30 protein-coding genes are annotated in these 42786 nt (G+C 73.4%); 23 read left to right on the top strand and 7 right to left on the bottom strand.

The genetic code is table 11. From position 1 onward, the window contains the following. From A5700_RS09595 to A5700_RS09530, 14 genes are all read left to right on the top strand, one after another. A partial coding sequence (locus A5700_RS09595; RefSeq protein ID WP_197502955.1) for a phenylalanine--tRNA ligase subunit beta occupies positions 1-1413 on the top strand: 1413 nt, incomplete at its 5' end. Between the two features lie 41 nt (positions 1414-1454). Then, complete coding sequence (gene argC, locus A5700_RS09590; protein ID WP_068074762.1) at positions 1455-2498, top strand: N-acetyl-gamma-glutamyl-phosphate reductase; 1044 nt, start codon at positions 1455-1457, stop codon at positions 2496-2498. Continuing rightward, positions 2495-3709: a bifunctional glutamate N-acetyltransferase/amino-acid acetyltransferase ArgJ gene (gene argJ, locus A5700_RS09585; RefSeq protein WP_068074765.1), complete on the top strand. Its 1215-nt coding sequence runs from the start codon at positions 2495-2497 to the stop codon at positions 3707-3709. The genes argC and argJ overlap by 4 nt, the downstream gene beginning before the upstream one ends. Beyond that, positions 3706-4596 (top strand): acetylglutamate kinase, encoded by an 891-nt coding sequence (argB, locus tag A5700_RS26070; RefSeq protein WP_068074774.1) that lies wholly within the window; start codon positions 3706-3708, stop codon positions 4594-4596. Before argJ ends, argB begins: the two co-directional genes overlap by 4 nt. Positions 4597-4635: 39 nt before the next feature. Beyond that, positions 4636-5829: an acetylornithine transaminase gene (locus A5700_RS26065; protein ID WP_255377919.1), complete on the top strand. Its 1194-nt coding sequence runs from the start codon at positions 4636-4638 to the stop codon at positions 5827-5829. Continuing rightward, entirely contained in the window at positions 5822-6748 is a 927-nt protein-coding gene (gene argF, locus A5700_RS09570; RefSeq protein ID WP_068074778.1) for an ornithine carbamoyltransferase, read from the top strand. Before A5700_RS26065 ends, argF begins: the two co-directional genes overlap by 8 nt. Next, positions 6745-7251, top strand: a complete 507-nt coding sequence (locus A5700_RS09565; RefSeq protein WP_068074781.1) for an arginine repressor — start codon at positions 6745-6747, stop codon at positions 7249-7251. Before argF ends, A5700_RS09565 begins: the two co-directional genes overlap by 4 nt. A gap of 41 nt (positions 7252-7292) precedes the next feature. Next, entirely contained in the window at positions 7293-8525 is a 1233-nt protein-coding gene (locus tag A5700_RS09560) for an argininosuccinate synthase (protein ID WP_068074783.1), read from the top strand. Further along, positions 8522-9943: an argininosuccinate lyase gene (argH, locus tag A5700_RS09555; RefSeq protein ID WP_068204674.1), complete on the top strand. Its 1422-nt coding sequence runs from the start codon at positions 8522-8524 to the stop codon at positions 9941-9943. Before A5700_RS09560 ends, argH begins: the two co-directional genes overlap by 4 nt. 103 nt (positions 9944-10046) lie before the next feature. After that, positions 10047-11108: a type III polyketide synthase gene (locus tag A5700_RS09550; protein WP_068074789.1), complete on the top strand. Its 1062-nt coding sequence runs from the start codon at positions 10047-10049 to the stop codon at positions 11106-11108. 97 nt (positions 11109-11205) lie between these two features. Continuing rightward, positions 11206-17592: a type I polyketide synthase gene (locus A5700_RS09545; RefSeq protein WP_068074792.1), complete on the top strand. Its 6387-nt coding sequence runs from the start codon at positions 11206-11208 to the stop codon at positions 17590-17592. A 19-nt stretch (positions 17593-17611) separates the two neighbouring features. Next, positions 17612-23938: a type I polyketide synthase gene (locus A5700_RS09540; RefSeq protein WP_197504150.1), complete on the top strand. Its 6327-nt coding sequence runs from the start codon at positions 17612-17614 to the stop codon at positions 23936-23938. A 2-nt stretch (positions 23939-23940) separates the two neighbouring features. Next, a complete protein-coding gene (locus tag A5700_RS09535) occupies positions 23941-27009 on the top strand; it encodes a type I polyketide synthase (protein WP_068074798.1) in 3069 nt (1022 codons plus the stop codon). 147 nt (positions 27010-27156) lie between these two features. Further along, positions 27157-28218 (top strand): type III polyketide synthase, encoded by a 1062-nt coding sequence (locus A5700_RS09530; protein ID WP_068074801.1) that lies wholly within the window; start codon positions 27157-27159, stop codon positions 28216-28218. An 8-nt stretch (positions 28219-28226) separates the two neighbouring features. Here the strand turns inward: A5700_RS09530 and A5700_RS09525 are convergent, their stop codons facing one another. The 3 genes from A5700_RS09525 to A5700_RS09515 form a co-directional block, all read right to left on the bottom strand. Further along, complete coding sequence (locus A5700_RS09525; protein WP_068074804.1) at positions 28227-30005, bottom strand: ABC-F family ATP-binding cassette domain-containing protein; 1779 nt, start codon at positions 30003-30005, stop codon at positions 28227-28229. A gap of 61 nt (positions 30006-30066) precedes the next feature. Further along, entirely contained in the window at positions 30067-30318 is a 252-nt protein-coding gene (locus A5700_RS09520) for a hypothetical protein (RefSeq protein ID WP_156671169.1), read from the bottom strand. A gap of 127 nt (positions 30319-30445) precedes the next feature. Next, complete coding sequence (locus tag A5700_RS09515) at positions 30446-30904, bottom strand: MarR family winged helix-turn-helix transcriptional regulator (protein WP_068074811.1); 459 nt, start codon at positions 30902-30904, stop codon at positions 30446-30448. A gap of 63 nt (positions 30905-30967) precedes the next feature. Between A5700_RS09515 and A5700_RS09510 the strand changes: the two genes are divergently transcribed. From A5700_RS09510 to A5700_RS09495, 4 genes are all read left to right on the top strand, one after another. After that, positions 30968-31336 (top strand): VOC family protein, encoded by a 369-nt coding sequence (locus tag A5700_RS09510; protein WP_068074861.1) that lies wholly within the window; start codon positions 30968-30970, stop codon positions 31334-31336. Between the two features lie 98 nt (positions 31337-31434). Continuing rightward, positions 31435-31956: a hypothetical protein gene (locus A5700_RS26060; protein ID WP_156671168.1), complete on the top strand. Its 522-nt coding sequence runs from the start codon at positions 31435-31437 to the stop codon at positions 31954-31956. 105 nt (positions 31957-32061) lie between these two features. Beyond that, positions 32062-35061, top strand: a complete 3000-nt coding sequence (locus A5700_RS09500) for an acyl-CoA synthetase (protein WP_068074817.1) — start codon at positions 32062-32064, stop codon at positions 35059-35061. Continuing rightward, on the top strand, positions 35054-35275 hold the full coding sequence (locus A5700_RS09495) for a Trm112 family protein (RefSeq protein WP_068074820.1): 222 nt from the start codon (positions 35054-35056) through the stop codon (positions 35273-35275). Before A5700_RS09500 ends, A5700_RS09495 begins: the two co-directional genes overlap by 8 nt. On the opposite strand, the gene A5700_RS09490 is transcribed toward A5700_RS09495, so the two are convergent. The 4 genes from A5700_RS09490 to A5700_RS09475 all read right to left on the bottom strand — a co-directional run bounded on the left by A5700_RS09490 (position 35241) and on the right by A5700_RS09475 (position 38813). Then, positions 35241-35855, bottom strand: coding sequence for a TetR family transcriptional regulator (locus A5700_RS09490; protein WP_068074823.1), 615 nt, complete (start codon positions 35853-35855; stop codon positions 35241-35243). The two genes, A5700_RS09495 and A5700_RS09490, sit on opposite strands and share 35 nt — an antisense overlap. Positions 35856-35973: 118 nt before the next feature. Beyond that, positions 35974-36792 (bottom strand): ABC transporter permease, encoded by an 819-nt coding sequence (locus A5700_RS09485; protein ID WP_197502957.1) that lies wholly within the window; start codon positions 36790-36792, stop codon positions 35974-35976. After that, a complete protein-coding gene (locus tag A5700_RS09480; protein WP_068074829.1) occupies positions 36726-37490 on the bottom strand; it encodes an ABC transporter ATP-binding protein in 765 nt (254 codons plus the stop codon). Before A5700_RS09480 ends, A5700_RS09485 begins: the two co-directional genes overlap by 67 nt. Positions 37491-37541: 51 nt before the next feature. Beyond that, positions 37542-38813 carry an ammonium transporter gene (locus A5700_RS09475; protein ID WP_068074832.1) on the bottom strand — a complete coding sequence of 424 codons (1272 nt, stop codon included), beginning with the start codon at positions 38811-38813 and terminating at the stop codon, positions 37542-37544. A 75-nt stretch (positions 38814-38888) separates the two neighbouring features. Here A5700_RS09475 and A5700_RS09470 point away from each other — a divergent pair, with 75 nt between their 5' ends. The 5 genes from A5700_RS09470 to A5700_RS09450 form a co-directional block, all read left to right on the top strand. Beyond that, on the top strand, positions 38889-39506 hold the full coding sequence (locus A5700_RS09470) for a DNA-3-methyladenine glycosylase (protein WP_068074835.1): 618 nt from the start codon (positions 38889-38891) through the stop codon (positions 39504-39506). A gap of 11 nt (positions 39507-39517) precedes the next feature. Continuing rightward, entirely contained in the window at positions 39518-40789 is a 1272-nt protein-coding gene (gene tyrS / locus A5700_RS09465; protein WP_068074838.1) for a tyrosine--tRNA ligase, read from the top strand. Between the two features lie 139 nt (positions 40790-40928). After that, positions 40929-41252, top strand: coding sequence for a DUF732 domain-containing protein (locus tag A5700_RS09460; protein ID WP_068074863.1), 324 nt, complete (start codon positions 40929-40931; stop codon positions 41250-41252). 23 nt (positions 41253-41275) lie between these two features. Next, positions 41276-42106: a tetratricopeptide repeat protein gene (locus A5700_RS09455; protein ID WP_082960673.1), complete on the top strand. Its 831-nt coding sequence runs from the start codon at positions 41276-41278 to the stop codon at positions 42104-42106. 13 nt (positions 42107-42119) lie between these two features. Next, on the top strand, positions 42120-42786 hold a 667-nt coding region (locus A5700_RS09450), incomplete at its 3' end, for an HAD family hydrolase (protein WP_369828255.1).

Below are 42786 nucleotides of genomic sequence, written 5' to 3'. Positions count from 1 at the left end.
CCCAGCGAGGCCGCCCGCCGCTACGAGCGTGGCGTGGACCCGGCGATCTCGGTGACGGCCCTGGACCGGTGCGCCGCCCTGCTCGCCGACATCGCCGGCGGCGTGGTGTCCGACGCGTTGACCGACTGGCGCGGTGACCCGCCGGTCGACGACTGGAGCGGCGCGCCGATCCGGATCGCCGCCGACCTGCCCGACCGCATCGCCGGGGTCGCCTACCCGCCGGGCACCACCGCCCGGCGGCTCACCCAGGTGGGCGCCGCCGTTGCGGGCGCCGGCGACGCCTTGCGGGTGACCCCGCCCAGCTGGCGCCCCGACCTGTTGCAGGCCGCCGACCTGGTCGAAGAGGTGCTGCGGCTGGAGGGGCTCGAGGCCGTGCCGTCGGTGCTGCCGGCCGCCCCGGCCGGTCGCGGCCTCACGGCGGCGCAGCTGCGCCGCCGCGCGGTCGGCAAGTCGCTGGCCCAGTCCGGCTTCGTCGAGATCCTGCCCACGCCGTTCCTGCCGGCGGGGGTGTTCGACCAATGGGGGCTGCCGGCCGACGACCCGCGCCGCGCGACGACGACCGTCCTCAACCCGCTCGAGGCCGACCGGCCCCACCTGGCCACCACGCTGCTGCCCGCGCTGCTGGAGGCGTTGAGCCGCAACGTGTCCCGCGGCCTCGGCGACATCGCCCTGTACGCCCTAGCGCAGGTGGTTCAGCCGACCGAGCACACCCGCGCCGTGGACCTGGTCCCCGTGCACCGGCGGCCCACCGACGCCGAGATCGCCGCGCTGGACGCGTCGCTGCCGCGGCAGCCGCAGCACGTCGCCGCCGTGCTGGCCGGGCTGCGCGAGCAGCGCGGTCCCTGGGGTCCCGGGCGACGGGCCGATGCCACCGACGCGTTCGAGGCCGTGCGCACCATCGCCCGGGCCTGCGGCGTCGAGGTGCGGCTGCGGGCCGCGCAGCACCTGCCGTGGCACCCGGGCCGATGCGCGGAGGTGCTCGTCGGGCCGACGGCGGTGGGCCACGCCGGGCAGCTGCATCCGGCCGTGATCGAGCGGTCCGGGCTGCCCAAGGGCGCCTGCGCCCTGGAGCTCGACCTCGACGCGATCCCGCTGGTCGCCGCGCTGCCCGCGCCCCGCGTCTCGCCCTTCCCGGCGGTCTTCCAAGACCTCAGCCTGGTGGTGGCCGCCGACGTCCCGGCCCAGGCCGTCGCCGATGCGGTCCGCGAGGGCGCCGGCGAGCTGCTCGAAGACCTGCAACTGTTCGACGTCTTCACCGGGCCCCAGGTGGGGGCGGACCGCAAGTCGCTGACGTTCGCGCTGCGGTTCCGCGCGCCCGACCGCACGCTCACCGAGGATGACGCCAGCGCCGCCCGCGACGCCGCCGTCCGGCGCGCCGCCGAGGCGGTGGGCGCCGTCCTCCGCGCTCAGTAATGGATTTGCAAAGCATTGCATAACCATGCAGAATCGGCGGGATGTCCGAGGTGTTGAGGGTTGCGGTTGCCGGCGCCAGCGGCTATGCGGGTGGGGAGATCCTGCGGCTCCTGCTGGGGCACCCCGCCTACACGGGAGGGCGCCTGGCGATCGGGGCGGTGACCGCCGCGGCCAGCGCCGGCAGCGCGCTCGGTGAGCACCATCCGCACCTGACCCCGCTGGCCCAGCGCGTCGTCGAACCGACGGACGCCGCCCTGCTCGCCGACCACGACGTGGTGTTTCTCGCGCTGCCGCACGGCCATTCGGCCGCGCTGGCCGAACAGCTGAGCCCCGACACCGTGATCGTCGACTGCGGCGCCGACTTCCGCCTCACCGACGCCGCCGCCTGGGAGCGCTTCTACGGCACCGAATACGCCGGCAGCTGGCCCTACGGGCTGCCGGAGTTGCCCGGCGCGCGGGACCGGCTGCGCGGCGCCCGCCGCATCGCGGTGCCCGGCTGCTACCCGACCGCGGCGCTGCTGGCCCTGCTGCCCGCGATGGCCGAGGACCTGATCGAACCGGCCGTCACGGTGGTCGCCGTCAGCGGCACGTCGGGTGCCGGCCGCGCCGCCAAGACCGACCTGCTCGGCGCCGAGGTCATCGGCTCGGCGCGGGCCTACAACATCGCCGGGGCGCACCGGCACACCCCCGAGATCGCGCAGGGCCTGGGCGCGGTCACCGGGCACGACGTCACTGTGTCGTTCACCCCGGTGCTCATCCCCACCTCGCGCGGCATCCTGGCCACCTGCACCGCGCGCACCCGCGCGCCGCTGTCGGCGCTGCGGGCCGCCTACGAAAAGGCCTACGACGCCGAGCCGTTCATCTACCTGATGCCCGAGGGGCAGCTGCCGCGCACCGGCGCGGTGATCGGGAGCAACGCCGCCCACGTCGCGGTGGCGGTCGACGAGGCGGCGCAGACGTTCGTGGCGATCGCCGCCATCGACAACCTGGTCAAGGGGACCGCCGGCGCCGCCGTGCAGTCGATGAACCTGGCCCTGGGCTGGCCGGAGACCGACGGCCTGCCGGTGGTCGGGGTGGCGCCGTGACCGCCACGAACGCGGACGCGCGGCTGCTGCGCGAGCAGGGCGTGACGGCGCCCGCCGGCTTCCGGGCCGCCGGTATCGCCGCCGGCATCAAGGCGTCCGGCAACCCGGACCTGGCGCTGGTGTTCAACGAGGGCCCCGACTACGGCGCCGCCGGCGTCTTCACCCGCAACAAGGTCAAGGCCGCGCCGGTGCTGTGGAGCCAGCAGGTGCTGGCGACCGGGCGGCTGCGCGCGGTCGTCCTGAACTCCGGCGGCGCGAACGCCTGCACCGGGCCGGGCGGGTTCCAGGACACCCACGCCACCGCCGAGGCTGTCGCGGCCGCCCTGTCGGACTGGGGCACCGAGACCGGCGCCATCGAGGTCGCGGTGTGCTCCACGGGCCTGATCGGGGACCGGCTGCCGATGGACAAGGTGCTCGCCGGCGTGCAGACCATCGTGCAGGACATGGCCGGCGGCCTGGGCGGCGGCGACGAGGCCGCCCGCGCGATCATGACCACCGACACCGTGCCCAAGCAGGTGGCGCTGCACCACCCGGGCAACTGGACGGTCGGCGGCATGGCCAAGGGCGCCGGCATGCTGGCCCCGTCGCTGGCCACCATGCTCTGCGTGTTGACCACCGACGCGGCCGCCGAGCCCGCCGCGCTGGACCGGGCGCTGCGGCACGCCACCGCCCGCACCTTCGACCGGCTCGACATCGACGGCGCCTGCTCGACCAACGACACCGTGCTGCTGCTGGCGTCGGGCGCCAGCGGCATCGCCCCGAGCCAGGCCGACCTCGACGACGCCGTGCTGCGGGTGTGCGACGACCTGTGCGCGCAGCTGCAGGCCGACGCCGAGGGCGTCACTAAACGCGTCGACGTCACCGTCACCGGCGCGGCCTCCGAGGCCGACGCCCTGGTCGCCGCGCGCACGATCGCCCGCGACAGCCTGGTCAAGACGGCCGTGTTCGGCTCGGACCCCAACTGGGGCCGGGTGCTCGCCGCGGTCGGCATGGCGCCCGTCGACCTCGACCCGGACCGGATCGTGGTGTCGTTCAACGGCTTCGCGGTCTTCGCCGACGGCGCCGGCGTCCCCGGCGCGCGCGAGGTGGACCTCTCGGCGCCCGACATCGACATCACCGTCGACCTGCGGCTCGGCGACGGCGCCGCCACCGTCCGCACCACCGACCTGTCGCACGGCTACGTCGAAGAGAACTCGGCGTACAGCTCATGAGCTCCCCGACGCACGCGCTGCCCACCACGGTCAAGGCGCAGGTGCTCGCCGAGGCGCTGCCCTGGCTCAAACAGCTGCACGGCAAGATCGTGGTGGTCAAATACGGCGGCAACGCCATGACCGACGACACGCTGCGCCAGGCCTTCGCCGCCGACATGGCGTTTCTGCGCAATTGCGGCATCCACCCCGTCGTCGTGCATGGCGGCGGCCCGCAGATCACCGCCATGCTGCGCCGGCTCGGCATCGAAGGCGACTTCAAGGGCGGCTTCCGCGTCACCACGCCCGAGGTGCTCGACGTGGCCCGGATGGTGCTGTTCGGGCAGGTGGGCCGCGAATTGGTCAACCTGATCAACGCGCATGGCCCCTACGCGGTCGGCATCACCGGCGAGGACGCCCAGCTGTTCACGGCCGTGCGGCGCAGCGTCACCGTCGACGGCGTCGCGACCGACATCGGGCTGGTCGGCGACGTCGAACGGGTCAACACCGCCGCGGTGCTGGACCTCATCGCGGCCCGGCGCATCCCCGTGGTCTCAACCCTGGCGCCGGACGCCGAGGGCGTGGTCCACAACATCAACGCCGACACGGCGGCGGCGGCGCTGGCCGAGGCGCTGCGCGCCGAGAAGCTGCTGATGCTCACCGACGTCGAGGGGCTCTACACCAACTGGCCGAATCGCGAGTCCTTGGTCAGCGAGATCGACACCGCCACCCTGACGCAGCTGCTGCCCACGCTGGAGACCGGCATGATCCCCAAGATCGAGGCCTGCCTGCGGGCGGTCGCCGGCGGCGTGCCCAGCGCGCACGTCATCGACGGCCGGGTGCAGCACTGCGTGCTCGTCGAGCTGTTCACCGACGCGGGCACCGGCACCAAGGTGGTCCCCGCGTGCTGACGACCAGGAGGCAGGCACCGAGGGAGAGGAGCGGCAGCCGTGGCTGAGACGCGCAACGACGCCGTGCGGCAGCGCTGGAACGCCGTGATGATGAACAACTACGGCACCCCGCCGTTGGCGCTGGCCAGCGGCGCGGGCGCCGTCGTCACCGACGTCGACGGCAACACCTACGTCGACCTGCTCGGCGGCATCGCGGTCAACGTGCTCGGCCACCGGCACCCCGCGATCATCGACGCCGTCACCCGGCAGCTGGACACGCTCGGCCACACCTCCAACCTCTATGCCACCGAGCCGACGATCGCGCTGGCCGAGGAGCTGGTCGCGCTGCTGGGCAGCGACGCCCCGGCGCGGGCGTTCTTCTGCAACTCCGGCACCGAGGCCAACGAGGTCGCGTTCAAACTGTCGCGGCTGACCGGGCGGACCAACGTCGTCGCGGCGCACGGCGCTTTTCACGGCCGAACCATGGGGTCGCTGGCGCTGACCGGCCAGCCGAGCAAGCAGGCGCCGTTCGCGCCGCTGCCCGGTGACGTGACGTTCGTGCCCTACGGCGACGCCGACGCGCTCGCCGCCGCGGTCGGCGACGACACCGCGGCCGTCTTCCTCGAGCCGATCATGGGGGAGGGCGGCGTCGTCGTCCCGCCCGAGGGCTACCTCGCCGTCGCCCGCGACATCACGGCGCGCCACGGCGCCCTGCTGGTGCTCGACGAGGTGCAGACCGGCATCGGGCGCACCGGCACGTTCTTCGCCCATCAGCACGACGGCATCACGCCCGACGTGGTGACCCTGGCCAAGGGCCTGGGCGGCGGCCTGCCCATCGGCGCCTGCCTGGCCATCGGGCCCGCCGCCGAGCTGCTCACGCCCGGCCTGCACGGCAGCACCTTCGGCGGCAACCCGGTGTGCGCCGCGGCCGCGCTGGCGGTGCTGCGGGTGCTCGCGCAGGAGAACCTGGTCCGCCACGCCGAGGTGCTGGGCAAGTCGCTGCGCCACGGCCTGGAGGCGCTGGGCCACCCGCTGATCGACCACGTCCGCGGCCGCGGGCTGCTGTGCGGCGTGGCCCTGACCGCGCCGCGGGCCAAGGAGGCCGAGGCGGCCGCCCGCACGGCCGGGTTCCTGATCAACGCCGCCGCACCCGACGTCCTGCGGCTGGCCCCGCCGCTCATCGTCACCGAGCAGCAGACCGACGCGTTCGTCGCCGCGCTGCCGGGCATCCTGGACGAGGCGGCCCGTGGTTAGGCACTTCCTGCGCGACGACGACCTGTCGCCCCACGAACAGGCCGAGGTGTTGGCGCTCGCCGCCGAGCTCAAGAAGGACCCCTTCAGCGCCCGCCCGCTGGAGGGGCCGCGCGGGGTCGCGGTCCTGTTCGACAAGAACTCCACCCGCACCCGGTTCTCCTTCGAGGTCGGCATCGCCCAGCTCGGCGGGCACGCCGTGGTCGTCGACGCCCGCAGCACCCAGCTGGGCCGCGACGAGACCCTGGAAGACACCGCCCGGGTGCTGTCCCGCTACGTCGAGGCGATCGTCTGGCGCACCTACGGCCAGGACCGGCTGGAAGCGATGGCCACGACGGCCACGGTGCCCGTCGTCAACGCGCTGTCCGACGACTTCCACCCCTGCCAGGTGCTCGCCGACCTGCAGACCGTCGCCGAGCGCAAGGGCGCGCTGCGGGGCCTGCGGATGACCTACCTGGGCGACGGCGCCAACAACATGGCGCACTCGCTGATGCTCGGCGGCGTCACCGCCGGCATCGACGTCACCATCGCCGCGCCGGAGGGGTTCGGGCCCGCGCCCGCCTTCGTGGCCGCGGCCACCGAGCGGGCCCAGGACACCGGGGCGTCGATCGGGGTCAGCACCGATCCCCGCGCGGCCGCCGCCGGCGCCGACGTGCTGGTGACCGACACCTGGACGTCGATGGGCCAGGAGGACGACGGGCTGGACCGCCACACCCCGTTTCGCCCCTATCAGGTCAACGCGGGCCTGCTGTCACTGGCCGACCCGGAAGCCATCGTGCTGCACTGCCTTCCGGCCCACCGGGGCGACGAGATCACCGACGACGTGATGGACGGCCCCGCCAGCGTGGTGTGGGACGAGGCCGAGAACCGGCTGCATGCCCAGAAGGCGCTGCTGGTGTGGCTGCTCGAGCGGTCCCGATGACCCGCTCGAAGACCGCCGCCGAGATCACCCGGGCGGGCCGGCAGGCCCGCATCGTGGCGATCCTGGCGTCGGCGGCGATCAGCAGCCAGAGCGAGCTGGCCGCGCGGCTGGCCGGCGAGGGCATCGAGGTCACCCAGGCCACGCTGTCGCGGGACCTCGAGGAGCTGGGCGCGGTCAAACTGCGCGGCGCCGACGGCGGCGTCGGCGTCTACGTCGTCCCCGAGGACGGCAGCCCGGTCCGGGGCGTCTCCGGCGGCACCGCGCGGCTGTCCCGGCTCCTGAGCGAGCTGCTGGTGTCGGCCGACGCCAGCGCCAACCTCGCCGTGCTGCGCACCCCGCCCGGCGCCGCCGACTACCTGGCCAGCGCGATCGACCGCGCGGCGCTACCGTACGTCGTCGGCACCATCGCCGGCGACGACACCCTCTTCGTGGCCGCCCGCGAGCCGATGACCGGCGCCGAGCTGGCCAGGACGCTCGAAAAGCTCACCCAGGCTTCGACGTAAAAGCTTCAACTTAAAGGCTTCAACTTAAAGGAGATTGGTTCATGTCAGAGCGCGTCATCCTGGCGTATTCCGGCGGGCTGGACACCTCGGTGGCGATCAGCTGGATCGGCAAGGAGACCGGCCGCGAGGTGGTGGCGGTGGCGATCGACCTCGGCCAGGGCGGCGAAGACATGGAGGTCGTGCGGCAGCGGGCCCTGGACTGCGGCGCCGTGGAGGCCGTGGTGGTCGACGCCCGCGACGAGTTCGCCCAGGACTACTGCCTACCCACGATCCTGTCGAACGCGCTCTACATGAACCGCTACCCGCTGGTGTCGGCCATCAGCCGGCCGCTGATCGTCAAGCACCTGGTCGCCGCGGCCCGCGAACACGGCGGCAGCATCGTCGCGCACGGCTGCACCGGCAAGGGCAACGACCAGGTGCGGTTCGAGGTCGGATTCGGCTCGCTGGCACCCGACCTTCAGGTGCTGGCGCCGGTGCGCGACTACGCCTGGACCCGGGAGAAGGCCATCGCGTTCGCCGAGGAGAACGCCATCCCGATCAACGTCAGCAAGCGCTCGCCGTTCTCCATCGACCAGAACGTGTGGGGCCGCGCGGTGGAAACCGGCTTCCTGGAGCACCTGTGGAACGCGCCCACCAAGGACGTCTACGACTACACCGAGGACCCCACCGTCAACTGGAACACCCCCGACGAGGTGATCGTCGGGTTCGAACGCGGGGTGCCGGTGTCGATCGACGGCCGGCGGGTGTCGGTGCTGGGCGCCATCGAGGAGCTCAACCGCCGCGCCGGCTGTCAGGGCGTCGGCCGCCTCGACGTCGTCGAGGACCGGCTGGTCGGCATCAAGAGCCGCGAGATCTACGAGGCGCCCGGGGCGATGGTGCTCATCACCGCCCACACCGAGCTCGAACACGTCACCCTGGAGCGCGAGGTCGGCCGGTTCAAGCGGCACACCGACCAGCGCTGGGCCGAGTTGGTCTACGACGGCCTGTGGTACTCGCCGCTGAAGACGGCGCTGGAGGCGTTCGTCGCCAAGACCCAGGAGCACGTCACCGGCGAGATCCGCATGGTGTTGCACGGCGGTCACATCGCCGTCAACGGCCGCCGCAGCGCCGAGTCGCTGTACGACTTCAACCTGGCCACCTACGACGAGGGCGACAGCTTCGATCAGTCGGCGGCCAAGGGCTTCGTCTACGTGCACGGGTTGTCCTCGAAGATCGCCTCCCGGCGCGACCTCGCCGTCGAGACGGCCGGCGAAGCGGGCCCGGCGGACGCGTGAGCACGCGCGAGGGTTCGCTGTGGGGCGGGCGCTTCGCCGACGGCCCGTCGGACGCGCTGGCCGCGCTGAGCAAGTCCACCCACTTCGACTGGGTGCTGGCGCCCTACGACATCGTCGCCTCCCGCGCGCACGCCGTGGTCCTGTTCCGGGCCGGGCTGCTCGACGAGGAGCAGCGCGACGGGCTGTTGGCCGGGCTGGACAGCCTGGCCGAGGACGTGGCCGACGGCAGTTTCACCCCGCTGGTCACCGACGAGGACGTGCACGCCGCGCTGGAGCGTGGCCTGATCGACCGGGTGGGCCCGGACCTGGGCGGCCGGCTGCGGGCCGGCCGGTCGCGCAACGACCAGGTGGCCACCCTGTTCCGGATGTGGCTGCGCGACGCCGTGCGCCGGGTGGCGGCCGGGGCGCTGCAGGTGGTCGACGCCCTGGCGGGCCAGGCCGCCGCCCACCCGACGGCGATCATGCCCGGCAAGACCCACCTGCAGTCCGCCCAGCCGGTGCTGCTGGCCCATCACCTGCTCGCGCACGCCCACCCGCTGCTGCGCGACGTCGACCGCATCGTCGACTTCGACCGCCGCGCGGCGGTGTCGCCGTACGGGTCGGGGGCGTTGGCCGGCTCCTCGCTGGGCCTGGACCCGGACGCGATCGCCGAGCAGCTGGGCTTCACGGCCGCCGCCGAGAACTCCATCGACGCCACCGCGTCCCGCGACTTTGCGGCCGAGGCCGCGTTCGTGTTCGCGATGATCGCCGTCGACGTGTCCCGGCTGGCCGAGGACGTCATCCTGTGGAGCTCGACGGAGTTCGGCTACGTCCGGCTGCACGACTCGTGGTCGACGGGCAGCTCGATCATGCCGCAGAAGAAGAACCCCGACATCGCCGAGCTGGCCCGCGGCAAGTCCGGCCGGCTGATCGGCAACCTCGCCGGCCTGCTGGCGACGCTCAAGGCGCAGCCGCTCGCCTACAACCGGGACCTGCAGGAAGACAAGGAGCCGGTGTTCGACTCGGTGGCCCAGCTGGAGCTGGTGCTGCCGGCGATGGCCGGGCTGGTCGCCAGCCTGACCTTCGACGTCGAGCGGATGGCGGCGCTGGCCCCGGCCGGGTACACCCTGGCCACCGACATCGCCGAGTGGCTGGTGCGCCGCGGCGTGCCGTTCCGGTCGGCGCACGAGGCCGCCGGGGCGGCCGTGCGCGTCGCCGAGGGCCGCTCCGTGGGGCTCGACGAGCTGACCGACGACGAGCTGGCCGCCATCAGCGGCGAGCTGACGCCGCAGGTGCGCGAGGTGCTGACCATCGAGGGCTCGGTGTCCTCGCGGGACGGGCGGGGCGGCACCGCGCCGGCCCGCGTCGCCGAGCAGATCGAGGCCGTCCGAACCGCCGCCGAGCGGCTCGAAAGCCGGTTGCGCCGCGACGCAAAATGATCTTGGTTCGGCTGCCGGGCACCTGCGCGCCGATTAGAATCTGGGCTCGAGCGATCCGCATGAACGGGCCAGGCCGGGTCTTCGTCACCAAGGGGTGGGAGCATTGAGCGTCGTCGCCGGAGTGTTCGGTGCGTTGCCGCCGCATCGCTATTCGCAGCGCGAGCTCACCGACTTCTTCGTCAGCATTCCCGAGTTCGAGGGCTACGAGGACATCGTCCGGCAGCTGCACGCCAGCGCCAAGGTCAACGGCCGCCACCTGGTGTTGCCGCTGGAGCAGTACCCCGCCCTCACCGACTTCGGCGTCGCCAACCGGATCTTCACCGACAACGCCGTGAGCCTTGGTTGCGAGGCGCTGGCCGGCGCGCTCGACGAGGCGGGGCTGCGGCCCCAGGAGCTCGACGTCCTGATCACCACCACCGTCACCGGGCTGGCGGTGCCGTCCATCGACGCGCGGATCGCCGCGCGGCTGGGGCTGCGCGAGGACGTGCGCCGGGTGCCGCTGTTCGGGCTGGGGTGCGTGGCCGGCGCCGCGGGCGTGGCCCGGGTCAACGACTACCTGCGGGGAGCGCCCGGCGGGGTCGCCGCCCTGGTCTCCGTCGAGCTGTGTTCCCTGACCTACCCCGGCTACAAGCCGTCGCTGGCCGGCATGGTCGGCAGCGCGTTGTTCGCCGACGGCGCCGCGGCGGTGGTGGCGGTCGGCGCGGAGCGGGCCGAGCGGCTGGGCGCCGGCGGCCCGAGCATCATCGATTCGCGCAGCCGCCTGTACCCCGATTCGCTGCGCACCATGGGCTACGACGTCGGCGCCACCGGCTTCGAGCTGGTGCTGTCCAAGGACGTCGCCGCCGTGGTCGAGCAGTACATCGCCGAGGACGTCACCGGCTTCCTCGGCGCGCACGGCCTGACCACCGACGACATCGGCGCCTACGTCAGCCATCCGGGCGGTCCCAAGGTGATCGAGGCGATCAACGCCGCGCTCGACCTGGCGCCGGAAGCCCTGGAGCTGACGTGGCGCTCGCTCGGCGAGATCGGCAACCTGTCCTCGGCGTCGGTGCTGCACGTGCTGCGCGACACCATCGGCAAGCGGCCGCCGAGCGGCAGCCCGGGCCTGATGCTGGCGATGGGCCCCGGTTTCTGTTCCGAACTTGTGTTGTTGCGTTGGCACTGATGCCCGCCCGCGCGCTTCCGCACGTACCGTAAGTCCCGCGCCGTCGACCGGCCGCGCGGGACGCGTCGCCGTGAGAGACACGAGAGGTCGCCTGGAGATGGACAGCAGTTCCGAGGAGCTGGTACGGGCCCTTCGGCAGTCGTTGAAGGAGAACGAACGGCTCAAGCGGGAGAACCGCGAGCACCTGGCGCGGCTGTCCGGCGCGGCGACGGAACCGGTGGCCGTGGTGGGCATGGCCTGCCGCTACCCGGGCGGCATCGACTCGCCGGAAGCCCTGTGGGAGATGGTGGTCGAGGGCCGCGACGTGGTCTCGGAGTTCCCCGGGGACCGGGGCTGGGATCTTGCCGGGCTGTTCGACGACGACCCCGACGCGGTCGGGAAGTCCTATTCGCGCTGCGGCGGGTTCCTGACCGACGTCGCCGGCTTCGACGCGGTGTTCTTCGGGATCGCGCCCAGCGAGGCGCTGGCGATGGATCCGCAGCAGCGCCTGCTGCTCGAGGTGTCCTGGGAAGCGTTGGAGCGGGCCGGGATTGACCCCGCGGAGCTGCGGGGCTCGGCGACGGGGGTGTTCGCCGGCATCTTCCACGGTTCCTACGGCGGCCAGGGCCGGGTGCCCGGCCACCTGGAACGCTACGGCCTGCGGGGCTCCACGCTGAGCGTCGCGTCGGGCCGGGTGGCCTACTCGCTGGGCTTCGAGGGGCCGGCCGTCTCGGTCGACACGGCCTGTTCGTCGTCGCTGGTGGCCCTGCACCTGGCCGCCCAGTCGCTGCGTTCCGGCGAGTGCGACCTGGCGCTGGCCGGCGGGGTGACCGTGATGGCCACCCCGGCGATGTTCGTCGAGTTCAGCCGGCAGCGGGCGCTGTCGGCCGACGGCCGCTGCAAGGCCTACGCCGGCGCCGCCGACGGCACCGGGTTCTCCGAGGGCGTCGGGGTGCTGGTGCTGGAGCGCCTGGCCGACGCGCGCCGGCTGGGCCACCACGTCCTGGCCGTGGTGCGGAGTTCGGCGGTCAACCAGGACGGCGCCTCCAACGGGCTGGCCACGCCCAACGGGCCGTCACAGCAGCGGGTCATCCGGGCGGCGCTGGCCAACGCCCGCCTGGGCACCGCGGACGTCGACCTGGTCGAGGGCCACGGCACCGGCACCACGCTCGGCGACCCCATCGAGGCGCAGGCGATCCTGGCGACCTACGGGCAGGACCGGCCGCCGGGCAGCCCGATGTGGCTGGGGTCGATCAAATCGAACATGGGCCACACCTCCGCCGCGGCCGGCGCGGGCGGCGTGATCAAGATGGTGCAGGCGCTGCGCCACGGCCTGATGCCCAAGACGCTGCACGTCGACCAGCCGACCCCGCACGTGGACTGGTCGGCCGGCGCGGTGTCGCTGCTGACCGAGTCGCGGCCGTGGCCCGCGCTGGATCGGCCCCGCCGCGCGGGCGTGTCGTCGTTCGGGATCAGCGGCACCAACGCGCACGTCATCGTCGAGCAGGCGCCCGAGGAGCCGGAAACCGTTGCGCCCCATGGCGAAGACTCACCCGCGCCGTGGGTGCTCTCGGCCCGGTCGGCCGACGCCCTGGCCGGCCAGGCGGCGCGGCTGCTGGCGCGGGTGGACGCCGACCCCGGCCTGCGGATGATCGACGTCGGCTGGTCGCTGGCGGCCACCCGGTCGCTGTTCGATCACCGGGCGGTCGTCGTGGGCGCCGACCGCGACCGGCTGCGGGCCGGTCTGGCGGACCTGGCCGCCGGGGAGCAGGGCGTCACGGTGGTGCTCGGCCGGGCCCGGCCGGTCGGCAAGACCGTGTTCGTGTTCCCCGGGCAGGGCTCGCAGTGGTCCGGGATGGGCGCCGAATTGCTCGACACCGCACCGGTTTTCGCCGAACAGCTGCAACGCTGCGCGAAGGCGCTGGCCGAGCACGTCGAGTGGTCGCTGATCGACGTCCTGCGCGGCGTGCCGGGCGCGCCCGGGCTGGACCGCGTCGACGTGGTGCAGCCCGCGCTGTGGGCGATCATGGTGTCGCTGGCCGAGCTGTGGCGGTCGGTCGGCGTGCTGCCCGACGCCGTCATCGGGCATTCGCAGGGCGAGATCGCCGCGGCGTGCGTCGCCGGCGCGCTGTCGCTGGACGACGCGGCCAAGGTGGTGGCGCTGCGCAGCAAACTGCTCGTCGGGCTGTCGGGGCGCGGCGGGATGGTCTCGCTGGCCTGCGGCCTGGCCGAGGCCTCGCGGTTGACCGCCGGCTTTGGCGAACGGCTCAACATCGCCGCGGTGAACGGGGTCTCGGCGGTCGTGGTCTCCGGGGAGGTCGACGCCCTGGCGGAGCTGATGCGGCGCTGCGACGCCGACGGTGTCCGCGCGCGGCCGATCGACGTCGACTACGCCTCGCATTCCGCGCAGATGGCGGCGCTGCGCGATCCGCTCGGGGCGGCGCTGCGCGGTCTGCAGCCGCGGTCGAGCGAAATCGCCTTCTTCTCCACCGTGACCGGCGACCTCATGGACACCGCCGGCCTGGACGCGGACTACTGGTACCGCAGCATCCGGCAGACGGTGCACTTCGAGGCGGCCGTGCGCCGCGCCAGCGACGCCGGCTACCGCGTGTTCGTCGAAACGAGCCCGCACGCGGTGCTGATCGCCGCCATCGAGGCCACGCTGAGCGCGGCCGACGGCGCGGTGGTCGTCCCCTCGCTGGGGCGCGACGACGGCGGGCTGCCGCGGTTCTGGCTCTCAGCCGGGCAGGCGCACGTCGCGGGCGTGCGCGTCGACTGGGGCGCCGCGCTGGCCGAGCGGGGCGGGCGTCGGGTCACGTTGCCGACATACGGCTTTGTCCACCAACGGTTTTGGATCCCGGGCGGGGCGACGGGAACCCACGACGTGGCCACGCTCGGTCTGCGCGACGCCCAGCACGGGCTGCTCGGCGCGGTGTTGCAGCGGCCCGATTCCGGCGGGGTGGTGGTGACCGGGCGCCTCTCGACGGCCGCGCAGCCGTGGCTCGCCGACCACGCCGTGGGTGACGCGGTGCTGTTCCCGGGCGCGGGATTCGTGGAGTTGGCCGTGCGGGCCGGCGACGAGGTCGGCTGCGGTTTGCTCGAGGAGTTGACGCTGTCGGCGCCGCTGGAGCTGCCGGCGGCCGGCGGCGTGCACGTGCAGCTGGTCATCGGCGCCGCCGACTCGGCCGGTCGGCGCGAGATGGCGATGTATTCGGCTGCCGGCGAGCAAGACTGGGTGCTGCACGCCGAGGGTGTCCTGGGGCCGGGCTCGGCACCCCCCGCTGCGGACCTGGCGGCCTGGCCGCCGGTCGGGGCCACGCCGGTCGCGGTGGGCGAGGCCTATGCGCGCCTCGCCGCGCGGGGCTACGAGTACGGCCCGGCGTTTCGGGGTCTGCGTGCGATGTGGCGGCGCGGGCCGGAGGTGTTCGCCGAGGTGGCCGTCCCCGGCGACGGCGGCGGGCAGGACGGCGGCTTCGGGATTCACCCGGTGCTGCTGGACGCCGCGCTGCACCCGATCGGGCTGACGGCGGACCGGGCCGACACGGTGCTGCCGTTCTCGTGGCAGGGGGTGGCGTTGCACGCGTCGGGCGCCACCCGGGCCCGGGTGCGGATCGCGCCCGCCGGCGGGGACGCGGTATCGCTCGAACTGGCCGACGGCGCGGGCCTGCCGGTGCTCTCGGTGCGGTCCCTGGCCATGCGCGCGGCGTCCCTCGGCGACGGGGACGGCGGCGTCGGTTCCTCACTGTTCGACGTGGCCTGGTCCCCAATACCGTTGCCGGACAACGCCGGCCACGGCGACGTCACCGCCCGGGAGCTGACCGCCCGCGACGGTGACGTGGTGGCGTCGGTGCACGCCGCGGCCGCCGAGGCGCTGGGCGTGCTGCAATCGTGGCTGCGCGGCGACGACGCGGGGACGTTGGCGGTGTGCACGAGCGGGGCGGTGGCGCTGCCCGGTGAGGACGTCACCGACCTGGCCGGGGCCGCGGTGTGCGGGCTGGTGCGCTCGGCGCAGGCCGAGCACCCGGGCCGGGTGGTGCTGATCGACACCGACGGCTCGGTGGACCCGGTCGCGGCGGCCCGCTGCGGTGAGCCGCAACTCGTCGTCCGCGACGGCGTGGTGCACGCGGCCCGGCTCACGCCGCTGCGGGCGGACCGGGTGCTGGGGCTGCCGCGCGGAGGCTGGCGGCTCGACGCCGGCGGGGCCGGCACCCTGGGCGACCTCGTCGTCACCGCGCTCCCGCCGGCCGAACTGCGGCCCGGTCAGGTGCGGGTGGCGGTGGCCGCCGTCGGCGTGAACTTCCGCGACGTGCTGGTCGCCCTCGGGATGTATCCCGGCGGCGGGCACCTGGGCGCCGAGGGCGCCGGGGTGATCACCGAGGTCGCCCCCGACGTGACCGGCCTGGCCGTCGGCGACCCGGTGCTGGGCCTGCTGCAGGTCGTCGGTTCCGAGGTGGTCGTGGACCAGCGGCTGGTGACGCCGGTCCCGGGGGAGCTGACGCTGACGCAGGCGGCCGGCGTGCCGGTGGTGTTCCTGACGGCGCTGTACGGGCTGCGGGAACTGGCCGGCCTGCGGGCCGGCGAGCGGGTGCTGGTCCACACCGCCACCGGCGGCGTCGGGATGGCCGCGGTCCAGCTGGCCCGGCACTGGGGCGCCGAGGTGTTCGCCACCGCGAGCCGCGGCAAGTGGGACACGTTGCGCGGCATGGGTTTCGACGACGAGCACATCGCTGATTCGCGCTCGCTGGAGTTCGAGGAGAAATTCCGCGCCGCCACCGGCGGTGCCGGCGTCGACGTCGTGCTCAACTCCCTGGCCGGCGAATTCACCGACGCGTCGCTGCGGCTTTTGGCCCCGGGCGGCCGGTTCGTCGAGATGGGCAAGACCGACCCCCGCGACCCGAGCGTCGTCGCCCAGCGCTACCGCGGCGCGCGGTACCGGGCCTTCGACCTGGTGGAGGCCGGCCCGGACCGCACGGCGGCGATGCTGGCCGAGACCGTCGCCCTGCTGCGCGACGGCGCCGTGCGGCCGCTGCCGCTGAAGACCTTCGACGTGCGGTGCGCGTCGGCGGCCTACCGGTTCGTCAGCCAGGCCCGGCACATCGGCAAGGTGGTGCTGACCGTCCCGTCCGGGCCCGGCGGCCTGCTCAGCGGGGGTGGCGGCGGGCTGGCCGGGGGCAGCGTGCTGATCACGGGCGGCACCGGCATGGCCGGGTCCGCCCTGGCCCGCCACCTGGTGGACCGCTACGGGGTGGCCCACGTGGTGCTGGCCAGCCGCGCCGGGACCGGCGCCCCCGGCACCGCGGAGCTGGTGGACCAGCTGCAGCGGGCCGGCGCCAGCGTGGCCGTGGCGGCGTGCGACGTCGCCGACCGGGAGGCCGTCGCGGCCACCTTGGCCCGCATCCCGGCCGAGCACCCGCTGCGCGGCGTGATCCACGCGGCCGGGGTGCTCGACGACGGCCTGCTCTCCTCGCTCACCCCGCAGCGGGTGGACACGGTGCTGCGGGCCAAGGTCGACGGCGCGTGGCACCTGCACCAGCTGACCCGCGACCTGGATCTGTCCGCATTCGTGGTGTTCTCGTCGATGGCCGGCATCGTCGGCACCCCCGGCCAGGCCAACTACGCGGCGGCCAACAGCTTCCTCGACGGCCTGATGGCCCACCGGCACGCGCTGGGCCTGCCGGGGCTGTCGCTGGCATGGGGCCTGTGGGAGCGGGCCTCCGCGATGACCGCGCACCTGGGCGACCGCGACAAGGCCCGCATGAGCAAGCTGGGCCTGGCGCCGCTGTCCACCGAACGGGCGTGCGCGTCCTTCGACGCCGCGCTGCTGGGCGACCACCCCGTCGTCGTCGCCGCCCGCGTCGACCGCGCCGCGCTCTCCCGCGATAGCACCGCCCTGCCGCCGCTGCTCGACGGGCTGGTCACCCGCCGGTCGCGCCGCGTCATCGACGACGCCGTCGGTGCCGCGTCGGCCAGCGGCCTGGCCGCGCGCCTGGGCGGGTTGAGCTCCGAGGCGCGGCAGCGCGAGCTCGTCGAGCTGGTGCGCGGCAACGCCGCCACGGTGCTGGGCGTGCCCAACCCCGAGGACCTCGACGCCGGCACCGCGTTCCGGGAGCTCGGCTTCGACTCGCTCACCGCGGTCGAGCTGCGCAACCGCCTCAAAAACGTGACAGGCCTGACCCTTTCGCCGACGCTCATCTTCGACTACGCCACCCCGGCAGCGCTGGCCGGCTACCTGGACACCCAGCTGGGCGTGCCGGGCGACGGCGGCGGTGACGATCCCGGCCTGATGGCCCGCTTCAACGACGTCACCCGCGAACTGCAGGCCCTGCTGGCGCGGCCCGGCTGGACCGCCGACGACAAGCCCGCCCTGCGGAGCCGAATCCAGCACCTGCTCAACGTGTTCGACCCCGCCGACCAGCAGCTCGACTCCCAACACCTCGACGCCGACCTCGACGCCGCCACCGAAAGCGAACTCTTTGCCATCCTCGATGAAGAACTCGGCCGCTGAGGGCCCCCAGGGAGCACCGATGCCGGGCACCTCGCAGCACGTCGACTACCTGAAGCGCCTCACGGCCGACCTCAGGCGGACTCGGCGCCGCGTCGCCGAACTGGAAGGCAAGCTCGCCGAGCCGGTGGCCGTCGTGGGGATGGCGTGCCGCTATTCCGGCGGCGTCGACAGCCCGGAAGCGTTGTGGCAGTTGGTCGCCGAAGGGCGCGACACGGTGTCGGACTTTCCGGCCGACCGCGGCTGGGACGTCGAGGGGTTGTTCGACCCCGACCCCGACGCCGCGGGCAAGATGTACACCCGCCGCGGCAGCTTCCTGCAGAACGCGGGCGACTTCGACGCCGGCTTCTTCGGCATCGGGCCCAGCGAGGCCCTCGCGATGGACCCCCAGCAGCGGGTGATGCTCGAGATCTCCTGGGAAGCGTTGGAGCGCGCCGGGATCGACCCGTTCGGGCTGCGGGGCACCGCCACCGGGGTGTTCGCCGGCGTCATCCACGCCGGCTACGGCGGTGAGGTCAAGGGTGAACTGGAGGGCTACGGCCTGACCGGCTCCACCCTCAGCGTCACCTCCGGCCGGGTCGCCTACGTGCTGGGGCTCGAAGGCCCCGCCGTGTCGATCGACACGGCCTGTTCGTCGTCGCTGGTGGCCATGCACCTGGCCGCGCAGTCGCTGCGCTCCGGCGAATGCGATCTGGCGCTGGCGGGCGGCGTGACCGTCATGGCCACCCCCGCCGCGTTCGTGGAGTTCAGCCGGCAGCGGGCGCTGGCGCCCGACGGTCGCTGCAAGGTGTACGCCGGCGCCGCGGACGGCACCTCGTGGTCCGAGGGCGCCGGCGTGCTGGTGTTGGAGCGGCTGGCCGACGCGCGGCGCCTGGGGCATCCGGTGCTGGCGCTGCTCAAGGGGTCGGCGGTCAACCAGGACGGCGCCTCCAACGGCCTGACCGCCCCCAACGGACCGTCCCAGCAACGGGTCATCCGGGCGGCGCTGGCCGGCGCCGGGCTGGCCGCGGCCGACGTGGACGCCGTCGAAGGGCACGGCACGGGAACGGTTTTGGGCGACCCGATCGAGGCCCAGGCGCTGCTGGCCACCTACGGGCAGGACCGGGACGCGAGCCGGCCGCTGTGGCTCGGCTCGATCAAATCGAACATCGGGCACACGTCGGCCGCGGCGGGCGTGGCCGGGGTCATCAAGATGGTGCAGGCGATGCGGCACGGGGTGCTGCCGAAGACCCTCAACGTGGATGTGCCGTCGCCGCACGTGGATTGGTCGGCCGGTGCCGTGTCGCTGCTGACCGAACCGCAGCCCTGGCCCGAGCGGGACCGTCCGCGCCGGGCGGGGGTGTCGTCGTTCGGCATCAGCGGCACCAACGCGCACGTGATCGTGGAGCAGGCGCCGGCCGAGAGCGCGCCCGAAGCGGCCCCGCCCACGTCCGCTCCGGTGATCCCCTGGGTGTTGTCGGCGCGCTCGCCGGAGGCCTTGGCCGGCCAGGCGCAACGTCTGCTGGACCGGCTGACTGCCGACGCGGGGCCGCGGGCGGTGGACGTCGGGTGGTCGCTGGCCACCACCCGGGCGGCGTTCGAACACCGCGCCGTGCTGGTCGGCGCCGAGCGCGGCGACCTCACGGCGGGGTTGTCCGCGCTGGCGGCGGGGCGCCTCGACCCGGTCGCGGCGGTCGGCCGGGCGCGGTCGGCGGGCAAGCGGGCGTTCGTCTTTCCCGGCCAGGGGTCGCAGGCGCTCGGGATGGGCGCCGGCCTGTACGAGCGTTTCCCGGCGTTCGCCACGGCGTTCGACGAGGCCGTCGCCGCGGTGGACGGTCATGCGCGGCTGCCGATGCGCGAGGTGATGTGGGGGACCGACCCGGAGCTGCTGCAGAGCACGGAGTTCGCCCAGCCCGCGCTGTTCGTCGTGGAGGTCGCGCTGGCCGCGTTGTGGCAGTCCCTCGGTGTGACACCCGATGTGGTGATCGGGCATTCGGTGGGCGAGATCGCCGCCGCCTGCGTCGCCGGGGCGCTGTCGCTGCCCGACGCGGCACGACTGGTCGCGGCGCGGGGGCGGTTGATGGCGGGCTTGCCGGCCGGGGGCGCGATGGTGGCGGTGAGCGCCACCGAAGCCGAGGTGACCGGGCTGCTGGACGGCGCCGTGAGCATCGCGGCGGTCAACGGGCCGCGGTCGTTGGTGCTTTCCGGGGAGCGGTCCGCGGTGCGGGCGGTCGCGGACCGGCTGGCCGCCGGCGGCGCCCGGGTGCACTCGCTGGCGGTCTCGCACGCGTTCCATTCACCGTTGATGGAGCCCATGCTCGATGACTTCGCGGCGGTGGCCGCCCGGGTGTCGACGGCCGAGCCGCGAATCCCGTTGGCGTCCAACCTCACCGGCCAACTCGCCGGCCCCGAGTACGGAACGGCCGCCTATTGGGTGGACCATGTGCGCAAGCCGGTGCGGTTCGTCGACGGTGTGCGCCTGGCCGAATCGTTGGGCGCCGGCGCGTTCGTGGAGGTGGGTCCGGGCGCGGCGTTGACGCCCGCGGTCGAGCAGTCCCTGACCTCGGACCGGGCGTCCGCGGTGGTGACGCTGGCCAAGGGCCGCCCCGAAGCCGACTCGCTGTTGCGGGCGGCGGGGCAGCTGTTCGCGGCCGGCGCCGACGTGCGGTGGGCGGCGGCCTTCGACGGGTCGAACGCGCGCCGGGTCGAGCTGCCCACCTACGCCTTCACGCGGCGCCGGTTCTGGCTGTCCAGCGACGCGGTGGGGTCACGCAACGTCGGCAGCCTGGGGCTGACCGAGGCCGACCATGCGCTGCTGGGCGCGGTGGTGGAGCGCCCCGACTCCGGCGGGGTGGTGCTCACCGGCCGGCTGTCCACGGCCGCGCAGCCGTGGCTGGCCGACCACGCCGTGGCCGGCACGGTGCTGTTCCCGGGTGCTGGCTTCGTCGAGCTGATGCTGCGCGCCGGCGACGAGGTCGGCTGCCCGGTCATCGAAGAGCTGACGCTCGCGGCGCCACTGCCGTTGCCGCCCGCCGGGGCGGTGCAGATCCAGGTGGTGGTCGACCCCCCCGACGCGACCGGAGCCCGGGCCGCCGCGGTGTATTCCCAAGCCCCGCAATCAGATTGGGTTGCGCACGCGCAGGGGGTGCTGACCGCCGCTGCGGTCGAGCCCGGCGCCGATTTGGCGACGTGGCCGCCCACCGGAGCCGCCGCGGTCGACGTCACCGGCGCCTACGACGACCTGGCCGCCCGCGGCTACCGTTACGGCCCGGCCTTCCGCGGGCTGCGGGCCGTGTGGCGGCGCGGCGCCGAAATCTTCGCCGAGGTGCAGGCCGCGCAACCCGACGGCGTCAGCACGGGCGGCTTCGGCATCCACCCGGTGGTCCTCGACGCCGCCCTGCACGCCCTCGGCGTCGCCGACGACGGCGGCGAGACCGTGCTGCCGTTCTCCTGGCAGGGCGTCAGCCTGTTCGCGGCGGGCGCCGCCCGGGTGCGGGTGCGGCTCGCGCCCGTCGGCGCGGGCGCCGTGACCGTGGAGCTCGCCGACGCCTCGGGGCTGCCGGTGCTGTCGGTGCGCGAACTGGTGACCCGAGCGGTCTCCGCCGAGCAGCTCACGGCCGCCGCGGCGGCCCGCTCCGGCGGCGGGGAGCTGCTCGAGCTGACCTGGACGCCGATCACGGTGGGCGACAGCGCCGTCGCCGTCGAGGTGTGGGACGCGCGGCGCGAGGGCGCCGCGGCGCTGCCCTCGGTATACGCGGCCACGCACGAGGCGCTGGGCGTGGTCCAGTCCCGGCTGGCCGGCGCCGGGACCCTGGCGGTGTTGACCCGCGGGGCGGTGGGACTGCCCGGTGAGGACGCTCCGGATCTGGCCGGCGCCGCGCTGTGGGGGCTGATGCGCTCGGCGCAGGCCGAGCATCCCGGCCGCGTCGTGCTGGTCGATTCCGACGGCTCGCTGGACGTCGGGACCGCCGTCGCGACCGGCGAACCGCAGGTGTTGGTGCGCGACGGCACCGCCTACAGCGCCCGGCTGCGCCCGGTGCCCGCCCGACCGGAGTTGACGCTGCCCGCGCCGCCGGCGGTGTGGCGGTTGGCCGCCGGCGGCACCGGCACGCTGGAGGAGCTGACGGTGCGCAGCGGCCCGCCCGCGGAATTGGCGGCCGGCCAGGTGCGGGTGGCGGTGGCCGCCGCCGGGGTCAACTTCCGGGACGTGCTGGTGGCGCTGGGCATGTATCCGGGCGCCGCCGAGCTGGGTGCCGAGGGCGCCGGGACGGTGACCGAGGTCGGGCCCGGTGTGACCGGGCTGGGCGTGGGCGACGTCGTGATGGGCATCTTTGGGTTGACCGGTTCGGAGGCAGCCGTCGACACGCGGTTGGTGACCCGGGTGCCGCCGGGCTGGTCGACGGTCTCCGCCGCCGGCGTCCCGGTGGTGTTCCTGACCGCCTATTACGGGTTGTCAGTGCTGGGCGGGCTGCGGGCCGGGCAGCGGGTGCTCATCCACGCCGCCGCCGGCGGCGTCGGGATGGCCGCGGTGCAACTGGCCCGGCACTGGGGCGCCGAGGTGTTCGCGACCGCCAGCCGCGGCAAATGGGACACGTTGCGCGCCATGGGCATCGACGACGACCACATCGCCGACTCGCGCACCCTGGATTTCGAGTCCACGTTCGCCGCCACCTCGGCGGGCCGGGGTGTGGACGTCGTGCTCAACTCGCTGGCCGGTGACTTCACCGACGCGTCGCTGCGGTTGCTGGCGCCCGGCGGCCGGTTCATCGAGATGGGCAAGACCGACCTGCGTGACCCCGACGCCGTCGCGCACGCCCACCGGGGCGCCCACTATCGGGCGTTCGATCTGATGGAGGCGGGGCCCGACCACATCGCGCGGATGCTCGCCGACCTGCTGCAGCTGTTCGGTGCCGGCGTGCTGACTCCGTTGCCCACCAAGGCGTTCGATGTCCGCAACGCCGCCGAGGCGTATCGGTTCGTCAGCCAGGCCCGCCATGTCGGCAAGGTCGTGCTCACCCTGCCCGGCGGCCCCGCCGGGCTGGCGGGCGGGACGGCACTGATCACCGGCGGCACCGGGATGGCCGGCGCCGCGGTGGCCCGACACCTGGTCGCGCGGCACCGGGTGCCGCACGTGCTGCTCGTCAGCCGCAGTGGCGAAACGGCCGAGCGCACCGCCGAATTGGTGGCCGAGCTGCGCGAGGCGGGTGCGTCCGTGTCGGTGGTGGCCGCCGACATCGGTGACCGCGACGCCGTCGCGGCGCTGCTCGGCCAGGTGCCCGAGCAGTACCCGCTGCGGGCGGTGATCCACGCCGCCGGGGTGCTCGCCGACGCCGTGGTCGCGTCGTTGACTCCCGAGCGCGTCGACGCGGTGCTGCACGCCAAGGCCGGCGGGGCGTGGCACCTGCACGAGCTGACCCAAGACCTGGATCTGGCGGCGTTTGTGATGTTCTCGTCGATGGCGGGCATCGTCGGCGCCCCGGGTCAGGGCAATTACGCGGCGGCCAACAGCTTCCTGGACGCGCTCGCGGCGCACCGCCGCGCCCGCGGCCTGCCGGGCCTGTCGGTGGCGTGGGGGATGTGGGAGGAAACGTCCGGAATGACCGAGCACCTGGGGGAGCGGGATCGGGCGCGGATGGCCCGCGTCGGCCTGGCCACGCTGTCGACCCCCCAAGCGCTGGCCCTGCTGGACGCCGCGCTGCGCGACGAACGCCCCGTGCTGGTCGGCACCCGGCTCGACGCCCGGGCGCTCGCGCACAACGGCGCGGCGCTGCCGCCGCTGCTCAGTCAGCTGGCCGCCCGGCCGTCGCGCCGGGTCATCGACGCCACGGACATGGCGTCGATGACGGGGCTGCGGGCCCGTCTGGACGGCATGACCGCCGACCAGCGCCGGGCCGAGCTGCTGGACGTGGTGTGCGGCAACGCCGCCACGGTGTTGGGGCACCACGACATCAACCCCGAGGAGGCCTTCGCCGACCTCGGGTTCGACTCCCTGACCGCGGTCGAGTTGCGCAACCGGCTGAAGATCGCGACGGGGCTGACGCTGTCACCGACCCTGATCTTCGACCACCCCACGCCCGTCACCCTGGCCGAGCACCTCGACGCCCAATTGGCCACCGGCGCGCCGCCGCCCACCCCGCCCGATCGACTGGCCCGCTTCCAGGACCTCACCGCCGAAGTGCAGGCCCTGCTCGACCGGCCCGACTGGACCGCGGCCGAACGGGCGCAGCTCGTCGCCCGGCTCCAGGGTCTGCTGGCGGCCCCGGCGCCCCCCACGCTGCCGAGCTTCGCCGACGCCGCGTTCGACGACGACATCGCCACCGCGACCGACAGCCAGCTCTTCGCCATCCTCGACGACGAAGTCGGCCCCTGACCTTGCCGCCGCCGACGGACGTCGCGATCATCGGAGTGGCCTGCCGATTCCCGGGGGCGGCCGGGCCCGCCGCGTTCTGGGAGCTGCTGCGGGACGGCCGCGAGGCCGCCGGGGCCACCGTGGATGCCGCGGCCTTCGACGCCGACTTCTTCAACGTGTCGCCGCGCGAGGCGCAGGCCACGGATCCGCGGCAGCGGCTGGCGCTGGAACTGGCGTGGGAGGCGGTCGAAGACGCCTTCGTTCTGCCGGAAACGCTTCGCGGCCAAGAGGTCTCGGTGTTCCTGGGGGCGATGGGCGACGACTACGCCGTCCTGACGCTGCGCGACGTCGCCGACCACCTGGACCACCACTCGTTCACCGGCCTCAGCCGCGGCATGATCGCCAACCGGATCTCCTACGCCCTCGGGTGGCGCGGCCCCAGCCTGACCGTCGACTCCGGCCAGTCCTCGTCCCTGGTGGCCGTGCACCTGGCCTGCGAAAGCGTGCGCGCCGGGCAGTCGCCGCTGGCCGTCGCCGGCGGCGTACACCTGAACCTCGCCGCCGAAAGTGCGCTGCTGGAGCGGGAATTCGGAGCGGTATCACCCTCCGGGCACACCTACGCGTTCGACCGGCGCGCCGACGGCTACGCGCGCGGCGAGGGTGGCGGCCTGGTGCTGCTCAAGCCGTTGGACGCGGCGCTGCGCGACGGCGACCGCGTGCGCGGGGTCATCCGGGGCGGGGCGGTCGGCAACGCCGGGCACCACCCCGCCGGCCAGACGGTGCCGTCGGCCGCGCACCAAGCCGACGTGCTGCGCCGCGCGCTGGCCGCCGCCGGCCTCGACGGCGCCGACGTCGACTACGTCGAGGCCCACGGCACCGGAACCGCGGTGGGCGACGCCGTCGAGGCCGAGGCGCTCAGGCAAGTCTTCGCGGGCCGCCCGGCCCCGCTGCTGCTCGGTTCCGTCAAGACCAACATCGGACACGCCGGCGGCGCCGCCGGCATCGCCGGACTCTTGAAAACCCTTCTTGCGCTGCAGCATTCGGTCGTCCCATCGACGCTCAACCACGCCAGCTCCACCTCGGTCCTCGACCGGAAGGCGCTGCGGGTCCCGACGGATGCGACGCCGTGGCCCGAGCGTGGGCGTCCGCGGCGAGCGGGGGTGTCGTCGTTCGGCATGGGCGGGACCAACGCGCATGTGATCGTGGAGCAGGCACCTGCGGTGCCGCACGACGCTGCACCGCAGGGTGATCCGATGGTGGCGTGGGTGGTGTCGGGGCGCACGGACGCGGCCCTGGCGGCGCAGGCCGAGCGGCTGGCGGCCCGGTTGGGCGCCGACGAGGATGTGAGCGCGGTGGATGTGGGCTGGTCGCTGGCGACGACGCGGACGGTGTTCGAGCAGCGCGCGGTCCTGGTCGGTGCGGGCCGCGCGCCGTTGGTGGACGGGCTGGCGGCATTGGCATCCGGCAACCCCGGCGCGCCCGCGGCGCTGGGCCGCGCCACGGCGCTGGGCAAGACGGTGTTCGTGTTTCCCGGTCAGGGTGCCCAGCGGCTGGGGATGGGGCGTGAGTTGTGGCGGCGGTTCCCGGTCTTCGCGCAGGCATTCGATGCCGCGGTGGCGGCGTTGGACGGGCATCTGCGTCGGCCGCTGCGCGAGGTGATGTGGGGCGACGACCCAACGGCGTTGCGCGACACCGAGTTCGCGCAGCCCGCGTTGTTCGCCGTCGAGGTGGCCCTGGCGGCGCTGTGGCGGTCGTGGGGCGTGGTCGCCGACGTGGTGCTGGGACATTCGGTGGGCGAGATCGCGGCGGCCTGCGTGGCGGGGGTGTTGTCGCTGCCGGACGCCGCGCGGGTGGTGGCGGCCCGCGGCCGGTCGATGGGGGCGCTGCCCGCGGGCGGGGTGATGGTCGCGGTGGGCGCCGCCGAGTCCGAGGTGGCGCCGCTGCTGGGTGCGGGGGTGAGCGTCGCCGCGGTCAACGGACCGCGGGCGGTCGTGGTGTCGGGGGAGCGGGACGCGGTCGAGGCGGTGGTGCGGCGGCTGGCCGCCGAGGGTGTGCGGGTGCGGCCGTTGGCGGTCTCGCACGCGTTTCACTCGGCGTTGATGGAGCCGATGCTGGCGCCGTTCGCCGAGCAGATCGGGGGCTTGACGGCTGCAACGCCGCGGGTGGCGTTGGTATCGAACGTCACAGGGCAGCCGGCCGGGCCGGGGTACGGGTCGACGGGGTACTGGGTGGACCACGTGCGGGCACCGGTGCGGTTCTTCGCCGGTGTTGCGGCGGCGGAGTCGTTGGGTGGTGAGGTGTTCGTCGAGGTGGGCCCCGGCGCGGCGCTGACCGCGGCGCTGGAGCAGGGGTTGACCGGTGAGCGGGTGGTGTCGGTGGCCGGCCTGGCCGCCGACCGCCCCGAACCGCAGGCGATGCTGGAGGCGGCCGCGCGCCTGTTCGGCGCCGGGGTGGACGTCGACTGGGGCGCCACCTTCGCTGGCACCAATCCGCGTCGGACCGACCTGCCCACGTACGCTTTTGCCCGACAACGGTTTTGGCTCGGCGGTGCCGCGGGCGTGAAGGGCGCCGAACTCGACGGGGCGCCGGACGTCGCCCGGCAGCTGCGCGCCCTGTCGCCCGACGACCAGCGCCGCCGACTGCTCGAAGTGGTCTGCGAGCACGCCGCGGCCGTTCTAGGCCACCCGGGCGGCGACGCCATCGACCCCAGCCGCGCCTTCGGTGACCTCGGATTCGATTCGCTCACCGGCGTCGAGCTGCGGCACCGCCTCACCGGCGCCGTCGGGCTGCCGTTGCCGCGAACGCTGATCTTCGATTACCCCACCCCCGCGGCGCTGGCCGAGCACCTGCGCGGGCAACTGCGGCACGACGATCCCGCGGACAGCGAAGAGGACCGCATCTGGTCGGTGCTGCGCAAGATCCCGCTGCGCGAGCTGCGCCGGACGGGGCTACTGGACACCTTGCTCGCACTCGCCGGCGAACCCGAAAAACCCACTGCCGGGGCCGATGTCGGCGACGACCCGATCGACTCGCTGAGCACCGACGCGTTGATCGCGATGGCGCTCAAGGACGACGACGGTGATCGGCGGTGAAATGCGTGCTGGCGCGCCGTAATCCGCGCACCGCCGACCGCGCAATGCGACAAGTGTTGAATAGAACGAATTTTTGCGGGACCCGAACCGAACCGCCTAAGCTTTCGTGATCAGCGAGAGGACTCCTCGACGGCCGGAGAGTAGGGCATGAGCGTCATCGCGGGTGTGTGCGGCGCGCTGCCGCGAAACCGCTATCGACAGGGCGAGATCACCGACCAGCTCGTCGAGCTCCCGGCGCTCAAAGAGCACGAGGACATTGTCCGGCGGCTACACGCCGCGGCCAAGGTCAACAGCCGCCATTTCGTGCTGCCGCTCGAGGATTACGCGGCGCTCACCGACTTCGGCCACGCCAACGAGATCTTCATCGACAACGCCGTCGACCTCGGCTGCGAAGCGCTGCTGGGCGCCCTCGACGAGGCGGGCCTGACACCGTCCGACGTCGACATGATCGCCACCACCACGGTCACCGGCGTCGCGGTGCCCTCCCTGGACGCCCGCATCGCCGGCCGGCTCGGCCTGCGCCCCGACGTGCGCCGCATGCCGTTGTACGGCCTGGGCTGTGCGGCCGGTGCGGGCGGGGTCGGGCGCCTGCACGACTACCTGCGCGGGGCGCCCGACGGCGTCGCCGCCCTGGTGTCGGTCGAGTTGTGCTCGCTCACCTTCCCGGGGGTCAAGCCCACGGTGTCGGGACTGGTCGCTACCGCCATGTTCGGCGACGGGGCGGCCGCCGTGGTCGCCGTTGGCGATCGCCGCGCCGAGCGGCTGAGCCCCGGCGGGCCCGACATCGTCGATTCCCGCAGCCGGCTCTACCCCGACACGCTGCACATCATGGGCTGGAACGTCGGCTCGGGCGGCCCGCAACTGACGATGTCGCCCGACCTGCCCGCCCTCATCGACCGGTACCTGGCCGGCGACGTCCATGGCCTGCTCGCCGACCACGGGCTCACGACCGGCGAGGTCGGCGCGTGGGTCACCCACCCCGGCGGTCCCAAGGTCATCGACGCGGTCGCCCGGAGCCTCGCGTTGCCCGCGGACTCACACGAGCTGACCTGGCGGTCGCTCGGCGAGGTCGGCAACCTCTCGTCGGCGTCGGTGCCGCACATCCTGCGCGACACCATCGCCAAACCGCCGCCCAGCGGCAGCCCCGGCCTGTTGATCGCGACCGGCCCGGGGTTCTGTTCGGAGCTGGTGCTGCTGCGCTGGCGCTGAGCCGGGCGCTACTCCAGCGCCTCCGACAGCTCCAGCCAGCGGGCCTCCGTCTCACCCACCTCGTCCTCCAGCGCGCGCAGCTCGTGGGTGAGCCGCGAGACGCCGACATGGTCGGACTGGTCATGCTCGGCCAGTTCGCGGTGCTTGTCGGCGATCCGCTCGGCCAGCTTCGCCAGTCGGCGGTCCACGGCGGCCAACTCCTTTTCGGCGGCGCGCCGCTGGGATCCTGACATCGACTGCGGTGCAACGCTTTTCGCCTCCGGGGGCGTGGTGGCGCGACCGGCCACCAGCGCCAGGTACTCGTCGATGCCACCGGGCAGGTGCCGCAACCGCCCGTCGAGGATCGCGTACTGCTGATCGGTGACCCGCTCCAGCAGATAGCGGTCGTGCGACACCACGATCAGCGTGCCCGGCCACGAGTCCAGCAGATCCTCCACGGCGGTCAGCGTGTCGGTGTCGATGTCGTTGGTGGGCTCGTCGAGCAGCAACACGTTGGGCTCGGCGAGCAGCGTCAGCATCAGCTGCAGGCGGCGCCGCTGCCCGCCGGAAAGCTCGGCCACCCGCGCCGACAGCTGGCCCTTGCCGAACCCCAGCCGCTCCAGCAGCTGCGTCGGCGTCACCTCGCGGCCGTCGACCTCGTAGCCGCCGCGCAGCCGGCCGAGCAGGTCGGCGATGCGGTCGTCGGCGACGGCGGTGAGCTCCGCACCGCGCTGGTCGAGGACCGCCAGCCGCACCGTCTTACCGCGCTTGACGCGCCCGGAGTCCGGCGTCACCGTGCCGTCGATCAGGCCCAGCAGCGTGGACTTTCCGGCGCCGTTGGCGCCGACGATGCCGGTCCGTTCGCCGGGCGCGATGCGCCACTCGACGTCGCGCAGCACCGGGCGGCCGCTGTCGGGCGGGAAGGAGACGGACACGTCGAGTAGGTCGATGACGTCCTTGCCCAGCCGGGCGGTGGCGAGCTTGGCGAGCTCGACGGTGTTGCGCGGCGGCGGCACGTCCTCGATGAGCTGGTTGGCGGCCTCGATCCGGAACTTGGGCTTGGAGGTCCGCGCCGGCGCGCCCCGCCGCAGCCACGCCAGCTCCTTGCGCATCAGGTTTTGCCGCTTGGCCTCCGCGGCGGCGGCCAGCCGGTCCCGCTCGACGCGCTGCAGGACGTAGGCCGCGTATCCGCCCTCGAACGGCTCGACGATGCCGTCGTGCACCTCCCAGGTGGTGGTGGCGACCTCGTCGAGGAACCATCGGTCGTGCGTGACCAGCAGCAGTCCACCGGCGCTTCGCGCCCAGCGCTGCCCGAGGTGCTCGGCCAGCCAGGTGATGCCCTCGATGTCGAGGTGGTTGGTGGGCTCGTCGAGGGCGATCACGTCCCACTCGTCGACGAGCAACCGGGCCAGCTGCACGCGTCGGCGCTGGCCGCCGCTGAGCGTGCCGACCCGGGCCTCCCAGGCGATGTCGGACACCAGCCCGCCGACGACGTCACGCACCCGCGCGTCGCCGGCCCACTGGTGTTCGGGCTGGTCGCCGACCAGCGTCCAGCCCACGCTGCGCTCCGGGTCGAGGGTGTCGGCCTGGCTGAGCGCGCCCACGCGCAACCCGCTGCGGCGGGTGACGCGGCCGGCGTCGGGTGACTGCTGGCCCGTCAGGAGCCGCAGCAGGCTGGATTTGCCGTCGCCGTTGCGCCCGACGATGCCGATGCGCGCGCCGTCGTTGACGCCGAGCGTGACCGACTCGAAGACCACTTGAGTCGGGTATTCCAAGTGGACGGCCTCAGCCCCCAATAGGTGCACCACTGGCCCGACGGTAGCAAAAAGGTCACCCGGAGCAGCGGCGCGGCGTCACCGGCCGCCCGCGTCAGCCCCCGCCGCCGCCACCGCCACCGCCGTCACCTTGGCCGCTGCTGTCGCCCGGCGCCTCGGCGGCCGGCGGCTGTCCGTAGTGCAGCGGCGGTCGCGGCGCATTCGTGGACGGCGCGGCGGGAGCCGGCGGTGGGTCCTGCGCGACGGGCGCCGCGTACGCGGGGCTCGCCCCCGCCGCGGCCGCGAGCGACACGGCCACCGCGATCGTCGCGGCGCCACCCCGGGCGCGAGACATTCCCCAAGCCATCGATTCTCCTCGAAGTTCCGGTTGCCCAGCGCCATCGTGACATCCACTTTCGGCGCCGCGGCTCGGGGAAACTCCGCAGTTACAACACTTATCGCGATCGTCACACGGCGCGGGCGCCGGCTGTGAGCTAGCGGTCGTCGGGTCCCGCGCGCAGGGAATCGACCATGCTCCGCAGAAGCCGGAATGCGTCGGACTGTTCGGCGTCGGTCAACCCGGCCAGCATCCGGAGTTCGACGGCGCGCACTGCCGCCGACGCCTTCTCCAGGCTGCGCCGGCCGCGCGCGGTGAGGCGGGTGGGGAGGGCCTTCCCGACGGGCGCCTGCGCGGCCCTCGTCACGTAGCCGTCTCGTTCCAGGGCCTGGAGCAACACGTTCATCGATTGCCGGGTCACGAACGCGCCCCGGGCGAGCTCGGAGTTCGACAGGCCCGGTCGTTGGGCCAGTAGCTCCAGGCAGGAGTAGTGCGTCACGGTCATCCCCAAGGGCCGCAACACCTCTTCCATGGCCGCCCGCAGGGCGCTCGACGCCTCTTTGAGCAGATAGCCCAGGGAGCTGTCCAGGTCGACGCGCGCACTGCCTTGACTCATGTCAGTATTCTGACATAGGTTGATTTATGTCAGATAACTGACACTCTCGGAAGGATGGCCAGCATGCCCGTCACCGGCCCCGACTTCATCTCCCTGCAAACACGTGACCTCGACGCTGCGCGGGAGTTCTACGAGCACTACCTCGGCCTTGTCCGGGCGCAGGCCGGTCCCGCGCACGCCGTCGTCTTCGAGACCGCGCCCATCGCCTTCGCGCTCCGCGAGGTCATCGCGGGCACCGACCTCGCCGCCGCCCCGCGCCCGGGGATCGGCACCGCGATCTGGCTGCACGCCACCGACGTGCAGGCCATTCACGACGCCCTCGTCGCCGGCGGTCACACAATCGTCTCCCCGCCGATCGACGGTCCGTTCGGCCGCACCTTCACCTTCGCCGACCCCGACGGTTACCACGTCACGCTCCACGACCGCGCCTGATCCGCCCCGGCCCGATCCTCGGGTGCGCTTTGCGGCAAACCTTTGCCCAGTCGGTGCCGGAATGTCAGAGTGAGCTCAGCGAGCAAAGGGGGAGTCGGATGGGCGGGTACGTGTCGACGGGTCTTCGGGGCGCGGTGGCGAAGGCGGCGGTGGCCGCGGCGTTCGCCGCGGCGGGCACCGCGGTGTTCCCGAGCGTTGCCGCCGCCGCGGCGCCCGGCGTCCTCGCCGAGGTCCGGACGCCGGTCCCGTTGGACGACGCCCCCACCGGTCCCAACGACCCCAAGTGCATCCAGATGCCGCTCGACCCGATCTGTCAGGGCGGCCCGTACTACCAGGGCGCGCCGCCGCCCCAAGTGCCCACCAACCCGCTCGACCCGGCCTGCGCCGGCGCGCCGGGCAACGCCGCCTGCGTGGGCAGCCCCTTCCTGCCGCCGCCGCCCCCGCCCATCGCGCCGCCGCCGCCGGTCGGGCCGCCGCCTCCGATCGACGCCCCGATCGCGCCCCCGCCGCGGATCGACCCGCCGCCGATGGAACCGCCGGCCCGGATCGACCCGCCGCCGATGGCCCCGCCGGCGATCGACCGGATGCCGGACATGGGTGGCATGCCCGGCCACATCTGATCCCGGTCGCACGGGAAGCCCGGCGGGCGCTCCGACGGAGCCTCCGCCCTCCTAGCTGCCCCGTTGTGCCATGATGTCGAAGCTGTCAAGAGTCAGGGAGCAGCGGTGGATCTCAATTTTTCGGTGGTCACACGACCCGTCGAGCGGCTGATCGCGACGGCCCAGAACGGGCTGGAGGTGTTGCGGCTGGGCGGTCTGGAGACCGGCAGCGTGCCGTCGCCCTCGCAGATCGTCGAGAGCGTGCCGATGTACAAGCTCCGGCGGTACTTCCCGCCGGACAGCCGGCGCGGCAACCGCCCCGTCGGACCGCCGGTGCTGATGGTGCACCCGATGATGATGTCGGCGAACATGTGGGACGTCACCCGCGACGAGGGCGCGGTGGGCATCCTGCACGCCAACGGGCTCGACCCCTGGGTGATCGACTTCGGCGAACCCGACAAGGTCGAGGGTGGGATGCGCCGCACCCTGGCCGACCACATCGTCGCGCTCAGCGAGGCCATCGACACCGTCAGGGAGACCACCGGCAACGACGTCCACCTCGTCGGCTACTCGCAGGGCGGCATGTGGTGCTACCAGGTCGCCGCCTACCGGCGTTCCAAGAGCCTCGCCAGCATTGTCACCTTCGGTTCGCCGGTGGACACGCTGGCGGCGTTGCCGATGGGGATTCCCGCAAACTTCGCCGCGCCCGCCGCCAACTTCATGGCCGACCACGTCTTCAGCCGGCTGGCCATCCCCAGTTGGATGGCGCGCACCGGCTTCCAGATGCTCGACCCGCTCAAGACCGCGAAGGCGCGGGTGGATTTTCTGCGCCAACTGCACGACCGCGAGGCCCTGCTGCCGCGCGAGCAGCAGCGGCGGTTCCTCGAGCGTGAGGGCTGGATCGCGTGGTCGGGGCCGGCGATCTCCGAGCTGCTCAAGCAGTTCATCGCCCACAACCGCATGATGACCGGGGGCTTTGCCGTCAACGGCCAGATGGTGACGCTCACCGACATCACCTGCCCCGTGCTGGCCTTCGTCGGCGAGGTCGACGACATCGGGCAGCCGGCCTCGGTGCGCGGCATCCGGCGGGCCGCGCCGGACGCCGAGGTGTACGAAACCACCATCCGCACCGGGCATTTCGGCCTGGTCGTGGGGTCGAAGGCCGCGCAACAGAGCTGGCCGACGGTCGCCGAGTGGGTCAAGTGGCTGTCCACCGGCGGCGACAAACCCGACAGCATCGACCTCATGGCCGACCAGCCCGCCGAGCACAGTGACAGCGGCGTGGCGCTCAGTTCGCGGCTCGCGCACGGCCTCGGCGAGGCGTCGGAGGCGGCGCTCGCGCTGGCCCGCGGCGCGGCCGGCACCGTCGTCACGGCCAACAAGTCGGTGCGCACGCTGGCCGTCGAGACCTACCGCACCCTGCCGCGACTGGCCCGGCTCGGACAGCTCAACGACCACACCCGGATCTCGCTGGGCCGCATCATCGACGAACAGGCGCGCGACGCCCCGCGCGGGGAATTTCTGCTGTTCGACGGGCGGGTGCACACCTACGAAAACGTCAACCGGCGCATCAACAACGTCGTGCGCGGCCTCATCGAGGTCGGGGTGCGGCAGGGCGAACGGGTCGGCGTGCTCATGGAAACCCGCCCGAGCGCGCTGGTGGCCATCGCGGCACTGTCCCGGCTGGGGGCCGTCGCGGTGGTGATGCGTCCGGACGCCGACCTGGCCGCCTCGGTCCGGCTCGGGGGAGTGACCGCGCTGCTCACCGACCCCACCAACCTGGACGCGGTGCTGGGCGCCGACCGCCAGGGTCTGCGCCAGGTGCTGGTGCTCGGCGGCGGCGAGGCGCGCGACCTGCACCTGCCCGAGGGCTCCGACGCCGAAACGCCGGTCATCGACATGGAGCAGATCGACCCGGACGCCGTCGAGTTGCCCGGCTGGTACCGGCCCAACCCGGGCCTGGCGCGGGACCTGGCCTTCATCGCGTTCAGCGCGGCCGGCGGCGAGCTGGTTGCCAAGCAGATCACCAACTACCGCTGGGCCGTGTCGGCGTTCGGGACCGCCTCGACCGCCGCGCTGGACCGCCGCGACACCGTTTACTGCCTCACGCCGCTGCACCACGAGTCGGCGCTCTTGGTGAGCCTCGGCGGCGCGGTGGTCGGCGGCACCCGCATCGCGCTGTCGCGCGGCCTGGACCGCGATCGCTTCGTGCAGGAGGTGCGGCAGTACGGCGTCACCGTGGTGTCCTACACCTGGGCGATGCTCCGCGAGATCGTCGACGACCCCGCGTTCGTCCTGCACGGCAACCACCCGGTGCGGCTGTTCATTGGGTCGGGCATGCCGACCGGGTTGTGGGGCCGCATCCTCGACGCGTTCGCCCCCGCTCAGGTCGTCGAGTTCTTCGCCACCACCGACGGGCAGGCGGTGCTGGCCAACGTGTCGGGGGCCAAGACCGGCAGCAAGGGCCGCCCGCTCCCCGGCGCGGGGCGCATCGAGCTGGGCGCCTACGACCCGGAGCACGACCTGATCCGGGAAACCGACCGCGGCTTCGTCCAGGTTGCGGCGCCCAAGGAGGTCGGGGTGCTGCTGGCGGCCAGCAACGGCCCGGTGGACCCGACCGCCAAGGTCAAGCGCGGGGTGTTCGCGGCCGGGGACACCTGGATCGACACCGAGTACCTGTTCTATCGCGACGACGACGGCGACTATTGGTGGGCGGGCCGGCGGGGCTCGCTGGTGCACACCGCGCGCGGCCTGGTGTACCCCGAGCGGGTCACCGACGCGCTGGGCTGCGTCAACGGTGTCGACCTCGCGGTCACCTACAACGTGCCTGTCGGCGACGGGGAGGTCGCGGTCTCGGCGGTGACGCTGCTGCCCGGTGCCAGCGTGACGGCGGCCGACCTGACCGAGGCGAGCGGGAAGATCCCGGTGGGGGTGGGACCCGACATCGTGCACGTGGTGCCGGAGCTGACGCTGAGCGCGACGTATCGTCCCACCGTCAGCGCGCTGCGCGCGGCCGGCATCCCGAAACCGGGGCGCCAGGCGTGGTACTTCGACACGGACGCGGAGGAATTTCGCCGGCTGACGCCTGGGGTGCGGTCGGAGTTGGGGGGTCGGTCGGATGGTTGAGGATTCGCTGCTGAGCATCTTGGTGTGCCCGGCCGACCGGGGTCCGCTGGTGTTCGTCCCCGACGGCGACGGGCTGCTCTACAACCCGCGGCTGCGCCGCGCCTACCGCATCGAGGACGGCATCCCGGTGCTGCTCGTCGACGAGGCGCGCGACGTCGACGACGAGGAGCACGCCCGGCTCACGGAGCGAGCCCGTCCGGCAGATCCCCGGTGAGGTAACGCTGCAGGTTCGGCGCGACGGTCCGCGCCACCTGCTCGGCCGGCAATGAGGCGAACGGCTCGAGTTGCAGGATGTAGCGCGCCATCACGATGCCGACCAGTTGCGACGCCACGAACTGAACTCGGACGACGCCGCTGCCCGGTGGATCGTCGACGCGCGCACCGACTTCCACGCCGATCACGTCTTCGATGAACGTGCGGAACAGGTTGGCCTCGGTGCCCGCCAGGATCGACCGGAGGGTGGCGATGAAGGCCGCGCCGATCTCGGAGTCCCACAGCGGCAACAACAATGACGGGATGGTGTGGCCGAGGTCTTCGACCGGGACCTCGCGCAGCGGCCCGATGACCTCCATCGGGTCGATCGGGATGTGCACGGCCGCGGCGAACAGCTTCTCCTTGGTGCCGAAGTAGTGATGCACCAGCGCGGAATCCACCCCCGCGGCCGTCGCCACCGCCCGCACCGACGTGTTGCGGATCCCGTTGCGGGAGAACAACTCTCGTGCGCTCGTCAGGATACGGTCCCGGGCGTCGGAGCCACCGGCCGGGCGCCCACGCCGGCGCTCGGTGTTGCTCATCGCCACTACGACCCCCCGGGGCGACCCGCGGCGCCCGGCCACGCCGGCCTTGCGATCGCCACTACGACCCCCCCGTGGCGACCCGCGGCGCCCGGCCACGCCGGCCTTGCGGTCGCCACTAGGACGTCCGCCGGCGCAGCGTCGCCGCCGCCAGGCACAGCGCCGCGAACGCGAAACCCAGCACCACGACGATGTCGCGCACGGCGGTGCCCGTCAGCTCGGGGTGCGCGTTCACCTGCTGCAGGGCCTCCAGCGCGTAGCTGGCCGGGAGCACGTCGCTGATCCACTGCAGCCACCGCGGCATCAGCTCGCGCGGCACGATGATGCCGGCCAGCAGCAGCTGCGGCACCATCACCAGCGGAATGAACTGCACGGCCTGAAACTCGGTGCGCGCGAACGCGCTACACAACAGGCCCAGGCCGACCCCGAGCACCGCGTTGACGATCGCGATGGCGAACACCCATACGGGGCTGCCGGCGGTGTGGAAACCCAGCGCCCAGAACGACACGGCGCACGCCAGCACGGCCTGCACGGCGGCGGCCGCCGAAAACGCGGTGCCGTAGGCGATCAGCAGGTCGAGCCGCCGCAACGGCGTAGTCAGGATGCGCTCCAGCGTCCCGGAGGCCCGCTCGCGCTGCATGGTGATGGCGGTGATGATGAACATCACGAACAGGGGGAACAGGCCGAGCAGGATCAGGCAGGCATTGTCGAACGGCGTCGGGGAGCCGGGGCGGTGCGGGGCGTCGCGAAACATGAAATACATCAATGCAATCACCAGGACCGGCACCACCAGGATCATGGCGACGCTGCGACGGTCGGCGGCCAGCTGGCGCAGGATCCGGGTCGTGGTCGCGGTATAGCCGCGCAGGCTCAGCCCGCCTGACGCATGGTGCTGCGCCTGATGATGGACAGAAACGCGTCCTCCAGTGACGTGCATCCGGTGTCCTCTCGTAGTCGGGCCGGGGTGGTGTGTTCGACGAGGTGGCCGTCGCGCATCAGCAGCAGATCGCGGCAGTGGTCCGCTTCGTCCATGACGTGGCTGGACACCAGCAGCGTGGTGCCGGCCTCGGCGAGCCGGGTGAACTGCTCCCACAGGTCCGCCCGCAGCACCGGGTCCAGGCCGACGGTGGGCTCGTCGAGGACCAGCAGGTCCGGTTGGCACACCAGCGCGCACGCCAGTGACACCCGGGTGCGCTGGCCACCGGAGAGATTGGCGCACAACGCCGTGTGGTGGTCGGTCAGGCCGACCCGCTCGATGGCGGCGTCGGCGGCGTCGTTGTCGAACCCATACAGGGCGGCGAAGTAGCGAACGTTGTCGACGACCCGCAGGTCGTTGTAGATCGTCGGGTTCTGCGGCAGGTAGCCGACGCGGCGGCGCAGTGGCCCGGATCCGGCCGGGCGGCCGAACACGGTGACGGTGCCCGAGGTGACGATCTGGGTGCCGACGATGCAGCGGATCAGGGTGGTCTTGCCGCATCCGGACGGCCCGAGCAACCCGGTGATGCTGCCGCGTGCGATCTGCACGGAGAAGTCGTGCAGCGCCGGGCGGTTGCCGCGGACCACCCGCAGGTGCTCGATGCGGACGGCCGGCTCGTCGCCCACGGAGATTAATTCATCACTCGATGAAGTCATCATGTGATGAAATATCCACCGCGCGGCGGGTCGTGTCAAGAGGTCGCGACAGGGTCAGCGCTGGTCGAGGCCGGGGCGGCGCAGCGGCAGGTGCCCGTGCACGCCCTCGGCGTAGGCGGTCTCGGCGTGCTGGGTCAGGTCCACCCCGGTGGTCTCGTCCTCGGCGCTGAGCCGGAATCCCAGCACCCGGTCGATCAGCTTCGCCAGCGCGAACGACACCGCGAAGGCGTAGGCGGCCACCACGACGATGGCCAGGGTCTGCTTGCCCAGCTGCCCGAGGCCGCCGCCGTAGAGCAGGCCCCGCGGACCGGACGTCATGACGGCGGTGGCCAGCAGCCCGATCAGGAACACGCCGACCACGCCCCCGACGAAGTGCACCCCCACCACGTCGAGCGAATCGTCGTAGTTGAAGCGGAATTTCGCGCCGACGGCGAAGGAGCACACCACGCCGGCGGCGAGACCGACGGCCGCGGCGCCCAGGGTGTTGACGGTGCCGCACGACGGCGTGATCGCCACCAGCCCGGCGACCACCCCGGACGCCGCGCCGAAGGTCGTGGGCCGGCCGTCGCGGGTCTGTTCGACCGCGAGCCAGCCGAGCATGCCGAGGCACCCGGCGACCAAGGTGTTGAGGAAGATGGCGGCGGCGGTTCCGTTGGCCGCCAACGCCGATCCGGCGTTGAAGCCGAACCAGCCGAACCACAGCAGGCCGACGCCGAGCAACACGAACGGCAGGCTGTGCGGTCGCATGGCGTCCTTCTTGAAGCCGATGCGCGGGCCGAGCACCAGCGCCAGGGCCAACGCCGAAGCGCCCGAAACGATTTCCACGACCAGCCCGCCCGCGTAGTCCAGCACGCCCATCTTGGCCAGCCAGCCGCCGGGCCCCCACACCCAATGCGCGACAACCGAATACACCACGAGGGTCCAGATCGGCACGAACACCATCCAGGCGGCGAACCGGGCGCGGTCGGCGATCGCGCCGCTCACCAGCGCGGCCGTGATGATCGCGAACGTCAATTGGAAGGTGGCGAACAGCAATTCGGGCACTGCGCCGTGCGCGGTGTCGGGGCCGATGCCCAGCATCCCGACGTGCTTGAGGCCGCCGATCAGGCCGCCTGCACCGTCGTCGGAGAACGCCAGGCTGTAGCCGAGCAACAGCCACGCCACCGTCACCAACGGGATCGAGATGAAACTCATCATGATCATGTTGAGCACGCCGGTGATGCGCACCATGCCGCCGTAGAAGATCGCCAGGCCGGGGGTCATCAGCAAGACCAGCGCGGTGCTGGCCAGCAGCCACGCGGTGGCGGCCGGGTCGATCCCATGCATCAGTGGGCTCCTTCGGACGTGCGGGTGCCGGTAGGTTACCGAAAGCCCGATGTGCGCCGGATCCGAGGAGCTGAAGTGGTTGAGGCCGCAGACCAGCTGTTGGTCGATCCGGTCGCGGCCGCGCACCGGCTCCTCGGCGCCACCCTGTCCTGCCGCGGCGTGCGGGCCGTCGTCGTCGAGGTGGAGGCGTACGGCGGGGTGCCGGACGGGCCGTGGCCGGACGCCGCCGCCCACTCCTACCGCGGTCGCAGCGGCCGCAACGCCGTGATGTTCGGGCCGCCGGGGCGGCTCTACACCTACCGCAGCCACGGAATCCACGTGTGCGCCAACGTCTCGTGCGGACCCGACGGCACCGCCGCGGCCGTCCTGCTGCGGGCGGCCGCCATCGAGGACGGCGCCGACGTGGCTCGCACGCGCCGCGGCGAGCTGGTGCGCGCCCCGGCGCTCGCCCGCGGCCCCGGCAACCTGTGCGCGGCGCTGGGCATCGTCATGGACGACAACGGCGTCGACGTGTTCGACCCGGCCAGCCCGGTGCTGGTGGAGCTGCACGAACCCCTGACGGCGCAGTCGGGCCCGCGCGTCGGAGTCAGCCAGGCCGCGGACCGGCCGTGGCGGCTGTGGCTGCCGGGGCGGCCGGAGGTGTCGGCGTACCGGCGAAGTCCGCGGGCGCCCGCCCCCGGGACCAGCGACTAAAGTCGTCCGCGATGTCTTCTGGAATCCTCGACGAGCTCGGCTGGCGCGGCCTGATCGCCCAGTCGACCGATCTCGAAGCGCTGGCCGCCGAGGCCCAGCGCGCGCCGCTGACCGTCTACGCCGGCTTCGACCCGACCGCGCCCAGCCTGCACGCCGGACACCTGGTGCCGTTGCTGGCGCTGCGCCGGTTCCAGCGCGCCGGGCACCGCCCGATCGTGCTGGCGGGCGGGGCCACCGGCATGATCGGCGACCCGCGCGACGTCGGCGAGCGCAGCCTGCACGAGGCGGACACCGTCGCCGCGTGGGCCGAGCGGATCGGCGGCCAGCTGGAACGCTTCGTCGACTTCGACGACTCGCCGACCGGGGCCGTCGTCGTCAACAACCTGGATTGGACCGCGCCGCTGTCGGCGATCGGCTTCCTGCGCGACATCGGCAAGCACTTCTCGGTCAACGTCATGCTGGACCGGGACACGGTGCGGCGGCGCCTCGAGGGCGACGGCATCTCCTACACGGAGTTCAGCTACATGCTCCTGCAGGCCAACGACTACGTCGAGTTGCACCGCCGCTACGGCTGCAGCCTGCAGATCGGCGGCTCGGACCAGTGGGGCAACATCATCGCCGGCGTGCGGCTGGTCCGCCAGCAGCTCGGCGCGTCGGTGCACGCGCTGACCGTGCCGCTGGTGACCGCCGCCGACGGCACCAAGTTCGGCAAGTCCACCGGCGGCGGCAGCCTGTGGCTGGACCCCGAGCTGACCACGCCGTACGCCTGGTACCAGTACTTCTTCAACACCGCCGACGCCGACGTCATCCGCTACCTGCGGTGGTTCACCTTCCTGTCGCCCGACGAGCTGAGCGAGCTGGCGGCCGCGACGGCCGAGCGCCCGCAGCAGCGCGCCGCGCAGCGGCGGCTGGCCCGCGAGTTGACCGTGCTGGTGCACGGCGAGGCGGCCACCGAGGCGGTCGAGCACGCCAGCCGCGCGCTGTTCGGGCAGGGCGAGTTGGACCGCCTGGACGAGGCGACCCTGACGGCCGCGCTGCGGGAGACCTCGGTCGCCGAGCTCAAACCCGGCGGCCCGGACGGCATCGTCGACCTGCTGGTGGCCACCGGCCTGTCCGAGAGCAAGAAGGCCGCGCGCCGCACCATCAACGAGGGCGGCGTCTCGGTCAACAACGCGCGCGTCGACAGCGAGGACTGGACGCCCGGGCCGTCGGACTTCCTGCACGGCCGCTGGCTGGTGCTGCGCCGCGGCAAGCGCACGGTCGCCGGCGTCGAGCGCGTGTAGCACCGCCGCCCCGGCGGGCCCCGGCCGCGAAACGCCCGCGTGCGCAAACCGTTACCTCACCGTGTCGCGGAGGTGACCCGCGGCGGCCACTGTTGTCACGGTGATTTTCGCGTCGCGTGTGCGGTCCACCGTCCTGCCGATGCTGGGGGCGGTCACCGGGCTCGCGGCGCTGGGCGCGGCGCTTTCGGCGCCCATCCGGGCGGACATGCTGGGCAACGCGTTCCTGTCGGCGCTGACCACCGCCGGCATCTCCTACAGCCAGCCGGCGCCGACGCTGGCGCTGGGCGAGTCCGTCTGCCCCATGTTGTTCACGCCCGGCGGGTCGTTCGACGCGGTGGTGGCGAGAATGGCCGAGAGTAACGGGATGTCCCGCGAAATGGCGGGCAAGTTCACCATCGTCGCCATCGCGACGTACTGCCCGGCGGTGATCGCGCCGCTCATGCCCAACCGGCTGCAGGCCTGAGCGCTGCCCGTATTCTCGGCAGCGTGGTCGACGACAGGCAGGGGCAGCGCGGCGAACGGCGACCGCGCCCGGGCACCGGCGGTGTCCCGCCGCGGCGCGGACCGCGCCGGGAGCGCGACGGCTCCTGGTCGGGCCCGGGCCGGGCGCGGCCGTCGCAGCCACAGCAGGCCGACGCCCGCAACGATGCCCGCCACGAGGGGCCCCCGATCCCGGCCGACGTCGAGGCCAAGCAGCTGGCGCCCGAGATCCGCGGCGAATTGAGCACGCTGGACCGCGCCACCGCCGACGCGGTCGCCCGGCACCTGGTCGCCGCCGGGAAGCTGCTCGACGAGGACCCGGAGGCCGCGCTGCAGCACGCCCGCGCGGCGCGGGCGCGGTCCAGCAGGATCGGGGCCATCCGCGAGGCGGTCGGCATCGCCGCCTACCACTGCGGCGACTGGGCGCAGGCGCTGGCCGAGCTGCGGGCGGCGCGCCGGATGGGCAGCAAGTCCGCCCTGCTGGCGCTGATCGCGGATTGCGAGCGCGGGCTTGGCCGCCCGGAGCGGGCCATCGAACTCGCGCGGGGGCCCGAGGCCGCCCAACTCAGCGGCGACGACGCCGACGAGCTGCGCATCGTCGCGGCCGGGGCGCGCGCCGACCTCGGTCAGCTGGAGCAGGCGCTGACGGTGCTGTCCACGCCGGCGCTGGACCCCTCCCGCACCGGCACGACCGCGGCCAGGCTCTTCTACTCCTACGCCGACACCCTGCTGGCGCTGGGCCGCGACGACGAGGCGCTGCAGTGGTTCCTGCGGGCCGCGGCCGCCGACGTCGAGGGCGTCACGGACGCCGAGGACCGCGTCGGCGAGCTCGGCTGACCGGGGGAGTGACGTGAAAAGCCTTGCGCAGGAATACGATTGCCTGCTGCTGGACCTCGACGGCACGGCGTTTCGGGGCCGCAGCCCCACCGAGGGCGCTGTGGCGGCGTTGGCCGAGGTGCGCAGCCGGACGTTCTTCGTCACCAACAACGCGTCGCGCAGCGCCGAGGAGGTCGCGGCTCACCTGACCGAGCTCGGGTTCACCGCCACCGCCGACGACGTCGCCACCAGCGCGCAAAGCGCGGCCCGGCTGCTGGCCACCCAGCTGCCGGCGGACTCGCCCGTGCTCATCGTGGGCACGGCCGCGTTGGCGAACGAGGTCCGCGCGGTCGGGTTGCGCCCGGTGCACAGTTACGACGACGCCCCGGTGGCCGTCGTGCAGGGATTGTCCACGTCCCTGGTCTGGCAGGACCTGGCCGAGGCCGCCCTGGCCATCCGCGCGGGCGCGCTGTGGGTGGCGGCCAACGTCGACGTCACGCTGCCCACCGAGCGCGGCCTGCTGCCGGGAAACGGGGCCATGGTCGCCGCGCTGCGGGCGGCCACCGACGCCGAGCCCCAGGTGGCCGGCAAGCCGGCGCCCGGCCTGCTGACCGACGCGGCGGCCCGGGCGGGCGTAGACGGCGTCGCGCGCGGAGTTGACCCCACTGAGCACCATCAGGCTGGGCAGCCGCGCGGCGTTG

The organism is Mycobacterium sp. E1214 (genome assembly GCF_001666755.1).
In the GTDB taxonomy this organism is placed as follows: Bacteria; Actinomycetota; Actinomycetes; order Mycobacteriales; family Mycobacteriaceae; genus Mycobacterium.
The sequence above is the reverse complement of the archived record's forward strand: the minus strand, read 5'-3'. Positions and strand labels throughout refer to the sequence as shown.

What these genes read in the sequence shown, in the direction of transcription:
- A5700_RS09485 (WP_197502957.1), bottom strand. Translation starts at nt 36,792, where the DNA reads ATGCACGTCACTGGAGGACGCGTTTCTGTCCATCATCAGGCGCAGCAC.
- A5700_RS09565 (WP_068074781.1), top strand. Translation starts at nt 6,745, where the DNA reads ATGACCCGCTCGAAGACCGCCGCCGAGATCACCCGGGCGGGCCGGCAG.
- A5700_RS09515 (WP_068074811.1), bottom strand. Translation starts at nt 30,904, where the DNA reads ATGAGTCAAGGCAGTGCGCGCGTCGACCTGGACAGCTCCCTGGGCTAT.
- A5700_RS09460 (WP_068074863.1), top strand. Translation starts at nt 40,929, where the DNA reads ATGCTGGGGGCGGTCACCGGGCTCGCGGCGCTGGGCGCGGCGCTTTCG.
- argC (WP_068074762.1), top strand. Translation starts at nt 1,455, where the DNA reads ATGTCCGAGGTGTTGAGGGTTGCGGTTGCCGGCGCCAGCGGCTATGCG.
- A5700_RS09495 (WP_068074820.1), top strand. Translation starts at nt 35,054, where the DNA reads ATGGTTGAGGATTCGCTGCTGAGCATCTTGGTGTGCCCGGCCGACCGG.
- A5700_RS09545 (WP_068074792.1), top strand. Translation starts at nt 11,206, where the DNA reads ATGGACAGCAGTTCCGAGGAGCTGGTACGGGCCCTTCGGCAGTCGTTG.
- A5700_RS09560 (WP_068074783.1), top strand. Translation starts at nt 7,293, where the DNA reads ATGTCAGAGCGCGTCATCCTGGCGTATTCCGGCGGGCTGGACACCTCG.
- A5700_RS09540 (WP_197504150.1), top strand. Translation starts at nt 17,612, where the DNA reads ATGCCGGGCACCTCGCAGCACGTCGACTACCTGAAGCGCCTCACGGCC.
- argB (WP_068074774.1), top strand. Translation starts at nt 3,706, where the DNA reads ATGAGCTCCCCGACGCACGCGCTGCCCACCACGGTCAAGGCGCAGGTG.
- A5700_RS09510 (WP_068074861.1), top strand. Translation starts at nt 30,968, where the DNA reads ATGCCCGTCACCGGCCCCGACTTCATCTCCCTGCAAACACGTGACCTC.
- A5700_RS09480 (WP_068074829.1), bottom strand. Translation starts at nt 37,490, where the DNA reads ATGATGACTTCATCGAGTGATGAATTAATCTCCGTGGGCGACGAGCCG.
- A5700_RS26060 (WP_156671168.1), top strand. Translation starts at nt 31,435, where the DNA reads ATGGGCGGGTACGTGTCGACGGGTCTTCGGGGCGCGGTGGCGAAGGCG.
- A5700_RS09520 (WP_156671169.1), bottom strand. Translation starts at nt 30,318, where the DNA reads ATGGCTTGGGGAATGTCTCGCGCCCGGGGTGGCGCCGCGACGATCGCG.
- A5700_RS09530 (WP_068074801.1), top strand. Translation starts at nt 27,157, where the DNA reads ATGAGCGTCATCGCGGGTGTGTGCGGCGCGCTGCCGCGAAACCGCTAT.
- A5700_RS09490 (WP_068074823.1), bottom strand. Translation starts at nt 35,855, where the DNA reads ATGAGCAACACCGAGCGCCGGCGTGGGCGCCCGGCCGGTGGCTCCGAC.
- tyrS (WP_068074838.1), top strand. Translation starts at nt 39,518, where the DNA reads ATGTCTTCTGGAATCCTCGACGAGCTCGGCTGGCGCGGCCTGATCGCC.
- A5700_RS09475 (WP_068074832.1), bottom strand. Translation starts at nt 38,813, where the DNA reads ATGCATGGGATCGACCCGGCCGCCACCGCGTGGCTGCTGGCCAGCACC.